The organism is Thermanaeromonas sp. C210 (assembly GCF_013167955.1).
Classification (GTDB): domain Bacteria; phylum Bacillota; class DSM-521; order Neomoorellales; family Neomoorellaceae; genus UBA12545.
The window spans coordinates 288,357-346,027 of the sequence record NZ_BLWF01000003.1 but is presented as its reverse complement, the minus strand read 5'-3'; the positions used below and the strand labels follow the sequence as shown (position 1 = coordinate 346,027).

The following is a 57,671-nucleotide window of genomic DNA, read 5'->3' as shown; positions in this document are numbered from 1 at the left end:
TTCCCACCGCAGGGACAATAATTCTTTGAATTTCAACGCCTTCGCCTTGTTCTCGGCAACCATGGACCATCTCCCCTCAGAAGTTTTTGGACCTGCCCATTTTCGGTCCACGAAGTTTCAGGAGAGTCTACTTACCACATTCAGGAGAGGGCCTCCCGGCTCTTGCGCCGGTTGTCCAGGGCCTCATCTTGGACGTTAAGGAAAAAGGAGAGGGCATGCACCACCGGCAGTGGCGTGCAGCTATCGGCCAGGTTAAAGAGGCAGCTCATACAGTAGGCGAACATCCCCTGGGCACCGCTAGCCCGGGCTTCTTCGGCCCGGAGCTGCGCCGACCAATCCCCGGCGCCCGGCACGAAGTGCTTGGCCATTCCCCCGGTACCACAGCATATGGTGTATCTTCCGTGGTGCCGCATTTCCCTTACAGGCACCTCCAGATACTCCAGCAGCGCCCGCACCTGCTTGCCGAAAACTCCCGCCTCCCTGTCGGGGCAAGGATCATGAACGGTATAAGGGACGGAAGGCCTGCGATCCTCCACCGGCAGGAGAGAACGGTGGGAATATAGCAAGCTGTAAACATCTACTACCTCTATCGCGTTCCCTCCTAACCCTTCAAGGAGCTCGTAATAACAATTGGGACAGCCCACCACCAACCTCGAAACGCACCACTGTTCCAACTTAGCCTCCAGCCGCTTCAGGTGTTGCTGGGCGCGGTCGTTCAGTCCCATGTATCTCAGTGGCTTGCCGCAACAGTCTACGACCGCCTTGGCACCGGGGTAAATCCCATCCAGGAACTCCAAAAAGGCCCGCGTGAGGCGGGGCGAATAGGTGGCGATGGTGCACCCCGGGAAGAACAGGGTGGAGGTAGCTTCCCGGGGTTCTATGTCGTCGTAATCGATACCCAGCGCGGCCCTGCACAGAGCCCACATGTTGTCGTGCTCGTCCGGGCAAAGGTAACGGTAATCCCCGAGGTTCACGACACCTACCTCTACCAGCTCTTGCCGCTTTACCCTGAGGGGATCTGCCGGATCCAAGCCCAGGGGACAGGCCGCCGCGCAGAGCCCACACTGCAGACAGGCAAAGGCCTGCTCTGCGGTGATTTCATGGAGGGGAACCTGGAAGATAGGCCGCCCGTAACCCCGGAGTAGGGCGCAATCTTCGGCACACGCCAGGCAGCCGGCGCACTGCGGTGTGGAAAAGCTCTCCCTCACGGCTTTCCACCTCCGGAACCCTCGCCGATCAAGGCAACGGACTCGAATCCCCACCGGCGCACCAGGTCCAGGGTGCGCCGCGGCACCGTGACTCCGGAATCCGTGTGTCCCGCCAGCTCCAGCCCTCGCAGAACCGGGATTATGCCGGCCAGATCCGATGGTACGTCCACATCGGGCACCGTATCCAGCACCGCCAAAGGGATAGAGGCGGCCGCCGCTTTGTCTACCAGCATGTCCAGGGCGGTCCTCCCCGTAGGGTTGTAGAACACTCCCGAAAAATCAAAGGGCGTCTCCTTCGTAAACCCTACAAGGGAGAACCCCCCCTCCTGGCAAGGCCCTACTACCATGGCGGCCCCCGGGGAGTTCCGCCCTCCCGCCTCCAAGGTCGCAGCCTCTACCCTTAAGCCTCCTTCGGCCCGGCTCAGTGTCCGAAGCCGTTCCGCGGCCAGGCGGAGCGTAGCCGCCTGCAGGGAGGGCAGATCTCCCCCGATGATCACTACCCCGTCGGGGCAAGGCACTCCCCCCTCGCCCCTGAGGACACGGTCGGCCGCATACTGCATCCGGTCGTCGAAGGTTCCCCCCCGGTCGCTGAAGACCCCACAGAAGCGGCCGGGCGCCGAGGTTTCTTTGAGCAGGTCCAGAATCTTCTCGGGGTCCCCCTCCCTATCGTGACAAACCCACAGATCTACCTCCGGATCTTCTGCGGCCGCTATACATGCCTCACACACGTCGAGAAGACAGGAGGTGTATAATTCCTCCGCTTCTTCCTCCGTCAAAATTCCTCCATGGGAGATGCATAACCGCGTCTTAGTACGTCCCCTGGCGGGTACTTTGGTGAAGACCACTATACCTATTCGCAAATCAGCGCACCCTCCCCGTGAACCTTAGAGGTATCGGCCTGCAGATGTTAAACTCCTCGCAGCCGTCACACTGCTCCCGGTAGGGACTGGGCAAAGCCTTAAAGGTATGATCCCGGAAGCCGTACCGGCGGTAGAAGCCGGCCGCCCCTCCCCGGGAAACCACTGTGATGCTGTAGGTGTCTCCCACCGGAGGAGCCGCAGAGGCTAGAGAACGGCAGTAGGCCCAAGGCCGCTTAAGAAGCTCTTCGATGAACCTCCCTCCTAAGCCGCGCCCCCTTCCTTGGGGTCCTACGACCAGGGTTTCCAAATGGAAAGCGTCAGGGGCGGTTCGCACCAATTTGGCACACCCCAAAAGGCGCGAGGACTCCCTGACGATCACATATTCTTCTGTGGAACCCCACAAACCCATGCCCGCGCCCGCCAGCAGTTCCTCAACTTCGGCCGTCTCTTCGGGTTTAGCAAATTCTATTACCATCAGCCCCGATATGCCTTTTGCGACCAAGGCTTCCGAATTCACCTCGCTCTAAAACCGCCTGCGCCGGCCCCCGGATATTCCTAAGCAGCCCGACAGACCACCTGGTCCTCGCGCCCGGAAACCTGCCCCGGCCCTGAACTTCGACCACCCTATAAATTCAAGGTCTGCGACTGCCGCGCCCAGGCCTCTTCCAGTCTAGCGGCCCAGGAAGCCAGTTCTTCCTCCTCCGGGTATTCATGCCGGTTCCCCGGCAGAGCCAGGGACAAACCCGCCGCCACCACTACATGGCGCAGCCCCAGCACACCCACGAGGAAGAAGGCCCACGCCCATCCGGCCGCGGGGGTTACGAGGAGGATCCACGGGATAACGTGTCCCAGGAAAATTAGGCCGCCCCAGAACCATGCCTTCAGCGGGCCGCGGACCAGCATTTCTGCACTTTCCCTGGCCTCCCGAACGCCGCTCCTCAGCATTCCCAGCACGTAGCCGGCCGCAAAGATCAACTGCAAAACGCTCAAGAATAACCCCCATGCCTGGAGGGCGGAGAGCAAGGCAGCATAAGGGCCGTCCAGGGCGGCAACCACCAGACCGCCAACGGCCACGCCGCCTACGGCAGAACTCACCACCCATAGAGGGACCAACCCGGCCGGCTGCCAGAAGGGCCTGCCCCTAGCCTCTCCCAGTTCCAACCCGGGATAAACCACCAGGACCACGGCGGCGATGCATCCGCCTGCACCGGCCACCATCCGGAGCCCTCCCCACCCGGGGAACACCAGGCCGGCGAGGAAATAGGCAAAGGAAAACAGAAGAAAAGCTCCCAGGGCCCATGCGCCTAGGGACATGACCGAACGCGGCCGCAGGAAAACCATAGGAAACCGCATTTTTTGGCCCAGTTCGGCCAGCAAGAGCATCCCGCCCGTTCCGGCCAGCACCAGCCCGCAGAGGCCGAGCCATTCCGGTGGCCTTCCATCCTCCGGGAAGGCCCACCACCAATCTAAGATTAAGCCTGTTATCAGACAACCGGCGCCCACGGAAGCCAAAAAGAAGTACCCGACGGCCAAAGAACCCCATATCCTTTGACGCCTTTCCATGACCTATGAACCCCCTACGGGACTATATAATAGACCGAAGGCTTCGTACCCAGGTGAGGAAAAAGGGGTTGGGCGTTTTCCCTGCGTATCAACTGCACCACCTCACCCTCGGGGTCATCAAGATCCCCCACATGCCTGGCCTTTAGCTGGCAGGTTTCGACGCACCGGGGAAGTTGCCCGTTGTTGAGCCGTTCAATACACAGAGTGCACTTGCGCACTACGCCCCTCTTATGGTCAAATCTCCTGGCCTCATAGGGGCACACGAGAACGCAGAATTTGCAGCCTATACATCGAGTCTCATCGACCACCACAATGCCGTTGTCTTCCCTTCTGCTGGCGCCCGTCGGGCACCCCTCAACACAGGGGGCTTCCTGACAGTGCATGCAGGCAGCGGTGAAATTGTAATAGGTGAGGTAGGGGAAGTGCCCCTCCGGCCCCACCTTAAATACCTTGTTCCATCTCTCCTGCAGCTCCAGCCCGTTCTCTATCTGGCACGCCACGGTGCAGGCGTGGCAGCCGACGCACCGGCGAAGGTCAATCACCATACCCCACTGCAACTTCATCACCCCTCTACCCGGTACACCCGGCAGGGTATAGACCGGGTGCACCAGCTCCCGCATAACGGGTCGCAGGTGTCCGGTTCGTCGTCTACGCATACGTTAATGTTGGACTCCCAAACCCCGTAGAGGACCGGCTCCCGTGGGTCCTTTTCCGGGTACCACCATCCCCGCTCGGCCTGGATAACACCGGAGGGTACCTGGGTGGTGAGCCAGGCCTTCTGTTTCACCCGACCCCTGGCGGTTTCGATCCATACCCACTCCCCCTCTCTTATACCCAATTCTTTGGCCGTCTCCGGATTAATAGATACCTTCGGCTCGGTATGCAGCAAACGGAGTCTGGTAATCTGACGGTGCTCGGAGTGAAAGTAGGGCATAAATCCACCGCCGGCCACCAGTATCAGGGGGTACTCCGAGGCGTTCGTGGAAGGAGGCAAGGGTTCTACGTAATGGGGCAGGGGGTCGTATCCCAGCTTCTCTAATATGGAGCTCTTAAGCTCTACCTTGCCTGAAGGCGTGGCAAAACCCTGATTGAGATACTTGTAGTACTCCCGGGGGGCAAAGTCGAATCTTATCTGGTGGACGAAGTCTTCATAGGAAGTAAGCTCGTAACCCAGGGGCTCCAGCCGGTGAAGGGCTGCTTCCTCCAGGCTTTCCCACGGCCAGTATTCCCCCTGGCCCAACTTAAGGGCCAAAGCCCGCCAGAATTCATAGTCCGTCTTACGTTCAAAAAGGGGAGCCGTGGAACGCTCGGAAGCGATGATCCAATCGGACACTCCGTAGGTGCTGGTGAGCACCGGCCTCTCCAGCCAGGACGCCGCAGGCAGCACATAGTCAGCCAGCATGGCCGTGGGCGTTACCCAGTAGTCCATTACCACCAAAAGCTCGAGCTCCATTAAGGCCTCATACACAAGCCGGCTGTTGCCGTAGGAAGTCAGGGGGTTGTCGGCCAGGACTATAAGCCCCTTAACGGCGTAAGGCTGCCCGTACCTGATGGCCCGCCATAGGGTAGGGGGATGGGCTTCGCAGAACCACTCGGCCGGTATGCCCTTGCCCCAGACCCTCACCAGGTTTTCCTGGAGCAGGCGGTAACCCGGCCAGGAGTTGAGCTTGAAGCGGTCGCTGCCCAGCTGCTTGGCCCTCTGCTCTTCACTTAGGAGTTCGTTCAGCTCCATTTCCACATCTGTTATGAGAGTTGGATGGGGACCGGGCATCACATCCCCGCCCGGTACATCCAGGTTGCCGCAGATGGCCCGCAGGGTTGCCCGGGCCTGGGCTCCTGCGCTGGTGGCCCGGCCAAGCTGGTCCGTAGCCACGCCCCATTGGATGCAGGCAGGCTTGAGGGTCGCGTACATGCGGGCTGCCAGGACGATCTTGTCCGCCGGGACACCCGTCTTTTCCTCGGCCCACTCCGGGGTGTACTCCTGGACGCGTTTCCGCAGCTCCTCAAAGCCCACCGTCCAGTTCTCAACGAAATCGTGGTCGTAGAGCTCCTCGTTTATTATGACGTTCAGGAAGCCCAAAGCCAGGGCCACGTCCGTTCCCGGACGGATGGGCAACCACAAGTCCGCCTTGGCGGCCGTCTCACTCAAGCGGGGATCCACCACGATTATTTTCGTGCCGTTACTCTGCCTCGCTTCCAGCAGGGCGCGCATCTCCGGAAGATAGGAGGCGGCAGGATTATGGCCCCAAACGATCACGCACCGGCTGCCCATGACCTCGGAATCAAAGGCGCTCCAGCCGTACATGGCGGTTTCCACCAGAAAGTTGGGTATCCAGCACACCGGAGCGGTATGGGTAACGTTGGGGCTGCCGAACAGGTTGAAAAACCTCCGCCGCGCCCAGTCGTCGGTCCGGTTCGTGCCGCCCGCGGAGGCGACACTTTCCGGGCCGTATTTCTGCCTCAATTCCTGGAGCTTGGCCGCTATCTCGGTAATGGCCTGTTCCCAGCTTATCCTCTGCCAACGACCTTCCCCGCGGGCCCCGACCCTCTTAAGGGGATAGTTCAGCCTGTTGGGGTGATAGAGGTGATCCAGAGCCGATGCCCCACGGGGGCACTGGGCTCCCTGGTTGAAGGGATGCTCGGGATCGCCGTAGACCGCCACCGGCCGGCCGTCTACCACCTTTACCAGCATCCCGCAGTTCATGTGGCAGAAAAAACAAGCTGCCTTTTTGAGTTCCTCCATCGGTCCTACCTCTCCTGAAGACTATTTTTTTATTATCGCTTTCCTGGGAAGTTCGGAACCCTTGGCAACGCCTTCTCTAGACTCCTGTGGTCCCTTTTCCCGTCCCCCCAGCTAGGTTGGATACCTTATCCGGGTTTTCCGGTCTCCGCGGGCCGTACATAACTCCCATATGCTTCCTTCCCCTACTTCAGAATCACAAACCAAGCTCTCCACCTCACCGGTCCTTGATTTCTATGCAAGAAACATGCCATCCCGCACCTTATATAGGATCAAAGCCTTGAGATAAAAGAAAGAGCGCTGATCCCCTTGCCAGGGGCTACCTTGTTGTTTAAAGACTTTTCCCAAAACGAGAGAGGACTCTCTCTTTTAGAGCCACAAGATCCCGGGAGTTAGGCAGGGTGAGGTTCGTTGGGGGACCCTCATCTGCTGCTCTATTCCCCTTTGGCCCGGGTGCGCACCAGCAAAGCAGCTATCAGAGCCACAATACTGCCGATTACCATAGGATAGGTTCCGTCCGCCCAGCTCCCACCTGCGACTGCCCGACCAATTACAGGAGGGCCCAGAAGCATGCCACCATTCTGTCCCAAGGCCAGGGTAGCCAGAGCCACCCCGGCCAGGCGCGGATCCGGAACCGTCTCCGGTGCCAAAGTATAAATTGTGGTAGGAATAAAACTGATGGTCAAACCCAGGGCAACAAAGTACAGAACTATGGTCAAAACATTGCTCCCCAATTTGAAGGCTCCAAGGAGCAGGATAGCGGCTATCACGAAGGCTGTGGCCAATACACCCTTACGATTTCCCGTATGGTCCAATACCCAACCGGCTACTATACCGCCAGGTATACATACTAATGTTGTTAAGCTGACATAAAAACTGGCCGCCGTCGGGTCTATGTTATGCACCTGGTTTCAAAACAAAGGAGCCCACGTAGCGTAACCTATGAAACTAAAGTTGAACCCGGTAAAGGAGAAGGCCAGTAACCAGCTGCTGGCGCTTCTTAAGCCTAAACCTAAGGATAGCCCTAGGTTATCCTGGGCCACGTCTACGCTCTCTGCTCTATCCGGCAGAGTTACTACAGCACCGTACATTATGAATGCCAGCAGGGCAAAGGCGGCTCCAAACCACCAGATGCTCGCCCAACCCCAAAGCTTCTCCATGGGATTGGCCACGTTATACATAAGGAAAGTTCCCACGGGCATCCATGTGGACCAGATTCCCATGGGCAATCCCCGTTCCTGAGGTTCAAACCACACGCCGATTACTGCCGGAGCCGCCACCGCAATTAAGGCCAGGCTTATGCCTTCGATGGCCCTGCCCACCAGCATGGCCTCCGGTCCCTGGGCCAAGGCCCCCATGATCGAACCTAAGATGCAACAGCCAAGACCTATTAGTCCGCTTACTTTGGGGCCCCACCGAGCAAGAAGCAACGCCGCCGGAAAGGCTAGGATAACCCCGGCGACCGAAAAAACCGACATTAGCCATCCGGCCGTGGCCATGTTTACGTTAAGACTCTCCATGAGGATTCCCATCACCGGCGGGACTTTAACCTGGTTCATAGCCACGGCCACGCCTCCCAGATAGGCCGCCCACATAACCGCCCAGGCTTTCCTCTTCACCCCAAGACCTCCTCTCATGCGGCTATATCTCTCCGAGTTCCTGAGAATATATATGCTGTACCCGGGACAGAGCAACCCCATCTTTTAGCAGGTTCCTTGCTTCTTATAAATACCAGGAGTTTCAAGAATGGCCCCTAGTAAGCCTGGGGGTACCAGTGGCCCTTTAATAAGGGCTTACCCTGGTACCCCCAGGCGTTCCCGCTCGCGGGGCGAAGAGACCCGTTAAAGGTGATTAAGGGTCAGAGGCATCACCCTTGCGCCCGCTCCAGGCCGATACTGCCGACGTTAAGGCTCCTATCAACTTTTAGCTGCTGCACCATGTAGGGGCGGTAGCCGTTCTTCTCAACCTTAAGGGTATAACTGCCGGGTCCTAAGCGCCTGAACCAGAAGTCCCCGAAATCGTCCGTGGTCTCCGTCCATGTACGGCCGGTTTCCTCATTTATGAGGGTTACCTGGGCTCCCTCGAGGACTTCATCGAGCACCGGATCATAAACATCTCCTGCTACAAAGAATTTGGGGAGGTTTAGATAGTATACCTTGGGTTTTAGCCCCATCTCGGGCTGTAAAACCTCAGCCTGGGCGATCAGACCTCTTAATTCTTCTTCTTCGCCAAACTTAATGGCTTCCACCCCGCAAGCGTCTACGCAGCGGGGTACTTCGCCTGCATCTATCAGGTGGGCACATCCCGTGCATTTCTGCGGGAGGTTTAATTCCCCATTCCAGTAAATAGCGCCGTAGGGGCAGGACGCCACCAGATCCTTACGCCCTTTAGCCTTTTCTGGATCGATAATAACCAGGCCGTCCCTTCTCTTGTATACCGCCCCGTCCCCGGCCGCCTTAATACAAGGAGCGTTGTCGCAATGCATGCAGGGCGTCGGGCGATATTCAATCTTGACTTTGGGAACGCTGCCGTGCTCCGTCTCCTTTATCTTCATCCAAAAATGGCCCGTATCCGGCTGGGGTTTGGCATAGGGCGACCAATCGTTGCCGACATGTTCGTCCTTGCAGACCAACTGGCAACTGTAGCACCCGTTACACCTGGCCACATCGATCACAAATACCTTCATTCTGGATCACCCCTCAATCCATGCTTCCAGGCGAACTCCATAGTACGGATCGTAGGGCCGGTTGAAGGCGTCCGGATACTGCTTCTTCAGCTCCTCGATGTCCACCTTTTCTACGCCTACAAGGTAACCGCTGGTAACTTCTCCGGCACAGTTTTTGGAGGTCGTGTTAGTAGGGCAAATCAAGTTATTAGCGCCACCGCGGTCACTTTCACCGGGTACTATCGGATCCAATCTCGCACCATGATCCTGATAAACTACCCCCGGCATTATGCGCTCGGTAACATATGCCCCGCCGAGCACCCAACCGCGATCGTTATATATCCTGACCACGTCTCCGCTCTTGATCCCCAACCTCTCCGCATCCACCGGATTGATCCACACAGGTTCGTATAAATATCCATCGGGCCCCTTAACCTTGCAGGTGGGAATCTCCCGCAGCCAGGGTACGTCATCCAGCTGGGCATGTACCCGCCACCGGGGATGGTTGGAAACTATAAGGAAAGGATACTTCTGGGCTCGGGGATGCAGCAGGCTTTCTTGATGGCTCTCCCCGTAAGGTATCCAATGGGGCACCGGCGGACGCTCCTTATCATCCGGGAAGTTCTCGGCCAGACCGGTGGCATAAAATTCGATCTTACCTGTGGGCGTGTCCAAGGGATTGTTTTCCGGGTCTGTGTAGAAGTCGCTAAAGCCGGGGGCATCCTTTTCCCAGTCCGGTGCCGTGGGCACTACAAAATATTCTTTCTGCCGGAACTCCTCATAGCTTATCATCTCACTTACCCCGGACTGCTCGAACCCGGCCCTGATCAAGTCCTCTACGCTCTTACCCCGGGTATATTCTTCATAGAGGCCGAGTTTTTTGGCCACTTCCGCCACTGCTTCGTAGTCGCTCTTGGATTCGCCAATGGGCTCGATACACTGACCCTCATAGAAAAGGAGATTGAAATTCCCGCTCAATATGTCTACCCCAATGTCGTCTTCTTCAAATTTCGTGTTAATAGGTAAAATGATGTCGGCAAACAGGCAGTCGTTCTCCATCCATGGATGCTGGACCACTACGCATTCTATCTTGGGACTGCGGAGGGCCTCTATCCACATATTACCGCCGTTCCAGCAGGTAGACCAGCACGGGCTATCGCTCCAAATCATATGAATCTCCGAACAACCGTCGGCGGGATACTTGTACTGCACAAACTGGGTCTCCCGGGGCCACCCGGCATAGGTTATACCGTACCAGGTAATGGGTTCGTCGCTCAGGATGGCCTTGGGTATAAGGGTCTTGGGAATGAACTGCTGGGGAACCGGATACTCAAAACCTTGGTAGGCGCCCTCAACAGTAGGTATAACTGAACTGCGAGGCATGGGGTTCTGCTCGTGCATGCTAAACAACTGCCACTCAATGAATTTAAGCTGGCCCCGACCAGGCTTGCCCAGCCCCTGCATGGCCAGGAGGAGTATTTCCAGGCGCCCCGGCTCCGTCGCGTAGCAGGACCTAATATAAGATCCGCCATTGCAATGACCGATGCTCGTGGCTTCCCGGGCCCACTTTCTGGCCAAAGCCTTGATGACCCTGGCCGGTACGCCGCAAATCTCTTCTGCCCACTTAGGAGTCTTCGGGATGCCGTCTTCTTCGCCGAGGACGTATTTCTTAAACTCGTCAAAGCCGTAAGTATGGGTAGCCACATACTCCTTGTCGTAGGTATCCTCGGTAATCCAGGTATAGGCAATGGCCAGTTGCAGTGCCGCATCTGTATTGGGCCGCACCGGTATCCACTTATCTGCGTGTACCGCCGCGCCGTAGTTAAGGTCGGGACAGATATATATTGATTTAATCCCCAGCTCTCTAAACCAGAAACATAGGCGGCTGGCCTGCTGTCCGCCCCAACCCCAGGGAGTGGTTTCCGGGTCACAACCCCAGAAAAGCATCATCTGGGTGTTTTCCGAAATATCCTTTACTAAGTTGGTCTGTTTCCCCTGGCCGACGGGATCCTGCCCCCAGACGTGCTTGGCCCCCCAGTACCAGCCTTCCCAGCTATCCGGTTGGCGCGCCTGGATGGTGTAACCTCCCAGCAGTTCCATCAAGCGTATTTGGCAACCGTGAGGACCGTGAATCGCCTTGGTCTCTCCGTGGCCATCACCCTGTACCAGAACCGCAGTCGGACCGTACTTGTCGCATACGCGTTTTAGCTCCTTGGCTATCAGTTCGGCAGCCTCATCCCAGGTGATGCGCACGAACTTGCTCTTCCCCCGGTTCTGGGGATTGCGCTCGCCGTCAGGGTCCCAGTCCACCCTCTTTAAGGGATAAGGAATACGATTAGGCGAATAGGCCCGTTTTTTGTACACATAGTTAAAAGGCGACAAGAGGGACTTCATGGTCGGTTCAAGGGTCTTCCCGCGGGCCTGTATTTTCCAGGGGTTCATGTGTTCGGGCTTATATTTTTTATCGTACCGCAGCGGGCGGATGCGAAGGATTTTGCCGTCCTTTACGTCTACTTCTGCCGCATTGGCACCGACCCCAAAGGCACAAAGGCCAAGTCCCTTAATATAGGTTCGGACGCCTCCTTTAGCATTCAAGCCCTTTTCAGACATGGTATCCCCCCTAGATTACCATCCTGCGTAACTTGACTTGGTTTACGGCAGGCGTCCCGCCGTGTTTTCCCTCTCCCCCTTCTCTTTAATCCTTAGGGGGTGGTGCACGCACCCCTTGGGACCAGCCCCGGAGCACGAGCATTAACCCCCGGTGCATTACCCGCAGCCAATCCAAGCACTCCCTTTACTCCTGTCAACCCTAAGGCGGTTGCTCTAAGGGACGAACAGCACCATTTTCTTGCCCTTGGCCGCCATTTTGGCCGCCAGCTCTTCCACCGGCCCGTACTCCATGGCCTTGCCCAGGCAGTGATGGACACAGGCCGGCTGCTTCCCTTGGGCTACTCGCTCCTCGCAAAGATCGCAGAATTCGGTGGGAATGGGTACATAGTCCAATTCCCACCTATCGGGAGATATCTGCATGGGGCCCACTTCGGAAAGCTTGATCCCCCATTTTCCGACGGGAAGATTTCTCTCCTTTTTGCAGGCCACTTCACAGCTATGGCAGCCGGTACAGTACTCGTAATCGATCAATAGACCGTTGCGCAACATCTCCATCCCCTCCCATCTCTGTTCTTAAGGACCCTTCTCGCCCAGTACATCCTCTCCCCATCCCCCGGCCCTCCCCTCGCCAGAAGACCTCTTCGGGGCCGGGACCGTGCTAGGCCAGCCGTGTCCCGCCCTACTCGGCTTTGTACACTTTACATATGATACACTTAAAGGGAGCACCGAAGCCCAGCCTGCCGATGTGCTTGTGCGGCACCAGCAGGTTAACGTTGGCCTCCCACACACCGAATAGGCCGGGTTCGTCGGCGGCCTTCTCCGGGAACCACCAGCCGTGCTGGGCATGGATCACCTTGGGGTGAATTCCCACCGTCAGTTTAGCCTTTTGTTTGCACCTGCCGTACATGTTCTCAATGTAAACCCAATCCCCGTCCTTGATGCCCAGTTCGGCTGCGGTTTCCGGGTGGATCTCCACAATGGGATCGGGGTGTATTTCGCGTATGGTCCGGATCTGCCGGTGCTCCGAGTGGAACATGCCCCACAGCCTGGCGCCGGTGGTGAGTATGAAGGGATATTCGCGCGCCAGTTCGGGAGTGCTGTAGGGGCTGTAGGGCGGCTCTTCATAGTAGGGTAAGGGATCGTCGCCCCACGCTTCAAACAGGACCGAATACAGTTCGATCTTACCCGAGGGAGTTAAAAAGCCGGGTTCGTTATCGGGCCGGAGCTTTCCTGTTTCGTACTTCCGGTATTCGTAGGGCGGGTGAACGACTACCCGCTCCTTCAGCTCGTCGAAGGTTATGCCCAGCTCGGGTTTGAGCTGATCAGTAAAGAATTCCTTAACATCGTTCCAGGGCCACGCCTTCGGATTAAGGCGTTTGCCGAGCTCAAGGCAGATCTCGATATCCGATTTACATTCTCCGACCTGCAGGGCCTTGTTTATGGCCCCCACGAATATGGCATTGCGTCCGAAGTGGGTAACTACTATACCGTCGTGCTCGGCAAAGGTAGAGAGGGGCAGGAATATGTCGGCGAAGGCCATGGCCGTAGGGGTCATAAAGGTATCAGTGGCTACGGCGAACTCCATATTCTTGAGGGCCCGGTACCACCTGTCCGGCGCAGCGGTGTTGGTAGGTGATATGAGGTTAGTGCTGTTGAACCAGGCCATTTTCAGGGGATACGGTTTGCCGGTCTCCAGGGCATCGAGGGTTATATCGGGATGGGTCGTGGCCAAGGCATTGGCCAGGGCCGGGTATTCCTCCGCCCCCAACCTCTTGTTCCACAGCTCGTCCGAGAGCTCCATCCTGGTTTCTATACGCCATTTGCCCAGCAGTACAGCCGGCGGTCCCACGGTAATCCCGCCCGGCACGTCGATATTGCCGGTTATGGCCGCCAGGGCCAGGATGGCGTGACCGATCTGGACGCCGTTGGGATTCTCGTCCACCGCCAGGCCCCAGGTAATACTGGCCGGCTTGCTCCGGGCGAAAAATCTCGCGGCCTCGACAATTTTCTCCTTCGGTACCCAGGTTATTTCCGCCACCTTCTCGGGCGGGTAGTCCTGGACCCGCTGCTTGAGATCTTCAAATCCTGAGCACCATTTCTCCACAAAGTCCCCGTCGTAGAGCCCTTCGTTGATTATTACATGGAGCATACCCAGGGCAAGGGCAGCGTCCGTACCGGGTCTGAGCTGGAGCCAGTATTCGGCCCGGGAGGCCAGCCAGGTCAGCCTGGGGTCCACCACGATAATCTTGGTGCCCCGCTTCATCATGTCCACGATGGCATGGCCGTACAGGCCATCGGGGTTGGATTTAATGGGATCCTTGCCCCAAATGATTATGCACTCCGGAAGTTTCCAGCCTGGGTGGTCATAGCGGTCGGGATAGTACCCCGCGAAGTCGATCTCCGGATAACCGGTTCCCAGGACGTACTGGGTGATGGCGCACCGCGGTCCGTAGCAGGACCAACCGCTCAGAGAATAGCACACGTTGGGGGTGCCCAGGACGGCAAAGCCCAGGGGATAGTAGTACAGGCAGGCCTGCCTCCCCGTCCCGCCGTATACCACTATGGACTCCGGTCCGTACTTTTCCTTTATCTCGTTAACTTTATCGACTATGATGTCCCAAGCTTCATCCCAGGAAATACGTTTCCACTTATTTTCTCCCCGCTCACCTACTCTTTTCATGGGGTAGATAATCCTCTGGGGATGGTGCACGTATTCAGGAAGGGAGAGGCACCTGATGCAAAGTCTGCCCTGGCTTATGGGATGCTCCGGGTCCCCCTCCACTTTAACCAGCCGGTTGTCCTTTACATACAGACGGAGCCCGCAGCCCACGGGGTGACAACCGGGAGGCGACCATGCGCAGGTCCTCACGACGGTGCAGCCATCCTCTTCCCAAGTCCAGTCCTTCTTGCAGGTACTCATGTTAACTTCCCCCTCTTTCTGCAAAATTTCTTCCGCCGGCCTCCTTACTGTCCAACAATAACACCGGATAAGCCTTCCGCAGCGGGGCCGAGGAAAGATCTGCTCCCCGGTTATTGGGCGTCCCCATGCCACACTCCCTATGCCCCGGCCTCCGGGCAAAGGGCCCCTGGGAGCTAGAGGGCCAGTGTTCCCTTCCTGAAGGGCCTTCCCCTCCCCCTCTCACTGTTTTTTGCCCGCTTCGCCCAGGTCGGCCTTACAGTGGGGACATTTAGGCTGTTTAACTCCTTGAAAAATGGTTATCTGTTTTCCACAATTAGGACACTGTATCTTTCTGGATATGGCAGTAGGTCGGAAGCACATCAGCTTTTACCTCCTCGGCGGTAAAATAAGGCGTCACCCATGGGTTACGTGGGGTAGCCGGTGGGGTTCCACCGCTGTTATTGTACCCTGACCGTTCTAACCCGGTCTCTCCTTTACCCCGATCCCTGATCCCTTCGCCGCCAAAGGACCGCAGGTTACCCCGAAGATTACTCTTTGACCTTAGGCCCCTGTCCATCCGGCACCCGTCGTCAGCTTCATGTGAACACTTTAGCAAGATTCGTGCCAAAACTTCCGGGACGAAATACGCGGATCCGGCCCGGCCGGAAATCGCGCCGGTACCCGGCCCTTCCTAAGGGCTCTTCATTTTTGCCTGATCTGAGGGATTTTCCAAATTAGAGAATCCTGTTTCAAAAAGGTAAGGCCCTGGAGAAGTCTTCCGGGCCGCCTTGCCGGTGGGAAGTTTTCCACCGGCCCCGGAGGGGTAAAAGGCTGGGCCAAAGGTGTCCCTACACAAAAGAAAACCGGCCATAAAAACCGGTTTCCTGGATTTGACTCTATAATGTTGCGGGTGGCCAGATCTAGATGATGATACAGATCAGGCCGCCGCCACCCTCGTTGACGATCCGCTCTACCGTTTCCTGAAGTTTCAGCTGGGCGTTTTCCGGCATGCGATAAAGTTTGCTCTGGATGCCCTCCCTCACTAGTTCGCTCAAGGACTTACCGAAAATGTTGGTCTGCCACAGGCTCTGAGGATTTTCTTCAAATTCCTCCATGATGTACTTTACTAGGTCCTCGCACTGTTTCTCCGTACCGATGAGCGGGGTGACCTCCGTGGTAATGTTGGCGCGGATAAAATGGTACGAAGGGGCCGTGGCCTTCAGCTTGACCCCAAAACGCCCCCCTTGCTTGATGAGTTCGGGTTCCGCCAGCTCCATTTCATCCTCCGTCGGGGTAACCATGCCGTACCCCGTGTTGCGGACTTCCTGGATGCCGTAGGCGAATTTGTCCCACTCCCGTTTAATACCGGCCAGGTCCCGCAGCCACCGCAAAAGCTCTCTGTCGTTATTGATATCCAGACCCGTAACCTCCTTGATGACCTGGTGGAAGAGTCCCTCCCTTATAGACATGTCTATATGAGCCGTACCGGTTCCCAAATCCATATCCCGCAGGGTTACACGGGAAGCGTGGCTGAAGCCCATAAGCTGTTGTACGGCATCTTCTATATCCCGCAGGCGCTTTACTTTGCCGACGGCATCGCGGACCGCCTCTTCCAACTGCTGGCGCAGCCAGTGGCTGCCGTCCAATTCCTCGATCCAGGGGGGCACATTGACGTTGACTTCGGCCACCGGAAACTCGTACAGGGCTTCTTCCAGGATATTCAACAGGTCTTCTTCCTCCAGGTGGAGGCAATCCACCGGCAAAACGGGGACGTTATACTCTGCTTCAAGCTGGCCGGCCAGGCTGATAGTCTCTTCATCTAAAGGATGGACGGAATTGAGCAGGACCACAAAGGGCTTACCCATCTCCTTGAGCTCCCACACCACCCGCTCTTCTGCATCTACATAGTTCTCCCGCGGTATCTGGGTAATGCTGCCGTCGGTAGTTACCACAATACCTATGGTGGCGTGATCGGCAATGACCTTGCGCGTCCCGATTTCAGCCGCTTCCTGAAAGGGTATCTCATGCTCGAACCAGGGTGTACGCACCATGCGCGGCCCCTGGGCTCCTTCGTATCCCTGGGCTCCTTCCACCGTATAGCCGACACAGTCCACCAGCCGCACCCGCATTTTGAGCCCTTCACGTACGGTAATTTCCACTGCTTCCTGGGGGATGAATTTGGGTTCGGTGGTCATGATCATGCGCCCGGCGCCGCTCTGTGGCAGTTCGTCCTTGGCCCGGTCTCGTTCGTTGGGATTTTTAATGTGGGGCAAAACCATTTTGTCCATAAACTTTGTTATAAAAGTCGATTTGCCCGTACGCACCGGTCCCACGACCCCTAGATAAATCTCGCCGCCGGTGCGTTCAGCTATATCGCGAAAGATATCCCTGTTCTCCACCCTTCTCCCTCCCCAAGCCTGGAATTTCTACCGCCCCTCCTGGCATGTATTAACAATACATATATATGCCCAAGCTTGAGGATTATTACCTGTGGGGTGGTTCTTAATCACTCCATCCTGCGCCCAAAAAGTTGGTCTCCATGGTGGGCTTCCGCTCCATAAGGGCTCCCACACATTCACGGGCCGGCTTCCGATGGTAAAGGACCTGGTACACCTCCTCGGTGACGGGCATCGGCACCCCCAACTGGCGGGCCAGCCGCCTGGCGGCTGCCGTGGTCCGCACTCCCTCTACCACCATACCCACCTGGGCCAAAACCTCATCCAGGGGCAGCCCCCGCCCCAGGCCAATGCCGGCCTGGCGGTTCCGGCTGTACATACTGGAACACGTTACAATGAGGTCGCCCACTCCGGCCAGCCCTGCAAAGGTCAGGGGGCTGGCCCCCATGGCCACCCCCAGCCTGGCTATTTCGGCCAAGCCCCGGGTCATGAGGGCGGCTCTGGCATTATCTCCCAACCCCAGTCCATCGGACATGCCCGTGGCCAGGGCGATGATATTTTTCAAGGCTCCGCCCAGTTCGACCCCTACCAGGTCCGGATTGGTGTACACGCGAAAGGAAGGGCCCATAAAAATATTCTGGACGTATTCCGCAATTTTCCGGCGTTCAGAAGCCACCACTACGGTGGCAGGCAGGCCCCGGCCGACTTCTTCTGCATGGCTGGGGCCGGACAACACCGCCAATGTATGCAGACCTTCTTCCTTCAGTACCTGGGAAAGCCGGAGCCCGCTATCTAGTTCCAGCCCCTTAGCGGTATTCACTACCACAGTTTCGGGTTGGAGATAGGGTTTCACCAGGCGTGCCGTTTCCCGTACGGCCTGGGAGGGTACGCTGAAGACCACTACACCCGCCTCATGCAGAGCCCGGGCCAAATCGGTTTCTACCACCAAAGAGTCCGGCAGGATAACGCCGGGTAGGTAATTAGTATTTTCTTTCTTCTCCCGGATGGCGTGGGCTACCTCGGATCTGCGGGCCCAAAGGACCACGTGGTAACCCTTCCGGGCCAGCAACGCAGCGAGAGCAGTTCCCCAACTACCGGCTCCCAGCACCGTTAATTTAAGACCCATTTTAACTCCGCTCCCCTATTTTGGGTTCCCTGCCCGCCAGCAAGCGCTTGATGTTGGGCTTATGCCGATAAATAATAATGGCCGCGGCCACGAGGGTGAAGAGAAAGTAAGGCAGGGGGCCGTGAAGGAGCAACAAGAGCACCGGCGCCGAGGCGGCAGCCACCACAGAACTCAAAGATACATAGCGGGTGGCGAGGAGCACCAATAACCAAAGGAGGAAAGCCCAAAAGAGGGCCGCAGGAGCCAGGCCCAGAAATACCCCAGCGGCCGTGGCCACGCCGCGGCCACCATGGAAGGACAGAAAAACAGACCAGTTATGGCCGGCCATGGCCGCCAGCCCCGCCAACACGGCCAACCAGTCTCCGCCCACCGCTCGGCCTAAGAGAACCGGAATAGTGCCCTTCAACACGTCTACGGCCAACACCGCCAGGCCCGGTCCGGTACCCATGGTGCGAAAGGCATTGGTGGCGCCTATATTCCCGCTCCCCCGGCGGCGTATGTCAAAGCCCTTAAGGTATCTGGCCACCACATAGGCCGTTGGTACGGAACCCAGCAAGTAAGACACCAGCAAAACGAGTAACCACTTCATGCCTCCCTTCCTCCTTTGCGGGCGCGGAAGATTAGTTTAAGGGGGGTCCCTTGAAAGCCGAAGGTCCGGCGCAGCTGATTCTCCAAATAGCGGCGGTAAGAAAAATGGATGGCTTCCGGATCGCTGGCAAAAAAGACGAAGGTGGGCGGCTGCACGTCTACCTGCGTGGCGTAATAAATTTTGACTGGCCGGCCCTTAACGGTAGGCGGGGGCGTAAGCAGGACGCTTTCCCGGACAACTGCATTGAGAACTCCGGTGCTTATCCGGCGCCTGGCCTGCTCCACGGCCTCATCCACGGCCGGCAGGAGCTCCCTGACCCGCTGGCCGGTCAGGGCAGAGACGAACAGTACAGGAGCATAATCCATAAAGGATAATTCTTGCCGCAGAGCCCGTCGGTAGGCTTCCAAGGTCATACTGTCCTTGGCTACCAGGTCCCACTTGTTTACTACTATTATAGCCGCTTTACCCCTCCCATGACCGTAGCCGCCGATTCTTTTGTCCTGGGCCGTTGCTCCCTCTGTAGCATCCAGCACCAGCAAAACCACGTCCGCCCGGTCGATGGCCCGGAAGGCCCGCTGCACACTGTAAAGCTCGGTAGACTCTGCTATCCGGCTACGCCTCCGTATACCTGCCGTATCTATTAATACATACTCTTTTCCCGCCACCTCAAAATAAGTATCGACGGCATCCCTAGTGGTGCCGGGAGTAGCGCTGACAATCACCCGTTCCTGCCCCAAAAGCCGGTTAACCAGGGAAGACTTCCCTACATTGGGCCGCCCCACTATTGCCACCCTTGTACCTTGTCGCTCCTCTTCCCCGGCCTCCGGAGGTAACAGCTCCACCACTTTATCCAGAAGGTCTCCCACATTGAAACCGTGGGCCGCCGAAATGGGAAAGGGATCGCCCAGGCCCAGCCGGTAAAATTCCTGCAAAAGGTACGGGTCCCGGAAATCCTCTACCTTGTTGGCCACCAAAATAACAGGCCTTTCTGCGCGGCGCAGGATGTCGGCGATGATGAAATCATCCGACGTCAGTCCCTGCCGGGCATCGACCAGGAACAAGATCACGGCCGCCTCGGCCACGGCCTGCTCCGCCTGCCGCCTCACTTCGCCCTCCAGGCCCTCAGGATCATCCGTGATACCCCCGGTATCCACCACGGTGAACTCGTAGCCCCGCCAATCGGTGTCCCGGTATAAGCGGTCCCGGGTAACGCCGGGCACGTTTTCCACAATGGCTACCCGCCCGCCCACCAGGCGATTAAACAAAGTAGACTTACCTACATTGGGCCGCCCTACAATGGCCACCACTGGCTTTTTCACTGCTGTACCTCCCACAAGGTGATCTGCCTTCCAAGGCAACCTTTGCCACCTGAACGCGGACACCTTAACCCAGCAGGGCCCGGGCCAGGGCCGCACCGCTGGTGGGAATTACTTCTATCTCCCGGCCCAGCCGGACCCGGAGATCATCCACCGTCCAGTCGTCTAAAAAAACCTGGTGCCCTTTTCTTAGCATGACGTCCGGAAGGAGAATCCTTTCCTCCGGCGCCACCTTCCCTTCACTTAAACCGCGCACTAAGTCTTGTCCTGTCAGGAGCCCGGCCACCGTGACCTGGGAGCCAAAGAAGGAATTGGCTATGCCAACCACCCTGACCTCCAGGCCTCGGGCTCTAGCCTTAGCTGCCGTTATCAGTTCCTCCAAGACAGGAACCGCCAGCTCTCCCGTGGCAACTACCACCCGCCGCCCGGTCCCCTCCCGCCCGGGGGTTTTTAGGGGTTCATCCTTAACTTCCCGGTAAAATTCATCCATAAATATGCGAGTTAGACCTACCCCGTTCTCCTCCTGGGGAAAACCATCGTAAGCCGGGGCCTCGGGTAACGGCCAACCACTTAAGAGATAAAATTCGTCAGCTGCATAGACCAGCCCTCGCCCGAAACGGGAACGAAATTCCCTCTGCCATTCTTCTACCTGCCTTATTACCTCCCGGGCTTCCTCCGGGGTATAACGCCGGAGGGGATACAGTTTCTCCCGGTAGGCGGTCAAGCCTACCGGCACCACGGCTATGGATGCCAGGGCCGGGAAAAAAACGGCCAGATCGGATAAAGTCCTGTCCAGTTCCTTCCCATCGTTGACACCGGGGCAAAGGACGATCTGGGTGTGGAACTCTATGCCCCCTTTCTGCAGCCGAGCCAGCTGTTCGAGGATGAGCCCGGCCTCCCGATTGCCGAGCAACCCGGCCCGCAGGGCCGGGTTGGTAGTATGCACTGATATATAAAGGGGGCTCAGGCGCTGGCGGAAGATGCGCTCCCAATCCTTCTCCCGCAGATTGGTCAGAGTTATGAAGTTACCGTGCAAAAAGGAGAACCGGTAGTCATCGTCCTTGAAGTAAAGGCTGGAACGCAAACCCGGGGGCATTTGGTCCACAAAACAGAAGACGCATTTGTTGCTGCACCGCCGCATCCCATTAAAGGCAGCTTCGGCGAATTCCAGCCCCAGGTCCTCACCGTAATCCTTTTCGATCTCTAGAACCCACCGTTCTCCTCCAGCCTTAATAACTTCCACTACCAGGTTTTCATCGGCCGTTAAATACCTGTAGGCAATAATATCCTCCACTTCCTCGCTGTTAATGGAAACCAGAAGATCACCGGCCTCCAGCCCTATTTGGGCAGCTATACTGCCAGGAATTACCGCAGCGATTTTCGCTCCCCGCGTCTTCGGCAAAATTCCTTCGCTCCTTCGGTTTTTCGCCCCCATTATCCAATATTTTACCGGTAGCGTCAAGCTTTAAGAGAACTCAAGCTCTGGCCCTTCCCAACCCGCCCTTACAACCCCGGGGCGAAATCTCCCTTAATGGGGAAAGGGCGTCAAGCCTCAAGCCGGGCCCGGAGCAGGGGGTGGCCCGAGCCTTCAGGGGCAAGCGCCGCCCTTTTAACCCCGGCCATCACCCCTCACCTGGTAGACCCACCGGGAGAGCTCCCGGTAGCTCCTTCGCAGGCCCCAATAGACCAGGAGGGGAGCCTTAAGGCGGCAACCCAAAAAAACAAGGGGAGAAACCCTTTCCCCTGCATCCACGACCTTGACGGCTTCGCCGGGCAAACCCCATAAGGGGAGAAAGCTGGTTATGATTTGGCGGACCAGTTTACCATGAGGTCCAACAGCCGCAATATATATGCGGCGGCCGCAGGAATCTTGCCCCCTAAAAAAAAGCTTGCCCCTATCTATTTTTCGGTTAAGGTAGGGCAAGGTAAGGAACTCTTCCCACGGAGGGCATTCGTCCGGCGGCAATTGTTCTAAGTGCAGTGCCGCCGCCAGGGCGGCCGCTGCCCCGCTGAAGCAAGTATAGATGAAAATTACCGGTTTATTTCCCATAATAGGCGACATTCCTGCACAAAGGTTACCAGGCGTGTAAAAATGCGTCTTACCCCCCATATTACCAGGGGACGCCCGAGGAGGGTGATACCCAGCCTTCGGGACAGAAAACCGCCCACGGCCATAAGCCAGTTGACCAGGGGAGAAGTGTTCAGGAGGAGGACCTCTTCCCGCGGCAGATCCAATGCCTGCGTCAAACCGCCGATCAGGTTCTCAAAGGTTTCCCCCATCCCCCGCTTTCCTACTACGTAAACTTCGTTGTTGTACCGGTCCCTTCCCAGGAACAGAATCCAGCCCTCCATCCCCGGGGAGCGGCGATCAAAATAAGGTAGGGATCGTAGTTCATCCGGGGCGGGCAACCGGTGCGGGTCGATCCAGCCGAGGTGAAGGGCAGCCGCTACAACAGAAGAATGGGTTCCGCCAAAGCAGTGATAAATTATCTTCATCCCTGATACCCGGCGCCTTCAGTGCCGCACGATTACCAGCACGCCGTTTTCCAGGTCGTGGGCCATGGCATCCAGCACCCGGCTAAGGGTTAGCCCCAGTTTTTGCTGCTCGTTTTCGTCTTCGACGAAAAATATGGGGGCTCCCCCACCGGCCACCTTATCCCTGGCACCACGCGTGGCGATAACGGCTAGGATACTGCCCCGCATTTCCTCCAGCAGCAGCTTCTCCCCCCTTTAATCGGCAGCCGCCCTCCCCACCCGGCTTTTCAAGGGGCGGGTAACCGCGCTTTCCAGGACCGGTGTCATGCGCACGGCCTGCAACAGGCACTCCATATCAGGTTCGTTGGGCAAGATGTAAAGGACGAGTTCCCCGGTATCGATGTTCTTGCGTATAATAGGAGTCCACTCTTGTTCTCCGATATCCAGTTTGGTGCCTAAAAGGGTGGCCACTGTGTGGAGTATGGCCTGCCGCTGCCCGGCATCATGGAGGACGGCCCGCGCATCATCGTTTTTAGGTTTGATTACGGCGGCCAGACCCTCCCGCAAGATTTTCTCCCTGGATTTCTTTAATCCTACGTTCATAAGCACTACGCCGTTGACGGTGAGAAAGGGGCCACGGAAGGTTATTTCTGCCGGTTCCACTACAGCAATTTCCCCTAAGTATTGCCCCCTTTTAAAATGTCCGCTTATATACGTTAGGAGAACACCCAGGGCTATGCCTGCCGACCAGTGAAAGTAAAAAGCCGCCAAACTGGCGCCCAGGGAGGTGAACATCACCAAATAGTTCCGTGACTCAAAAACCCGGGCTATACCCTCGATGTAATCGCGACCCCGGGGTACCAGCTCCTTCTCTTCCAATTCCGCCAGGGACTGGCGTTCCAGGTTGCGTATTTCCCGGAACTGCTGAGCAACCAGGGCTAGGAAGGTGACTGCGGTATACTCCCGGGCCGCCAGAGCCGGAACCGCCACAGCTCCGATTAAGGAGGCTATGGCCGCCAGGGAAAGGTGGGTTACCACGCTATGGGGATAGCCTGGATAGCGCCGGTAGTCGCTCTGCAGAAGGTAAACCCGGCAGAGTAAGCCGGCGATCAGGCCGATGAGTAAGGTTTGCGTCAGAACATCCATAAATCAATCCTTCTGCCAGTCTTTCCTTGCGTCATTGGGTGGCAGTTTTTCGGCAGGCACGGTCTTCTTACCCAGGACGTTCCCTTCCTCTGGCCCCCTGCCCGGCCCACCCGTCCTGCCCCGCCTCTGGCCGAGGAGGTTCATCCATTCTACTGAAGTATATTGGCGCAACCTGGCCAGGGCCTTATCCCAACCACCGGAGCTTAATACCAGGAATGCCGCTCCGCCGATGAGAAAGGCCAAGATAACAAAGGCGACGCCCTTCCAGTCGCCGGCCGTACCGGGAGCGGCCGGCCCCGCCTGGGCCGTGATACCCAGCACTGTGGGTATAACTTCGGCCAGGAGGCCAGCCCCTCGCTGGGCCTCTTCCCGGCTATTGGTATGGGTACCCATCTCTAAGAGGACGGCCCGGGGTGAGAGATCCTGATTGTAGCTTCCTGCTCCGATGAATATTCCCCTTATGAGGCCCGGATATTTGGCATCGGCAGCGGCTTTAATTTTTTTAGCAAAATCCAGATTGGCATTCATGTTCTGGTTTTCCCGGCCCACTACCAGGCGGATTTTACTAATACTCTCACCGGCCACTACCTGCCGATAAAAATCGGGATCAGGCACCCCATCACGGTGGATGTCGAAAATGGCCGCGGGCCCCTTCTGCATGAGTTGAGCCGCTGTGCGGCGGGAGCGCTTATAGGAGTTGTTGTCGTGGGGCTCGTGGGCGGAAACATCGTGGTACACGTTTACGCCGAGGCTCCGCAATTTGCCGGCGAAAACCTCGCCTACCTTAAGGATCCCCCCCTGCCCGGGGATGCTCTCACTGCCATCGGTGGGTATATAGGATTCATCGCTATGGGTATGGTAAATGGCCACGAGATTCTTGGCTCCTCCGGCCTGGGCCGGGGTGGCTTCGCCAAAAGCCCTGGAGGAGGACTGCCACTCCACCACAACCTCTTCCCGGCCTACACGGGTACATATGGCTTTGTCCCCCTGTATCTCGGTTACCCGGTAGCGGTAGTTATCCTCGGCGATGAATTCGTCATCTTTATAAACCGGGCGGGCCATCTTATCCAGTACCCGCCCTTCCTCGTCCACCAAAGTTGTGTAGGTGCCGACAGTATGCTCCTTCAGATCGAGTTCGCCCAGACTGAAGGCCGGGAGCAGGTTTGCCCCCGTGTTCCATGCTCTATAAATTGCGACGGAGGCTAGGAGTGCGGCCAGCAGCAGACCCAAGTACACACTTCCGGCGATTCTTTTATTCACCTTCATCGCTCCTTCTCTCCTCCGGCAAGGCCTTCTTGACCGGTTTCAGACGCAGACCCTCGACAAGAGATTTGGGTTTTCCTTCCACCGCAGGTCCCCCCTGCAGGCGCTCTCGACTTTCTCCTATGAGTTCCGCCAAGAGGACGGCCACAATACCGGACAGCAGGCTCACATCGAGGACACCCGCACCGCCCACGGCCACCGTGCCCCTCACGCCCGACGCGGCCAACATGAAGTAATCGATAAGATCCAGCAGCAGAACCCCCAAAATAGCGGCTACGAAGGCCGCCCGCCGTGACCGGCCCACTAGATAGGCCGTAACGCCGGCCACCAGGGGGTAGTAGTACAACGGATCAAGAATGTTCATGGCAAAATCCCAGGGTTCTTTTCCCCGCATCAGCCAGCTGTTCAGGGCGAAGATTACTCCGGCTGTGACGGCCGCCGCCAGTAGAGCCCGACCCACTTCCTTTCGGGTACCACACCGGTACAACACGTAAACAGCCAGTCCCAGGGGAATCAGACCACCACCTACGTTAATGGAACTGACAATCCTTCCCCGGGAAAGTGGGAGGTTGATAAAACTGCCTATAATGATGGCGGCCAGCAGGGCCAGGGCAGCCTTATCGCTCAGGTAAAGGCGGTCCAGCACCCTCTGGGCCAGGCCAAAATAGATTAAGAGGAATAAGACGACCAGGACGATAACTCCCAAAGGATAACCGGCCATAAAAAATCTCCCCTTTTCAGCTTATAGGTTGCGCTGAAAAGGGGAGAAATATGCTGAGCCACGGGCCCCTTCCCTTAGCGTCGGGCGAAGGAGGTAGGATCAATGCCCCTGTTTAGCAGCCACTCATGGGCGCGGCCCGTGATGATTACCGGCTTCTTCTTGAGTTCCTTTATGTTACGGGCTCCGCACATCAGGCAGAAGTTTCGGAGGTCCTTCTTCCACCTCTCAATCTCCGCCACCAATCCTTCCTCGCCTTCATCTAAGCAGACCTTGAGAAAATGTCCCGCCACCCCCACCAGGCTTGCACCCAGGGCCAAGGCCTTAGCCGCCTCCAACGGACTCTCTATGCCGCCGGTGGCTACAATTTCCAGGGGAAGGCCTGAGGTTGCCACCTCCATCAAGCTTAAGGCTGTGGGCAGGCCCCACTTACAATAAGCATTATTATCCCTTCCGGCACGCCGGCTTTCGATGGCGGCAAAGTTAGTACCGCCGCCCCCACCAACATCGAGGCGTCGCACCCCACAGCCGTACAGGACCAAGGCGACTTCCCGGGAAAGGCCGTTGCCTACTTCCTTCACTATCACCGGCACCGGAAGGCCTGCTGCCACGTCGCGGATGCGATCCCGGTAGTGATGAAAGGTTCGGTCTCCCTCGGGCATTAAAAGTTCCTGGACCACATTAAGGTGGAGCTGCAACCCGTCGGCGGCAATCATTTCGACGGCCCTCGCCGCCTCGTCCACAGAGGCGCCGGCACTCACGTTGGCCAGGATAACCCCGCCCGGGTTCTCCCGCCGGACTATGGCAAAAGTTTCCCGGACCTCAGGAGCCTCCAGGGCAATGTGCTGAGAACCAACGGCCATGGCCACGCCCGTCCTGGCAGCCGCCCGGGCCAGGGAGCGGTTAATGTCCAGGCTGGCCGGCGTTCCTCCCGTCATGGCGTTAATAATAAAAGGGGCGGCCAGGGTCTTCCCCAGCCACCGGATGGATAAATCGATATCCTTCAAATCAAATTCCGGCAATGCCTGGTGCACCAGATAAACATCGTGGAACGCGTTGGACTGCGCGCCCCAACCTTCCTGGTAAAGTCGGAGGTGATCGAGTTTGCGCCGGAATCTCTCGCTATTGTGTTCCGAAGAGGTCACCAAACAAATCCCCCAGTTTTACACCTGTTTCGCCGCCGCCCTCTTCCTGGCGCTTCCCGGCAGGTTTGGGATTCTCCTGCCTCCTCTTTTCCCTCAGGGCCTGCCGCAAGCTGAGGCTCATGCGCTGGGCCTCTTGATCCACCTTGAGGACCTTCACGGGGATGGTTTGTCCTATCCTTACCACTTCTTCGGGCTTCTCCACATGGTAATCGGCCAGCTGGGAGATATGGACGAGACCTTCGATGCCCGGTTCTACTTCCACAAACACGCCGAAGGGCGCAAAACGTAACACTTTGCCCTCTACAATACTGCCCACCGGATAATGTTCTTCGGCAGTATCCCAAGGATTGGGTAGCAGCTGCTTGCGGCCGAGGGAAACTTTTCCCTCCTCGCGGTTGACTCCCAGCACCTTGACCTCTATCTCCTGTCCCTCAGTGAGGACATCCTGGGGGTGCTCCACCCGCCCCCACGACAGTTCGGAAACGTGGAGCAGGCCGTCCACCCCTCCCAGGTCCACAAAGGCTCCAAAGTTAGTCAACCGCCGCACGATCCCCTTCCTGATCTGTCCCGGCTCTAGGCTATCCCACGTGGCCTGGCGCTGTTTCTCATATTCCTCTTCCAGTATGGCCCTCTGGGACAAGACCAATTTATTCTTCGCCCGGTCGAGCTCGATCACCCGCAGGCGCAGCTTTTTGCCCAGATACGCATTCAAATCCTCCACATAACCGCGTTCCACCAAGGAAGCCGGCACAAAACCGCGGGCGCCCACATCCACCAGGAGCCCGCCCTTCACCACTCCGGTAACCTCGCCCTCGATTTCTTCCCCACTGGCAAAGGCGGTCTCCAGCCTGTCCCAAGCCGCACGGCGGTCTGCTCGTTTTTTCGAGAGCAGGGGGTTGCCCTCTTCGTTTTCGGGCCGCAACACCATAACCTGGATCTCCTGGCCCACAGACACCACCTCAGAGGGGTCGGTAAAGGGACGGTAAGACAGCTCGTTTAAGGGAATTACCCCCTCCGCCTTAGCCCCTACGTCTACCAAAACCTCGTTGTCCCGTACCTGGACCACCGTGCCGGTAACGATACTGCCGCGACGCAGCCTAGGCAGACTCTTTTCCACTTGGTCGGTATTCATTTCCTCCTCAGCGGTCGGCTCCTCAGAGGCCAAGGCTTCCTGCCCGTTTGCTTCCTCCTGGAGTTCCAGCACCTCGCCGCCTTCCGGGGCCTTTTCTTCTTCCATAACTTGGACCTGCTCTTTTTCCAGCATGTGCACAACCTCCTCAATAATCCACGCCGGAGTGGATGCTCCAGCGGTGACGCCCACCCGCCGGGCGTTATTAAACCACCGGAGGTCAATCTCTCCGGCCTGCTCCACATGGTAGGTGGGCGTCCCTGTCTGCCGGCAAAGTTCTGCGAGGCGGCGGGTGTTGGCGCTGTCCTTACCCCCTACTACTATCATTACATCTACCTGCCGAGCCACTTCCACGGCCGCCTCCTGCCGCCGGCGGGTGGCATCGCAAATAGTATTGTGCACGACCACCTCGCCGGAAATAGGGCGTAAAGCCGTTACCACCTCTTCCAAAGTGGCCCGCGACTGGGTAGTTTGGGCGAGCACCGCCCGCCGCGGATGCCAGGGTAAACCTGCAGCTTCCGCAGCCGAAGGAACCACCACCGCCTTGCCTTTTGCCCACTCTACCAGTCCTCTGACCTCGGCATGTTCCGGCTCGCCGACTATGATTACTTCAAAACCAGCAGCAGCAAGCTCCGCAGCCAATTGCTGGGCCCTCCGCACAAAAGGGCAGGTAGCGTCAATTATTTCCAGCCCCCGCTCGCCTGCTTCCTCCACAACCTGAGGCGGTACCCCGTGGGAGCGCAACAGAACCGTCCGCTCTGTTACTTCGTCCAGGGAGACGACCGGTCGCACGCCTTTAGCTGCCAGGTCTTCTACCACCTGCCGGTTGTGGATTAAGGGCCCCAGGGAAGCGAGTGGCTTCGGAGCTCTCTCCGCCATTTTTACGGCCCGCGCGACACCGGAACAGAACCCCGCATAGTCGGCGACGATCACATCCACCGGGTCATCTTCTCCCAAACAACGTTATTAAGAGTTCGCGAAAAATCGGCTAATTCCTGCTTATAGGACGAAAAACCTATAATTCCTCCAGCAATTTAGCCAGGGCCTCCCTGGCCATACTGGTCAATTCGTCCACCTCCTGAGGGCTGTAACGGCCGCTGTGCCGGGGAAACAGCGGCCTGCCGATGGCAACGCAAAAAGGGCGGAACCACCCCCGGCAAAAGATCCTATCGGTACCCTTGAGGGCCACCGGAACCAGGGGAGCACCGGTCTTCAGGGACAAGAGGGCCGCCCCGCCGTAGAAGCGGCCGAGCTCACCCGTCCGGACCCGCGTACCCTCGGGAAACATACCCACCACCTGATCTTGACGCAGTATATCCAAGCTGGCCTGGAGGGCCGCCCGATCCGATCTTCCCCGTTTGACGGGAAAGGCCCCTAAAGCCCGTAAGAGAGCCCCCAGTCCAGGTATTTTAAAGAGCTCTTCCTTGGCCATAAAACGCACCTGCCGCGGAACAGCCACCCCCACCGCTACCGGGTCCCACAGAGAGCGGTGGTTGGCGACGACTATGGCCGGCCCCTCTCGGGGAAATAGCTCCTGACCCCTCACCTGCCAGCGGCAGATGTAACGAAAAAAGAGGTAGCACACGAACTTGGCAAAACGGTAAAACAAGACGGGGTTATCTCCCTCCTTAGGAAGTTTGCCTAATTATACATAAAATATGTGTAGTTACTTCCTCCGGTGACAGGTTGGTAGTGTCGATCACCACGGCATCCGGTGCCGGCCTCAAGGGAGCCACAGAACGCTGGCTGTCCCGCCGGTCACGCTCCGCGATTTCTTCTCTCACCTGTTCCATGGTAACCCCCTGGCCCTGGTTTACCAGTTCTCTCCATCGGCGCCTGGCCCGCTCCTCCAGGGAAGCGGTTAAAAAGAACTTGTGGGGAGCCTCCGGCAGTACATAGGTACCGATATCTCTGCCGTCCATTACTACTCCGCCGCCGGCGGCCATTTTTCGCTGGTGTTTGACCAGTTCTCGCCGTACGCCGGGTATGGCAGCCACCCGCGACACCTTCTGAGAAACCTCGGGGCTGCGGATCTCCATCGTTACGTCGCGCCCGTCGCAGAAGACCGCCGTGACCCCCGAAGCAAGGGGTTTAAACTCAAGGGAAGTGCTCGCGGCCAGGGCGGATAACCCTTCCTCGTCGGCCAGGTTCAGACCCTGAGACAGGGCCTTCCATGTGAGGGCGCGGTACATAGCTCCTGTATCGATATATAAATAGCCCAGCTTTTCCGCCACCTGCCGGGCTACCGTACTTTTACCCGCTCCAGCGGGCCCATCTATAGCTACATTGTCCCTCACTTTAGCAGAGCCTCCAGATCCGACATAAAACCGGGGTAGGAAACGGCCATACATTCGGCACCACGAACAACTGTTTCGCCCTCGGCGATGAGACCTGCCACTACCAGGGCCATGGCCAAGCGGTGGTCGCCATGGCTGTCCACCACCGCCCCGTGCAGAGTGCCCCCCTCTAAAATCATCCCATCGGGCAAGGTTTCTATTCGAGCTCCCATTTTGCGCAGTTCCATGGCCAGGGTAGCGATGCGGTCGCTTTCCTTGACCTTTAACTCGGCCGCATCCTGGATCACCGTCTGGCCCTCGGCCACCGCAGCGGCCACGGCCAACACGGGTATCTCGTCTATTAAACGCGGGATAAGGGGGCCCCCGATTTTGGTTCCCCGCAGGTTACTGCTCCTGGCGCTTACCACCCCATAAGGCTCGCCTGCGCTCGTCCCTTCCGGGTAAACCCGGATCTCGGCTCCCATATCGGTAAGTACGGTGAGCAGTCCCGTCCGCGTGGTATTCAGGCCCACGTTGCGCACCACTATTTCCGCCCGGGGGTGCACACAAGCGGCCACTAAGAAGAAGGCCGCGGCCGAGAAATCTCCCGGAATCCTTATTTGAAAAGGGCGTAACCTCTGCCTTCCCCAAAGGCTAATTTTCCAATCTTCTTTTTTTATTCTCACTCCGCAGAATTCCAGCAAGCGCTCACTATGGTCCCGGGCAGGTACGGGCTCCCTCACTACCGTTTCCCCTTCGGCCGCAAGGCCGGCCAGCAAAATGGCCGATTTAACCTGGGCGCTGGCCACCGGCAGGCTGTAATCTATAGGCCGCAGGCCGCCCCCCTTTATGCTTAAAGGGGCCAGGTTGCCCCCCTCCCGTCCCCAAATCTGGGCTCCCATTTGCCTCAAGGGGTCGGCCACCCGGGCCATGGGCCTGCGCCGCAAGGACCTATCCCCTGTGAGGACTGAGTAAAAGGGTTGTCCCGCCAGGACCCCCATCAGGAGCCGCATGGTAGTACCCGAATTCCCGGCATCCAGCACATCTTCCGGTTCCCTTAAACCCTCCGGTCCCTGCCCCCGGATCTTAAGGGTGCCCTCACCGCACCTCTCTACTTCAACCCCCAGGCCTTCCAAGCAGCGTAGGGTGCTCCGGCAGTCGTCGGCTTCCAGAAAACCGGTTACTTCCGAAAGTCCGTCGGCCAGAGCGGCGAAAATGGCAGCCCGGTGGGAAATAGATTTGTCCCCCGGCGGAATAATTTCACCCTTTAAAGCCTGTGTGGGCCTCACCCTTAAGTCCAACCTTTTTTCCTCCCGACACCAAAGTTAGCAGGAAAGCCTCGGCCTGTCAAGGTTAGGTTTTGCCCGGCCGCACCGGCCCGTAGCCGGGCGTAATGCGGCTTTCCTCCCGCTATGGCCCTCGCGGACGAAACCCGTATCCAATCAGGTTTAGCGCCTAGCCATCCCGCCAGCGGGCGGTGACGCCGTGTCGGCGCAAAACGGCTAAGGCTTGCTCGGCGGCGGACGCATCGGTAAAGCCCAGACGTATGGTGCCCCCTTCTCCCTCCCTCACCCTTAAGATTTCAATATCACTAATGTTGATTCCCTCGCTCCCGAGCACCTGGCCTATAAAGCCAATGATTCCGGGTTTGTCGGGAACGGTAATCACAATTTCATGGAGGGCGGGTAGCAGGCCCTTCTGCTTCCCGGGTATTTGGGCGCGGAGTTCCCGGGCGGCCTCCAACGCCCGTTCCAGGCCTTCTCCCTCTCCGGCCCTTATTAAATCTTCCAGCACCCCTATTTCCCATCGCCACAATTCCAGCACTTGAAGAACGGCCTCGCTATTGTTTAAATATATATCTCGCCACATTACGGGATTTCCCGCCGCTACACGGGTGGTATCCCGGAAACCGCCGGCAGCAAACATTAACAGCTCTGGATACTCCTGGGAAAGCCTGGACGCTACCCGCATAAGGGATACCGCCAACAAATGGGGCAGATGGCTCACAGCGCCCACGATCCGGTCGTGGTCCGCGGGGGAAAGGTGAAGGATCCTGGCTCCCAGGGCTTTAAGGACTGCTTCCAACCGCCGGAGGGCGTCCCGATTGGTCCTCGGGGTGGGGGTTAAAACGTAAACGGCGTTCTCGAAGAGATAGGGATCTGCCGCCCCTATGCCGGCCCGTTCCGATCCGGTCATGGGGTGTCCGCCGATATAATGTGCCCGGGCAGCGAAGATGTCCTCCAGAATGGCCACCAACCCGCCCTTGGTGCTGCCCGTATCGGTAACCACCGCTCCGGGCTGCAAGTGGGGAACTATTTGGCGGGCCACGGCAGGTAGCGAGCCCACGGGCAGGGCCAGGATCACCAGTTGGGCTCCTTGGACAGCCTCCGCCGCGCCGTCCGCTCCTCGGCTTATGGCCCCGACCTCCAGGGCCATTTCCACCGCGCGGACCTGCCGGTCATAACCCACGACTTCCCGGGCCACCCCGCCTTTAAGGAGGGCCATCCCCATGGAACCTCCCATTAACCCCAGGCCGATAATAGCCGCCTGTTCGATCATGGTCTCCCAACCTCTCTATGGCACGGATAGGAACCCAGTACCTTCAGGAGGGCCGTCCGGGGCTTCAGTTCCGCCAGCACGCCGGACAGGGGTTGCAAGTCCGCGTGTCCTTCGCAATCGAGGAAAAAAAGATACTCGCCCAGCTCTTTCTTGGTCGGGCGAGACTCGATACGGGTTAAATTAATCCCGGCCTCTGCAAAATAGCGCAGCACTTCGTAGAGGCCCCCAGGACGGTTCTCCGGCACAGCCAGGACCAGGGAGGTCTTGTAGGGCCCGTCCCCTCCGGGGGCCTCCCGGCCGATTATGACAAAGCGGGTTTTATTACCAGGGTAGTCTTCAATTGCCCGGTAGAGAACCGGTACGCGGTATAGGGCGGCTGCGAAAGGAGAACCTATGGCCGCCCCCTTCTCCCGGCCGGCCGCCACGCGCATGGCCTCTGCCGTGCTGTTCACCGTACACACGCGAACCCCGGGCAAATTTTCGGCCAGGAAGCGGCGGCACTGGGCCAGGGCGTGGGGATGGGACCACACTTCTTCTATTCGGGCCAATTGCTGCGCCCGGGTGGCCAGGCAGTGGTGAACTTCGAGCACCACTTCGCCGATGATGCGAAGCTCCGGTTCCTCTAAAAGCAGGTCGAGGGTCAGATTGACGCTTCCCTCGATGGAGTTTTCCAGGGGCAAGACCCCAGCTTCACCCTCGCCCCGGTGCACCGCCTGGATGACGTCGGGGAGGCTATCGGCAGGAAGAAAGGTAACGGCCCCTACCAGGGATCCCCAGGCCACGGCGGCCTGGTGGGAATAGGTTCCTTCAGGACCTAAATAGGCTACTGATTTCATTCTTGTATCCGTGCCAGGCTCCTTCCCAGCACTCTTGCCATTTCGGCCACCTCACCCACCAAGGTGGAAAACTGCTCGGGTTTAATGCTCTGCGGCCCATCGGACAGGGCGTTTTCCGGATTGGGATGGACTTCTATCAACAACCCATCGGCTCCGGCGGCGATGGCTGCCCGGGCCAGGGGAAGCACCAGGGCCCTCTTCCCGGTTCCGTGGCTGGGATCGGCTACCACCGGCAGGTGGGAGAGTTGTTTCACCGCCGCCACTGCGCTCAAGTCTAGAGTGTTGCGGGTATAGGTTTCAAAGGTCCGTATACCCCGCTCACAGAGAATAACGTTAAAATTGCCCTCCGCCAAAATGTATTCAGACGCCAGCAGCCATTCCTCTATGGTAGACGAAAGCCCCCGCTTCAACAGTATGGGTTTACCCAACTTCCCTACCGCCTGCAGCAGAGCAAAGTTCTGCATGTTGCGGGAACCGATCTGCAACACATCGGCTACCTCCGCCACATCCCTGGCCATGGCCTGATCCGTTACCTCAGTGACGACGGCCAAACCCGTCTGCTCCCGGGCTTCAGCCAATATTTCCAATCCGCGTTCGCCCAGCCCCTGAAAGGAATAGGGCGAGGTACGGGGCTTGAAGGCGCCACCCCGCAACATGGTAGCGCCGGCTTCCCGCACCGCGTGAGCCGTTTCCAAGAGTTGTTCCCGGCTTTCCACGGCGCATGGACCGGCGATGAGGTGTATCTCCGGCCCGCCGATACGAAGTTTTCCTACCTGCACCACCGTATCATCAGGTTTAAACTCCCGGCCGGCGAGTTTATAGGGCTTGAGGATGGGAACTACCTTTTCTACCCCCGGCATGGCCTCCAGGGACTGCAGTTCCAGGCGGCTCTTGTCCCCAATGGCACCGATGAGGGTGCGTACTACCCCGCGGGAAAGGTGGACTTTAAACCCCGCCTCCTCCAGCCTTTTTATTACGGCCTCAATCTCTTCTTCCTTGGCTCCGCCCTGCATTACCACTATCATTCTTACCCTGCCCCCTCACAGTTCACCTTCCGAATGGTCAGGCAACCGCCAGGAGGTGATAGAAAAAAGCATCACCCCGCCAGGAGTGATGCTCTCTTTTGCTGCCCACCCTCCTGCCGTGCTACCATCCTGCTCTCCTCCGGAAAACTCCGGCTATAAAACTACCATCCTACCGTACGACTTGGGCTTATTGTAAACTATACCATAGCTACCCCCTCCTGGCAAGGGGTAACCAGGCATCTGGGCCGAGAGCATCCCTTGCTAAATAGAATCCAGAGCCTCGCGCATAGCCTTAACCAGGGCGGCCGCCCGGGCTACTCCGCCCTCGGCCAGGGCCTGGACCACCGCGCTGCCCACTACAAAGCCGTCGCCCAAGGGTGCCAGATGTTTGAGCTGCCCGGGGCTACCGATGCCGAAGCCCAAGGCCAGGGGCAAAGAAGTAACCCTTCGCACCCTTTCCATGTAGGACAACAGGTCCGGGGGCAGCTCTTCCCGGGCTCCCGTGACCCCGGTAAGGGAAACACAATAGATAAAGCCTGCGGCCCTGGACGCAATCCGCCGCAGCCGCCCTTCAGGGGTAGTAGGTGCTACCAGGGGGATGAGGGCCAACCCTTTCCCTTCCAGGATCTTCTGCAGGAGACCTGCTTCCTCCCATGGAAGGTCGGGAACGATAACTCCATCCCCCCCGGCCGCCGCCAATTCTTTGCCGAAATCCGCCAGGCCGTAGCGCAGTATAGGATTATAGTAACTCATTAAAACCAGCGGTGTTCCCATCTTCATCTTCGCCCGTAGAGCAGCCGTCAAATCCAAAACACGAGCCAGAGTGGTGCCGGACGCCAGAGCCCGCTGGCCGGCAGCCTGAATCACCGGGCCGTCGGCTACCGGGTCAGAAAAGGGAACTCCCAGTTCGATGATGTCGGCCCCGGCATCCGCCAGCGCCGGTACGAGTTCGGCGGTCACTTCTAGGGACGGATCCCCGGCGCACACATAAATGATTAAAGCCTTGCGGCCGTTTTCAAAGGGGACGGCCAGCCTTTCTTTTCCCATATTCTTATGCCTCCCTTCCCAGAATCTCCGCTACCTGCTGCACGTCCTTGTCTCCCCGGCCTGAAAGATTGATAACCATAATCTCCTCCGCCTTCAAACGTGGAGCCAGCTTGGCTGCCAGGGCCACGGCATGGGCGCTCTCCAAAGCCGGTAAAATGCCTTCTGTGCGGCTCAGCAGTTGAAAAGCTTCTAAGGCTTCCGCGTCGCTAATGGCCTGATAAGTCGCCCGCCCGGTATCCTTAAGGTAACTGTGTTCGGGCCCCACGCCTGGATAGTCCAGCCCGGCAGAGACGGAGTGAGCGGGCAAAATTTGCCCGGCCTCATCCTGGAGCAGGTAGCTGTAAAAACCGTGGAGCACCCCCGGTCTTCCGGCTGTAAGGGTAGCAGCATGCAACCCTGTTTCCAGACCCTTGCCGGCGGCCTCCGCCCCCCAAAGTTTTACTTTTTCTTCCCCCAAGAAGGGGTAAAAGAGCCCCATGGCGTTGCTGCCCCCTCCGACGCAGGCCACCAGATGATCCGGCAGCCGGCCGCAGGCGTCCAGGAGCTGGTCCCGCACTTCCCTACCGATAACCGCCTGAAAATCCCTGACCATCACGGGGTAGGGGTGGGGCCCCACTACCGAACCCACCAGGTAGTGGGTAGTTTTCACATTGGTGACCCAGTCGCGCAGGGCCTCATTAATGGCGTCTTTCAGGGTGGCCGTCCCGCTGTTCACCGGCGTTACTCTGGCGCCCAGTAGCTCCATGCGAAATACGTTTAAAGCCTGGCGCTGGCAATCTTCGGCGCCCATGTATATTTCGCATTCCAGCCCTAAAAGGGCCGCGACGGTAGCCGTGGCCACCCCATGCTGCCCGGCTCCCGTTTCGGCAATAATGCGCTTCTTACCCATCCGCCGGGCCAGCAAAGCCTGGCCCAGGGCGTTGTTGAGCTTATGGGAACCCGTATGGTTTAAATCTTCGCGTTTTAAATATATCCTGGCACCGCCCCAATGGGCCGTTAAATTGCGAGCCAAATACAATGGCGTAGGCCGGCCCGCGTAGTGGCGCAAGTAATAACTCAACTCTGCCTGGAACTCCTTGTCCTCGCGTGCCTCTAGATAAGCACTTTCCAGTTCTTCCAGGGCCGGCATCAGGGTTTCCGGGACAAACCGACCCCCGTAGCTTCCAAAGCGACCCGTGGCATCCGGTAAACTCATTGGTTTTCCTCCTCTTTAAGCCCCGGCTACGGCTTCCATGAAACGGGCTATTTTGACGGGGTCCTTCTGGCCGTTAGTTTCCACCCCGCTGCTCACATCTACGGCATAAGGCCGCACCTGGCGTATGGCCTCGGCCACATTTTCCGGAGTTAAACCGCCGGCCAGAATAATAGGGGAACCCAGCTCCTTGGCCCGGCGGGCAATCTCCCAGTTGAAGGTGTGACCCGTGCCTCCGGCCTGGCCGGGAACAAAAGCATCCAGCAGGAAGGCGTCCACCCGGTATTTAGGGATAAGATCGAGGGATCCTATATCCTTTACTCGTATGGCTTTTATTAAACGGTGGAAGAGGCCGCGGCAGTACTCGGGCGGCTCATCTCCATGAAGCTGTAGCACATCGAGCCGGCAAAAGCTGGCAATCTCCAGCAGACTGTAGCGCGGCTCATTGACAAACACGCCCACGGTAGTAACAAAAGGCGGCAGTCTCGTGATTATCTCCCGAGCCCTCTCGGGGTGAATCCGGCGCGGGCTGGGGGCGAAAACGAAGCCCAAAACATGTGCGCCCGCATCTAAAGCCGACCTGGCGTCTTCCCAGGTCTTAATACCGCAAATTTTTACCCTTACCAAGGGCTTTCACCCTCGCTTATTCCCTTATTTGTTTCCTCTCTAGTTTTAAGGAGCAGTTCCCAAGAGCTCACGTATTTTGGCCTCCACATCGGCGGACGTCACCAGTGCTTCACCCACCAAGATGGCGTCCACGCCGGCTTGGGCCAGGCTAACCACATCTTCGCGCCCACGGATACCGCTTTCGCTCACCACGACCCGTCCGGGAGGTATCAGGGGACGCAACTCCAAAGTGGTTTTTATATCCGTCTTGAAGGTGTGCAAATCGCGGTTATTAATTCCTATAATCCTGGCACCCGCCTTGAGAGCCGCCTCGATTTCTCCTGCGGTGTGGGTTTCCACCAGAGCTGCGAGGTGCAGGCGGGAGGCCAAGGCCAGGTATTCTCTAAGCGGGGCCTCCTCCAGAGCGGCCACAATGAATAGGACGGCGTCGGCTCCCAGGGCCCGGGTGGCAAAAATCTGATACTCATCGATGACAAAGTCCTTGCGCAAAATGGGAAGGGGGGTTACTTCCCGCACCAGGGCAATATACCCCGGGTGTCCCTGAAAGAATTCTTCGTCGGTCAATACGGATAGGGCCGCTGCCCCGGCACGGGTATAAAGGCCCGCCAGTCTCTGGGGGTCAAAGTCCTCGCACAGCACCCCCCGCGAGGGAGAGGCCTTTTTAAGCTCGGCCAGGAGATTAATAGATCCACCGCGGCGAAGGGCGCCGGCAAAATCGCGGGTAGCGGGCAGCCTCTTACATATTTTCTCCAACCGGTGTAAAGGAACCTCCTCCCGTGCGCGGGCGGTCTCCCGGCGTTTATGCTCTAAAATTTTCTTTAGCATCAGGCTGCCCAGCTTTCTGTGAGATTGACCAGGGCGGCCAGCTTGTCGTAAGCCGCTCCCGTGTCTATACTCTCGGCGGCCAGTTGCATACCTTCCCCTACCGAAGCCGCGGCACCGGCGGCCATTAGGGCGAAGGCGGCGTTCACTACCACCACGTCCCGGGCCGGTCCCGGTCTGCCCTCCAGAACCCCGCGGATGATCTCAGCATTATCGGCGGCCGTCCCGCCCAGCAGCTCTTGCAGCCCGACGGGTTTAATACCTACTTCTTCGGGATCAAAAAGGAATGTCTCCAGGGAACCGTCCTCCAGGCAGGTAATTTTGGTTGGCCCGGTTATGGTAATTTCATCTAACCCGTCGCTGCCGTGAACTACGAAAGCTCGACGACACCCCAGGCGTCCCAAAACGGACGCCACGGTTTCCGTCAATTCCGGCCCGTAGACGCCAACCAGCTGATACGGTGCGCCGGCGGGGTTGGTAAGAGGACCCAGGAGATTAAATACGGTGCGAATACCTATTTCCCGCCGCGGACCTGCAGCATGTTTCATGGCTTTGTGGAAGGCGGGGGCGAACAGAAAACCTATACCCACTTTTTCCAGACACGCTTCGACGGCGGCAGGAGGCAGATCCACCCGCACCCCCAAGGCTTCCAAAACATCGGCGCTACCGGCACGGCTGGAAACCGAGCGATTGCCGTGTTTGGCTACCGGTACCCCGGCGCCGGCCACCACGAAAGCGGCGGCGGTGGAGATGTTGAAGGTATGGCGACCATCGCCCCCGGTGCCACAGGTATCCACGAGGACACGCTGGCGGCTGTGTAGGGGCTCGGCCAGGCGCCGCATGGTCCGGGCAAAGCCCGTGATTTCTTCCACCGTTTCCCCTTTAAGCCGCAGGGCGGTCAAAAATGCCCCTATCTGGGCCGGCGTGGCCTGGCCCCCCATAATTACCTCCATGGCCTTCTCGGCCTCCGCCTCGGTTAAGGAATGGCCGGCCACCACTTTATGGATGTATTCGGATAATAACATGGCTCTGCTCATCTCCCCTCTGCTCAGCCGGATTTTATTTCTCAGGCCAAGGCCAGAAAATTGGCCAATAATCTCCTACCTGCTTCGGTAAGTATGGACTCCGGGTGAAACTGGACTCCCTCAATAGGAAACTGCCGGTGGCGTATACCCATGAGTTCCCCCTCCTCGGATTTGGCCGTAACTTCCAGGCAGGCGGGCAGGGTTTCTTCTTCCACAATGAGGGAATGGTAGCGGGTGGCCCGGAAGGGGTTCTTGAGGCCCCGAAAAATGGTCTTCCCGTCGTGGGTGATGAAAGACGTTTTGCCGTGCATCAGGCGCCGGGCCCGGACCACTCTTCCCCCGAAGGCCTGCCCGATGCACTGGTGCCCCAGGCAGACGCCTAAGATGGGTATTCTGCCGGCAAAATTTCTTATAGCGGCCAGGGAAACGCCGGCCCGGGCGGGCGTGCAGGGCCCCGGGGAAATAACCAGGTAGCGGGGCTTGAGTTTTTCCATCTCCTCTAAAGTGATAGCATCGTTACGCCTCACCATCACCTCTTCTCCCAATTCGGCGAAGTATTGTACCAGATTATAAGTAAAGGAATCATAGTTGTCGATCATTAGCAGCATGGTACCCCTCCCTTTATGGCCCCTAACTGTCCCCATGGCCGCCCCCAGGGTGCGGCCTTTAGACCCGGGTCGGTCCCGTGTAGCCCTGCGGCCCCAAGGTTACCCCGAGTCACCGGGCAGCCCGGGGCTTTCATGTCCCTTCGCCGGAAGTGCCGAAACCTAATGATTTGAGCAAACCCCGGGCTTTATTCATGGTTTCCTCGTATTCGGCCTCGGGTTCAGAATCGGCCACGATGCCGGCGCCGGCCTGCACATAGGCCATACCCCTGGTAAAGGCGATGGTCCGGATGGCAATACAGGTATCCATATTCCCGTTTAAGCTCAAGTAGCCCACCGCCCCGGCGTAAGGGCCGCGCCAGTTGGGCTCCAGTTCGGCGATTATTTCCATGGCCCGCACCTTAGGCGCGCCGGAAACCGTACCAGCGGGGAAACAAGCCAGGAGGGCATCCAAGGCGTTCTGGCCGGGGGCCAGGCGGCCGGTAACCCGGGAAACCAGATGCATCACATGGGAATAATTTTCGAGGGCCATAAATTGGGGCACCTGTACGCTTCCCGGAACAGCTACACGGCCTACATCGTTTCGCCCCAGGTCCAAAAGCATGAGGTGTTCGGCGCGTTCCTTCTCGCTGTTTTGCAGGTCCTCGGCCAGTTCTCGGTCTTCACCCGCCGTACGGCCCCGCGGCCGGGTACCGGCAATGGGCCGGTTTTCGATAATCCCATCCTCTACCCGTACCAGCATTTCCGGGGAAGAACCTACCAGCTGTACTTCGGGAAAGTTAAGATAAAACATGTAGGGGGAAGGGTTAATGGTTCGCAGCCGGCGGTACACCGCGAAGGTATCGCCCCGAAAAGGCAGTTCCAGCCTCCGGGATAGGACTACCTGGATACAATCACCGGCAGCTATATATTCCTGGATACGCCTTACCTTGTTTTTATACTCTTCTGCCGTCATGTTGGCGCGGTAGGTGACAGGTCCGGAAATGAGGTCTGGATCCTGGCTTCTCGGGGGATGCTCCGGAGAATTTTCACGCATGAGCCCGATCACCTTCTGCAGGCGAGCTTGAGCTGCTTCGTAGTCCTGCCGGTCCCCCCTCCGGGCGAGGCATACCACCTTCACGGTGCGCAAGAGGTGGTCGTAAATTAAGAGGGTGCGGCTAAGTACCAGATAAATATCCGGCAGCTGCAGGTCATCCTTACCGTTGGTCGGTAGCTTCTCCAGCCGGCGCACCACATCATAGGCGAAATAACCTACCAGGCCTCCGAAAAACCGCGGCGCGCCCGGCGGCAGGGGAGAAACCCTCAATTCCTGCAACAGCCGGCGGAGAAAGTCCAGGGTACCGGAGACTTTTTCTTCCCTGCCCTCCCGTAAGAGAGCGCTCTCATCGCCCCGGCAGCGGTAAACGAGCAGAGGATCAAACCCTATGAAAGAATAACGGCCCAGCCTCTCTCCCCCTTCTATGCTCTCCAAAAGATAGCTATAGGGGGTTCTTCCGAATTTTAAGTACAAGGATACGGGGGTATCGGTGTCGGCCAAGACTTCCTGCCAGACGGGTATCATTTCTTCACCCCCAAGATACAAAAAAGCCGACGCTCGAATGAGCACCGGCACCTCGACTTTCTCGTCCGGCTCATCTCCAGCTCCCCTCTCCTCTACTCAGCTCAGCTAAACCTCTCCTCTATTCGCGTGTTAAGGCTATGATACCCTATAGCGCTATTTAGTGTCAATAGGTTAGTCGCCTGAGCTATCTGCGTTGTGCTACATCTTTTAGAGGGCCTTGACCTAATCTTACAGGAGCAACCCTATAATCAAGGCAAGCTCCCTTGGAATACCTGAGTAGGGGCAAACTCAAAAAAGGTCCGCCGCGTCCACGGCAAAGCCTTCTATCACTCGGGAACGGATTATCCCTCTCACCTGTATTTCCTGATCCAATTTAAATTTACCTTCGTCTAAAATAAATAACTCAATGGATTTCTCCAGGGGGTCGACCACCCAGTATTCTTTCACCCCGGATCTTTCATAAACTCTGTACTTATGACGCAGGTCATAATAGGCCGTGCTGGGGGAAAGTATCTCCACCACAAGGTCGGGAGCCCCTTCGATTTTATCTTCTTTGATAATATCCATGCGTCCTCGGGAAATGAATATAATATCCGGCTGGTAGGTTTCGGTTTCCTCCAGGTAAACATCCAAAGGTGCGTGCAATACAATGCCTAAATCCTTTGAAGTTACATGGGCAATCATTTGAAATTCAAGCTTCACGGAAATAATCTGGTGGTAAGGAGCAGGTGACGGCGTCAATACCAGCTTCCCCCCAATCAGCTGGTAAGGTGCCCCCTCCGGTAGCTGCTGGTAATCAGCGTAGGTATAGACCTTATCTGTGGCAGCAGCCATTTCCTGTAGGGCCATACCCATCTCCCCCACCTCCCTTGCCGTAATTTTACCACAAGCCTCCTAGAGGGTAAACCTCTGGGTACGTCAAGAAGGACTGCTCGGGCCGGAAGCCGGAGGAGTAAGCCTTTGTAGAAGTTAAACCCTGGCCCCCCCTCAAAAAGTTTGAATTACCTCAGGTCGGGTCTAAGCAGGGCGGCTCGGCCGAGGTAAACATGTTGAGGGGGGGATTGGCTGTATGCATGAAGGAGAACCCTGATGATGCCCGGTTGGCTGCCGGGTACCGGAATCTCGGTGGCGCACATTAGGGCCACTTCCCCCCAGCCCAGGCGCCGCGCAGCTTCTGCCGGGAAGGCGGCATTGAGATCCGGAGTAACGGTGAAAAAAGCACTGATTATGTCCGCCTTCCCGAGGCGGTTAACTTTTAACATCTCGCGCAAGAGTTCTTCTGTGCGCTCCAAGATCTCAGAGGCTTCGTTGCGCTCCACCGATATGGCGCCTCTGATACCTATAACCCGCACGTTGTCCATATAATCCACCTTCCTACCATACTGCCCCCATGATTCGGGTTGTTTTGCTGCCGCCCGGCCTTGCATCCCCCTCCATGGCTTAGGAAACCGCCCGGTGGCCCAGGCCGATGCCTACTTCGTCTAAATGCAGCAGCCCTATGCCGAAGAATACGGCAACGCTAATGTGGTCGTGGTACCGGGCAATGCCTATCTTGCCCCCGATGTTAAGCCCCAAGGCCTTAAATAGAAGCTGAGAGAGGGCCTCGCGCGTGGCTCCCGCAACCGCTCCCTCCTCCGCATGGGTTTCACGGATTACCCCTTCGCGTTTGGCCGCTACCACCGCCCTCTCTACTATCTTCTGGATAGAGCCTACGAATTCTCCTCCATAGTCCACGGCCGCTGCCCGAATACCCTGACGGGCAAATTCTTGCTTGAGCCGGTTCTCCTCTTCCCGGCTTTCCGAGAGGGCCATCTTGACGGCTACTGCCGCCACCTTCTTACTGCCATACTCCATAGATCTATACCCCATCCCCACCGCAAAATGGAATCCGTTGCCTTTCTGTTATATCATATCTCGCGTTGCCTATCCAGGGCTTTTTTCCCGCCACCGCCTCAAGGTAGGCAGGCCGAAGGAAAACTGAGGGAGGTACGGCTTCCCCTAGCCCTTCCAAGGGCTGGGCAGGGCGTCTAAAGCATCTCGATAGTGGCCTTCGGCTTCCGGAGAACCCCTTCGGCAAGGCGGTGACCGGGCGCCGCCGCCCCCTTATTGTCGGCACACCTGCAAAGCCGGAGCCATCCCCCCGGGTCCGAACCTCCGGGCCCGCGAAAAACGAAGCACTTAAGGGGTGTGTCGTTCACCCCTTAAGTGCCCCTCCTCAAAGGGTTATCATGCTGCCACCGCATCCCCTCCGGCAAGAGACTATTTCTTCAACCAGGGCATCATAGCCCTCAGTTCGTCCCCTACCTTTTCAATCAGGTGCTCCCGCGCCCGCTTGCGCAAAGCGTTAAACACGGGCCGGCCCGCCTGGTTTTCTAAAATCCATTCCCGCGCAAAGGTGCCGTCCTGGATCTCGCGCAGGATCTGCTTCATGGTGGCCCGCACATGGTCGTCGATAACCCGCGGCCCACGGGTCAAATCCCCGTACTCAGCCGTATCGCTGATGGAGAAGCGCATATACTTGATGCCGCCCTCGTACATCATGTCCACCAGGAGCTTAAGCTCATTAAGGCATTCGAAATAAGCTATCTCCGGCTGGTAACCGGCCTCTACCAGAGTTTCAAAGGCCGCTTGGATGAGGGCTGTGCATCCGCCACACAAAACGGCCTGTTCACCGAATATGTCCGTTTCCGTTTCCTCTTTGAAGGTGGTTTCGATGACCCCCGCCCGGGTACACCCAATGGCTTTGGCATAGGCCAGGCCCAGCTCTTTGGCCTTGCCGGTGGTATCTTGATGAACAGCCAGCAACGCGGGGACGCCTTTACCTTCTACATACATGCGCCGCACCAGATGGCCTGGACTCTTAGGGGCTACCATGAGGACGTCCACATCATCAGGGGGAACGATCTGGTGGTAATGGATGTTAAAGCCGTGAGAAAACATCAGGGCGTTGCCCGCCTTCAAATGAGGAGCAATCTCTTCGCGATAAACCTGGGGCTGGACTTCATCAGGCAAAAGGATCTGGATAACATCGGCTTCTGCCGCGGCTTCGCTCACGGTTTTTACCGTAAGCCCGGCTTCTTCCGCTGCAGCCCACGACTTGCTGCCCTTGCGCAGACCCACCACAACGTCCATGCCGCTGTCCTTTAAGTTTTGAGCCTGAGCATGCCCCTGGCTACCGTAGCCCATAATAGCGATCTTTTTGCCCTGCAGTACCTTGAGATCGGCATCCTGATCATAAAATATTACTGCCACTTTGTTCCTGGCCCCTTCCTTGCCAGGATTCACCTCCTGTCTCCCAGTAATTGTAGCATGACATGATTATACTACTTATTCGCAATGCAAAGGCCAGACTCCTGCTGGAGACTGGAAAAACCTTTCTCAAAACTCTATACCCTTTCGCGCTTTAACTCCCTTGGAATACGGGTGTTTCAGGGGCCGCATTTCGGTTACCAGGTCGGCTACGGCCACAATCCTTTCCGGCGCACCACGGCCGGTCAAAACTAGCTCCATTTCCGGCGGCCGCGTCTCTAAGAGTGCCAGTACCTCTTCCTCCGACAGCAGGCCAAAATGGAGGGCCACATTGATCTCATCCAGGATTAGTATGTCCGCTTCCCTCTTCAACATGACTTCCCCGGCAAAAGAGAGGGCCTCCCGGGCCCTTTCATAGTCTTCCGGCTGGAGTCCCTGGCGCCGGACGAAGCCCTGACGCCCAAAAGCCTTCACCTGGATTTCCGGGGTCAGCCGGGCCAAAGCCTTATGCTCACCGTAGTCCGCGGTCTTAAGAAATTGTACGATCACCACCTTTAACCCGCGCCCGGCCGCCCGCAGGGCCAAACCGAAGGCCGCCGTTGTCTTCCCTTTACCATCGCCGGTGTAGACCTGCACCAGGCCACATTTAAGTCCTGCCAAAGTACCACCCCATTCCTCTGAGCTGTTCTTCAATCTGCCTGTTGCGCCACCCCTCGGGATAAGCTGTTACCGGCTCTCTTTTCACCCCCCGGCGTCGGGTTAACTGTCGTCCCTCTTTAGGCCCGTCAGAGCATAGAGACGTTCCACTTCCCTCTTCGTAAGCGGCCGGTATTCGCCCGGACGTAGCCCCTTCAACGTCAAAAAAGCCATCTTAGTTCTCTTAAGCCTTAAAACCGGGTGTCCCACCGCCGAGCACATGCGGCGCACTTCCCGTTTTCGCCCTTCCCGCAAGGTTAGTTCCAGTATAGAGGTATCTTTCCCCAACCGCAACAGTTTAACTTCCGCCGGAGCCGTCATGCCGTCCTCCAGTTTTACCCCTGTAGCCAGCTTGTGTAAAGCCTGCCGGTCGGGCACGCCCTTCACCAGAGCCCGGTAGGTTTTGGTCACCCCGTAACGCGGGTGAGTTAACCTCAAGTTCAGTTCACCGTCGTTGGTCAACAATAACAGGCCTTCCGTGTCGTAATCCAGGCGCCCCACAGGAAATACCCTTTTCTTTACTCCCTTGAGCAGGTCGATAACTTTAGGTCTTCCCTGGGGGTCGTAGAGAGTAGTAACATAACCCGGAGGCTTGTACAGCAGGTAGTACACTTTTTCTCCGTTCCACTTCACCTCTCGGCCGTCCACTTCCACCAAATCTCGCCCGGGTTCTACCTTTACGCCCATGGCCGTCACTGTATTGCCGTTCACCTTAACCCTCCCGGCGCGGATGAGGTCTTCTGCGCTACGCCTGGAGGCTACTCCTGCTTGGGCCAAAAATTTTTGTAAGCGCATGTGGATTCACCATGGACATTCTTTTGTTTACCAGGCAAGTTTTAACCGAAGTAGTCTAAACTTACTGTACCAGACCAAGAACACTTTGGGTAGAGTGAGGGTCGCTGTACTAGTGTACTGAATAAAGAAGTAAAGACAAAAAGGGACGTCGGGAGATGGGACACAAAGAAAAAGAGAAAAAACAACTCCTACTTCGGATATCCGCATCACTCTGGCAGGAGCTGGCCGCCTGGGTGGAGGATGATTTTCGGTCGATCAACGCGCAAATTGAATATCTGTTATCCGAGTGTGTAAAACAGAACTCACAAGCCAGAAGCCAGGCGACAGGATGAAATAAAGCCCTTGAGACTGGGGCAGCAATCTTAAGGGTTTTTACCTTCGGTACGGGCCTATGCCCGAACTCCGGGGAATAGACCCTTATAATAGAATAGATAGGATTTATTCTTGAAAACGATCGTTATCCTGCAAGCATAGTATGAACTGCCTAAACAACAAAGAGGTGATTGCCAAAAGCCATCTTAACTTTTTTGCTTTTTATCCACTGGTTATCTGTGAGCTGCGGGTTATAGAAAAAGAGGGCGCCGTTAGTCGGGTCAACACCCTCCAGGGCTTTTACCGCAGCTTTAATGGCATCCCTATTGGGAGCCTTCACACTAGCCAGCCTATTATTGCCTACCGATTCGAACTGGCCAGGTTGCATAATCACCTCGTAGATTGTGTTAGGAAAGTCGGGGTGGCGCACACGATTGACCACGACGGCACCGACGGCAATCATGCCTTCCAGCGGTTCTGCCTCCGCTTCCGCCTGAATTAACCTGGCCAACAATAACACATCTTCTTCAGTCGCCGGGATAATAGAGGTTTTATCAGGGGACTCATGTTTGGTGGTATCCGTCAATCTCTATTCTCCTTTCTTAATCATTATCTGTACAGGTCATTATTGGTAGGTGCTATCATAATTTATGTTCCCACTACAACTAAAGTGTGCCGTTGGACGCCGGGGGCCAGAGCGGAGCAGGTTAGAAAGTGTTGTGCCCCCAGGTGATTTCCTTGCTTGATTTCTGTTATGATGAGTTTAGAAAAGCTTTTATATCAATTATAAAAGGTGGGCCATATGTCAACTCAACCGGAACCAACCGTGATCTACTGGGAAAGGCGCCCTTCCCCCTTAGGTTACCTTACCGTAGCCTTAAGTTCCAAAGGTGTATGCCGACTGTCCTTTCCCAATGAAGGCCCGGCAGAGGTCCAGGCCGCCCTAAAAGTTATTTTCCCCGGGGCAACCATAAAAGAAAACCCAGGGATAGCCAGGGAAGTTTTCCGGCAGCTGGAAGAATATTTTTCCGGCCGGCGCCGCACCTTTGAAGTATCCTTGGATCTCAGGGGTACTCCTTTCCAGCTGAGGGTATGGGAGGCCCTCCGGGCCATACCCTACGGTGCTACCTGCAGTTACGGCGACATAGCGCGCGGTATAGGTAAACCTAAAGCTGCTCGAGCTGTGGGGAGGGCCATAGGGAGCAACCCCGTAGGCATCATCGTTCCCTGTCACCGGGTTATCGGAGCTAGCGGTGACCTGCGGGGCTTCGGAGGAGGGCTGGAGGTAAAAGAGAGGCTCTTAAAGCTGGAAGGTGCCCTGGATCCTTAGGCTGCCCCGCCTTCATGGGTATACCCTCAATACCTCTTCTGGCTAAGAGTTGGTGTTGTTCTACCCTTTTTGCTATGATTTTACTGGGGTTTAATTATCAATTTTCACCGCCTGGTGGTAAGAATGGCCCCTTAGTTAGAGTCAACTTAGACCAATTGCTGACCCAGGTTGAAACCAAAGCTCGAATACTTTATCCAAACATCATGCGGCAGACGGCCACGGCGGCCAGCAGGCTGGATATATCCGCTATCAAGCCCAAAGCCAGGGCATAGCGGTAGCGCCTTATGCCCACGGAGCCGAAGTAGACGGTGAGTACGTAAAAGGTTGTGTCGGTGCTTCCCTGCATTACCGAGGAGAGCCGGCCGATGAAGGAATCGGGACCATAGTGGCTTATGAGTTCCGCGGCCACCCCCAGGGCCCCACCTCCCGAAAGGGGGCGCAGGATGGCCAGGGGGAGGACTTCTCCCGGCACCCCTATCATTCTTAAAAGGGGGTCCAGGAGGCGGGCCAACAGGTCCATGGCCCCCGAGGCCCGGAAAACACCTATGGCGACCAGCATGCCCACAAGGAAGGGTATGATTTTAACCGCTACCCTGAACCCGTCTTCGGCGCCGGCAACAAAAACCTCGTACACCCTAAGCCCCTTGAGGTAGCTGTAGGTTGGGATAAAAAACAGGACTGCAGGGATGGCCCAACGGGATATCTCAAGAATTACTTCGGTCACGGCATCACCCCCGGCGACCGTAGAGGCGGCGGAAGAGGCGGTCGCCGGCGACGGCAGCCATCATGCTGATCCCGGTGGCAATGATGGTGGGACCCACAACAATGGTGGGATCGGTTGACCCGGCTGCGGCCCTGATACCGATAATGGTGGCCGGTATGAGGGTTATGCAGCCCGTGTTCAATCCCAGAAAGGTGCACATGGCCGGAGTAGCTTCTTCCTGGGAAGGATTTAGCCGCTGGAGTTCCTGCATGGCCTTTAAGCCAAAAGGGGTGGCGGCGTTGCCCAGCCCCAAAATGTTGGCACTCAAATTCATCAGGATAGCACCGATGGCAGGGTGGTCCTGGGGAATTTCGGGGAACAGGTAGCGGGTAACGGGCCGCAGGGCACGGGCCAAGAGCCCCACCAGTCCCGCTTCTTCCGCAATCTTTAACAGGCCCAGCCAAAGGGCCATAAGCCCTATTAGCTCCAGGGCCAGGTTCACGGCCATCTGGGCAGCTCCCAGGGCCGCCTCCGTCACTGCTTCAATTCTGCCCTGGACACCAGCCACGGCTATACCGGCGACTAGCATTAGGAGCCAGATCAGATTGACCATCTAATCCCCCCATAAGCTACTTTCTAGTAAACTTATGAAGGGATGGCAAAATATAGAACCAAGGGAAATAAAACAGGCTAGCTCAACCGGACCCAGGGAAAATGGAAGATGTTAATGAAGGCCTGAAGAAAGGCCAGCCACCAAGGTTGTTCCCGTATATCCCGGCCGGCCACCAAGTCCACCGCTACCTTATGGTCCTGCCACCTAAAGACCACCGTGCCTACCTTGTCCCCCTGCTTAAGGGGAGCCGTTAGCCCCGGCAATATTTCAATGTCCTGCTGCCACTCAGCCGGCACGTCTTTGGGCACGGCAACCACTACCTGCCCGGCCGTGACGGCCGGTACAGTGTCTCTAAGACCCCTGCTCACTGGGGCCATGGCCACTGTTTTCCCGGCCGGCATAAGGACCCGGCGGGTAAAATGCTCAAAGCCGTAGTCCAGCAGCAGGCTTGCTTCCCGGTACCTATTGGGAGAATGCATGACTACAGCAATGAGCTGGCGGCCTTCGCGGGTGGCCGAGGCCACCAGTACCTGCCCTGCTTCCCGCGTATAGCCCGTTTTGACTCCGTCCGCTCCCGGATATTCATAGTAGCCCCACAAAAGCTGGTTGTTATTAACCAAGAGGCGATCCCAGGGCTTTCCCGGCCAGGGAATGACCGCCTCCTTCGTAGCCACTATCTCCCTGAATTTCGGGTTTTGGAGGGCGTAACGCGCTATAAGAGCCAGGTCATAGGCGGAAGAATAATGCCCGGGTGCCGATAGGCCATGGGGATTGGCGTAGTGGGTATTTCCGGCCCCTATTTCCCGGGCCTTGGCGTTCATAAGGTTTACAAACTCTTCTTCGGTACCGCCGATGTGCTCGGCAATGGCTACGGCCGCATCGTTAGCCGAGCGCAGTAGCAGGGCATAGATAAGCTCTTCCAGAGTGAGGGTTTCTCCTTCCTCCAGATAAATAGACGCCTCCCCTACTTCGGCCGCCTTCTTGCTGGCCCGCACCAGGTCGGTGAGGTTCCCGCGCTCCAGGGCAACTATGGCGGTGGTGATTTTCGTAGTACTGGCCTGGGGAAGCCTCTCATGGGGATTCTTGCTCCACAGGACTTGTCCTGTCAGGGCATCCATGAGTACCGCACTTGTGGCCTCAATCTGGGGTTCCCCGGCCGACGCCTCTAGGGGAAAGATCAGCCATAATAACAAAAAGAGCCCGGCTGCTGCCCGACAGAGTTTGCGGTGCCATATTCTACTAAGAAGCACTACTGACAACCTCCCCGGCTTTCTTTATTCGCCGGAAAGGCGCCGATTCCTTCTATTGAGGGCGCAGCAGGGTTTCGGTACGACCTACTATCCGCTCTTCTTTCTTAGCATCCTTCTTGTTCTTCCCCATAATTTCCTGGATACGCTCCAAAACCTGGGGAGTTAAATCGATCAGCCGGTCCACTACCGCATTGCCGTCTACCGGCAGCAAGCGTATTTGGTTTCTACCCACTACCAGGAAGCCTACCGGCTGAACCGATACACCGGCTCCGCTGCCGCCGCCGAAGGGTAGCCCTTTGCTTTCGCCACCCTTAGCCTCCTGCCCCAATTCATATTCCGAACCCCCGGCTGCAAAACCCGCCGTAACCCGGGATACAGGCACGATTACCATGCCGTCGGCCGTTTCGATGGGCTGACCCACCACGGTATTGACATCCACCATCTCTTTAATGCTCTCCATAGCCGTCTTCATAAGGGCCTCAATGGGATGGTCGCTCAATTCTGTACCCCCTTTCCCTCTGGCCAAGCCGTTAACACGAGGCCGTGCCCCGCAGAGCTGCACCCCATATAATAGCATGGCCTGCCCGCCACCGTAGTATGTAAGGGAATGTGGGGCAGGAGACGGGATAGGAAACCGCCCCCGCCCCTTGGGCCCTAACCTTCATCGGTCCACAGACGGAAGGCCCCTTTACCCGGCGGGAACTCACTTAAGTCCAGCTGCTGCAGTCTTTCGATAATCCGGTCGGCCTTTTCCCGGCTTATCTTTCCTTGGGCCACCATCTGGTCCAGCCTGCCCTTAACGGCCTCCGTAAGCCGCTCCTTTATCCCCTGTAGGGTAAGCCCCTTTTCGGCGGCCAGCTGCTCCAAGGTTTTGCCGCTGCGCAATTCATCTCTCAGCTCCTGGGGTGTCATGCCCAGGATGGAAGCCACATCCCCCAGGTAACCCATGCCCGCCCGTCCCCCGGGACCACCCTTAAGTCCGAACATAAACATACCCGGTCCACAAGGGAAGCGCCCTTCCTCTATGGCCTGTTTCATCCTCTCTCCCTGCTCGGCGCTCATTAGACCCTCGGAAACCGCCGCGTCCACGGTCTGTTGCCCGGCGGTCTTGAGGCGGCTGACCAGCTCCTCCTGGCTTAGTCCCAACAGCCCGGAGAGTTTCTCCAGGAAAATCTGGTCCAGCCGCATCGGGGGCTTGGCGGGATCTGTTCCCTGGGCCAAAGCCATCCCGCCCCATCCCAGGGTGAAGATCAGCGCTGCGGCGGCCGCGATGAGTAGATACTTCTTCGCTTTACCCACTTTACCTTCTCCCCTCCTTAAACTTTGTGCCGGCAGTTATACTATACCCGCCCTTTATGAAATCAACCTTAGAATTTTTTAAGAAAAAACTAAGAAAGCCCTTCTTCCCGGGCTCCTTTTCAACGGGCCTTCCGCCGAATCCCCCTTGCCACCCTCCACAGCAACAAGGCGCTTTTGAGGCCCGCCAGGATTAGCCGACCGGCAGCAAAGGAGAGCCGACAACGGAACTCCGCCTGCCACCGAACAGCGCCGAAGTGAGGGATGATGTCCAGTTCGGGCTTGAACCGGCCGCGGGTTTGCCGCAGAAGATTTTGCAGAAAAAATCCCAAAAGATTCCACAACACGCCTGCAAGAACACCCGTAGAAGCCGGATTGCCGGTGCCGACTTCGATTATACAGCGGAAACTTTGGCATCGGGTGCCTCCCAAGAAACAGCCCCACACAGAAGCCAACTTCCACCACAGCCAGGTGCCCCTCTTTAACAAGGACCGCGTGGTAGGTCGCCGCCCGCCGGAGCTCCGGACCGGAAACGGCTCCCGGGCCTTAGTATCCGTTAAGCCCGGGTCCTCCCCGAGGATCTCCCACGGAGAAGGGGAGATGTCGCACCATTTCCAGGAAAGGCTTTTCCAGGGCAGGCCTAAGGTAAGGTGGAGGAACCCCCCTTCTGCCTCCCGGCGGTGATAGGACACCTCCACCTTTACGGGCCACAACAGCAGAAGACAAAGGCCGGCCAGGCCCCCGAACAACAGGCTCCACTTTGCGGGATCCATACTGCCTTCCCCCCTTTAGTCTCCCCGGGCGACACTCCTCTATACGGCGTTAACGCCCGGGTAAAAGGGGATAGTGTAAGGGGGATTACGGCTCTTCGGGAACGGTGGCCGCAACCTCCATACGTCCCTCTTGCCCTTCTTCTAAAGGAGGGAGTTCTTTCAGGCTGGTCAAACCGAAATGTTCCAGAAAGCGGGAGGTGGTACCGTAGAGTATAGGGCGTCCGGGTACTTCTTTACGTCCCACTTCCATTATGAGCTCCCTGGACAAGAGGGTGTGCAGAACTCCATCCACCTTTACACCCCGCAGGCGCTCGATCTCCCCTTTAGTAATAGGCTGGCGGTAAGCGATAATGGCCAGGGTTTCCAGGGCGGCGCGGGAAAGGGCCGGGACTTCTGGCTTAAGAAATTTTTCGACATATTCAGCATACCGGGGCCGCGTACACATTTGGTACCCCCCCGCTATGCACCTGATCTGCAGGCCATGCCCGTGCCTTTCATATAATTCCCGTAATTCCCCGACTAGGTTCTCGACTTCTTCCTCATCCAAGTCCAGGCTGCGCGCTAGGGCAGAGGCGGTGACCGGCCCCCCGGCCACGAAAAGGAGGCATTCCAAGGCGGCTCTTTTATCCTGACCGGCGGTTTCTGCCAAGAGCCCTTCACTCCTTCCGCCACACTTCAATTTCGGCAAAAGCCTGGGGCTGGTAGAGATAAACCCTTCCCCGCCTCACCAGCTCCAGGAGGGCCACCAGGGTAGTGGCCACCTCTAAACGGCTGGGCTGGGGCCGGAGAAGGGAACGGAAGGTAAGTTTTCCCTTTACCTGGTACAGGCAGCGCAAAATGATGCGTTGCTGCCCTCGCAAAGTGATGGACAACCGCTTTACTGTATGTACCCGTTCGCGAGCCTCCCGATCTTCCTCGAGGCGCAGCAAAACACCCCGGTAGGCCCTTTGCAGATGAACCAGGGTGACCCCCTCCAGGGGGTCCACCCGGGCCAGGGCCGCGACAACCGCCTCAGCCTCCAGGGGGCGGCCGTAGCTCAGGGAAGCCCTACCCGCCAAGAGGGCCAGAACTTCGGCTGCTTTTTTGAAAGGGCGGTATTCTTCCATGCGCCTGGCCAGTTCCTCTTCCGGCCGGGACGCTTCTTCGTCTGGTTCCTCTTCTCCGGCAGCCCCTTCAGAAGGAAGGTTAAGAAGAAGCCTGGCCTTCAAGGCTAAAAGCTCGGCTCCCAGGAGCAGGAATTCTTCCATGGCCTCCGCATCTGTTTCACCCAGGTGGCGCAGGAATTCCCAATAGCGGGCCGTTACCTCCGCCACAGGTATATCCCTCACCTCTATCTCCTGCTCCTTAAGGAGGTATAGGAGCAGGTCCAGGGGTCCCTGGAAGACGTCCAACTCTACCCAGTAGGCCACGGGATTCCTATACCCCCATAGCAGCCCGCACCTCGGCTATGGTGGAACCGGCTACCTCCCTTGCCCTAGCCGCTCCGGCGTGCAAAATATCTTGCAGTAACTCCGGCCGTTGCAGAAGCCGTTGGCGGCGTTCCCGCAAAGGTTCCAGGACCTCATTGACTCTGTCCGCCAGGCGGCGTTTGCACGCTACACATCCGATGGCACCTGCCCGGCAACTGGCCCTGGTTTCTTCTATTTCTTCCCGGTTGTAAATCTCGTGGTAGGTATGAACAACGCATACCTCCGGATGCCCCGGATCGCTCTTATGGATGCGGGTGGGATCGGTAATCATGAGGCGCACCTTTTCCCGCACCTCTTCCGGCGTGGCCCCCAGGGGAATATCGTTGCGGTAACTCTTGCTCATCTTGCGGCCGTCAATCCCGGGCAGCAGGGCCACCCTGGACAGGAGGGCTTTCGGTTCCGGAAAAAGGGGAACCTTATAGAGATGGTTAAAGCGTCTGGCCACCTCCCGGCAGAACTCCAGGTGGGGCAGCTGGTCTTCTCCTACCGGTACGGCGCTGGCCCTATAAATGAGAATATCGGCCGCCTGGAGGAGGGGATAGCCCAGGAAACCGTAGGTCGATATATCCTTGCCCTCCTGGCCCAGCTGCTGCACCTGATCCTTATAGGTTGGCACGCGCTCCAGCCAGGAAAGGGGGGTGATCATGGAAAAGAGCAGGTGGAGTTCGGCATGCTCCTTCACATGGGACTGGACAAAAATCGTACTGCGTTCAGGATTCAAGCCCGCGCTCAGCCAATCCACGAGCATCGACCGGATATTCTCCTGCAGCTCCGAGGGATCGTCGTAAGCCGTAGTTAAAGCGTGCCAGTCGGCAATGAAATAGTAGCACTCATGTTCTTCCTGCAGACGCACCCAATTCTCTATCACGCTTAAGTGCCCGATATGCAACCTCCCCGTAGGCCGCATACCGCTCAAGATCCTTTCCCGTGCCATGCCTTTAACCTCCATCAAACCCTTATATGACGCTCAATCTGCTTACCGCCTGAATAAAATCGAGGACCAGGTACACCAGGGGACGCATGACCTTCCCCACAATGCCCGTGGCGACCAGCAAAAGCAGTATCAAGGGACCTGCGGTTTCCAACTGGTAGAGGTAACCGGCGCTCTGGCGGGATACAAGGCCGGCCAAGACCCGGGAACCGTCCAGAGGAGGCAGGGGCAGCAAGTTAAAAACCGCCAGGACTACATTATACATAACGCTCAAATGGAGGAAAGTCAAAATAAAGGGTTCCTTTAGTCCGCGGTAAACGGACACCTGCAAAACAACGGCCGCCAAGTAGGCCAGGACCAGATTCATCAAGGGCCCGGCCAGGGCCACCAGCATCATGCCTTTGCGCCGGTCCATTTGAAAATAATAAGGATTCACTTGGACCGGCTTGGCCCACCCAAAACCGGCCACCAAAAGGAGGAGGGTTCCCAGGATGTCCAGGTGGGCCAGGGGATTTAGGGTTAACCTGCCTTGGTATTTGGGAGTGGGGTCCCCCAGGAGGTAGGCCACCTTCCCATGGGCATACTCATGGAAGGTGAGGGCCAGTAGTATGGCCGGGATGCTGGCCAACAGGTCTCCAATATTATTTAAAAACAAGGCGGTCACTCCTTCATTTCAGCCTGGCCGGCAGTACGTCATACCGGAGCAAGTCCTCATAGGTCTCCCTTTTGATGATGAGGTCCGCTTGACCTTCCCTGACCAGGACTGCAGCCGGCCGACCCAGACGGTTGTAGTTGCTGGCCATGGCATAACCGTAGGCGCCGGTGCAAGGGGTCAGCAGAATGTCGCCCGGCTCCACCTCCGGCAGGGCGACATCCCATATGAGCATGTCTCCCGACTCGCAGCACTTCCCTGTAATGGACACCACTTCGGTAGCCTCGGCCGCCGCCTTATTGGCCAGGATGGCTTCGTAGCGGGCCCCGTACAGGGCCGGGCGAATGTTATCTGCCATCCCGCCGTCCACCGCCACATACTTCCGCACGCCCGGGATTTCTTTGATGGAGCCCACAGTGTAGGCTGTGCTGCCGGCCGTTCCCACGATGGCCCGCCCCGGTTCCACAATAACTTTCGGCACCTTAAGCCCCCGCCTTTCGGCTTCCCCGCATACTCCCGCCATAATGGCCTCAGCATAGGCCTCAATAGGCGGGGGATTGTCGCCCTCCACATAAACGATGCCGAACCCTCCGCCCAGGTCCAGTTCCTCTGTTATGAGCCCGGTGGTGTTCCTTATCTCCTCTATAAACGCCATCATAACTTCGGCAGCATGGCGGTAGGGCTCCACATCAAAGATCTGGGAACCTATATGACAGTGCAGGCCTTTATATTCTAACCCCGGCATCTCCTTCACCTTTTTCACGGCAGCTATGGCCTGTCCGTTGGGCAAGGTAAACCCGAACTTGGAATCTATTTGGCCGGTCCTAATATATTCATGGGTGTGGGCTTCAATGCCGGGAGTGAGGCGCAGGAGGACGGGAACCTTCTGCCCCCGCTCTTCTGCCAGGCGGGCCAGGACTTCTAACTCGAAGAAGTTATCCACTACTATCCGGCCCACGCCTGCCTCCAAAGCCATTATAAGTTCGGCATAGCTTTTATTATTGCCATGAAAATAAATGCGGTCAGGTGGAAATCCGGCCTTTAAGGCCGTATAAAGCTCTCCTCCGGATACTACGTCCAAACCCAAACCCTCTTGTTGGATAATCCGGCACACGGCGACGGTCAGAAAGGCCTTGCCGGCATAAATTACCTCGGCGTTGCCATACTTATGAACGAAAGCCTGGTGGAACCTGCGACAGTTTTGACGGAGGAGGTCTTCGTCAAAAATATGCAGCGGCGTACCAAACTCCCGGGCCAGGTCAACTACGTCGCACCCCCCTATCTCGAGGTGGCCCCGTAGGTTGACCCGCATAGTTCCGTGAAACTCCATCCGTTTTCCCCTTTCCCCCGAGTATATCTTCATTTTACTCAAGGGCGGGGCCGCTGTCCAGGAATGACGTAAACTCAGAAGGAAACTTCCGTTATCCGTCGAAATCTAAGGCCATATACCCGCGAGCCCCGGTTTTACCGGCGGCGGAGCATCGGCCCAGCGGGCGGTCCCGGGTTCCTCCCCACCCCGGTTTGCCGCCCCACCTAAACTGCGGCATTTCAGCCTGCTTTACAGCCCCGCAGTCTTCCGGGCAAAAACAAAAGGTGTCCGAAGAGTAATGGCGGGACCATAAACCCGGGCGGCAAGGACAGAGGCCCTGCAGAAGGAGGTATTGCCGTGGCAGAACTTCCCTTAGATCTCCGCGTGGCCCCCGCCGAAGTCGAACCGGTAACCGAAGTGTTGAAAGAAGGTAATATCTTTTTGGTTTCCCTGCCCACGGGGGAAATTGCAGGCGGCAATCCGGGAAGTCTGGGTCTCTTTCACAGCGACACCCGCTACCTGGACCGGTTCGAGCTGTTCCTGCAGGAACGCAAGCCCGTCTTTCTCTCCTCGGCCATACGGGACAGCCACTTTGCCCAGATAGAGTTGACCAACCCGGAGTTTACCCTTCCCTCAGGCCAGGTCGTCCCGCTGCAAAGTGTCCACCTCCGCCTATTAAGGCTCATCAAGGACGCCTTATTCCAGCGCTTGCGCCTTATTAACTTTAATTCCTTTCCCTTAAGCCTTTCCCTGGATATCCTCCTGGGGGCCGACTTCCGCGATATTTTTGAGGTCCGCGGAACCAGGAGGCCCCGGCGGGGGGAAATTTTGCCCCCGGAGGTGACCCGCTGGGGGGTTAAGCTGGCCTAC

The 57,671-nt window shown here is 57.5% G+C and carries 60 protein-coding genes (2 of these 60 cut by a window edge); 3 read left to right on the top strand and 57 right to left on the bottom strand.

Annotation, left to right across the window (positions count from 1 at the left end; translation table 11 throughout):
- The 45 genes from TAMC210_RS09130 to TAMC210_RS08910 form a co-directional block, all read right to left on the bottom strand.
- Positions 1–63, bottom strand: partial view of a DUF169 domain-containing protein gene (locus tag TAMC210_RS09130; protein WP_173298498.1) — the 5' portion only. Its footprint begins 906 nt before the window's first position; only the first 63 of its 969 coding nucleotides appear in the window; its start codon is at positions 61–63; its stop codon lies off the left edge, out of view.
- Positions 64–140: 77 nt separating this feature from the next.
- Positions 141–1,208: a (Fe-S)-binding protein gene (locus TAMC210_RS09125; protein ID WP_173298497.1), complete on the bottom strand. Its 1,068-nt coding sequence runs from the start codon at positions 1,206–1,208 to the stop codon at positions 141–143.
- Entirely contained in the window at positions 1,205–2,068 is an 864-nt protein-coding gene (locus TAMC210_RS09120) for a TIGR04282 family arsenosugar biosynthesis glycosyltransferase (protein WP_173298496.1), read from the bottom strand. Before TAMC210_RS09120 ends, TAMC210_RS09125 begins: the two co-directional genes overlap by 4 nt.
- A 1-nt stretch (position 2,069) precedes the next feature.
- A complete protein-coding gene (locus tag TAMC210_RS09115; protein WP_217267336.1) occupies positions 2,070–2,585 on the bottom strand; it encodes a GNAT family N-acetyltransferase in 516 nt (171 codons plus the stop codon).
- Positions 2,586–2,692: 107 nt separating this feature from the next.
- Entirely contained in the window at positions 2,693–3,631 is a 939-nt protein-coding gene (gene nrfD, locus TAMC210_RS09110) for an NrfD/PsrC family molybdoenzyme membrane anchor subunit (protein WP_173298494.1), read from the bottom strand.
- 14 nt (positions 3,632–3,645) lie between these two features.
- The gene (locus TAMC210_RS09105) at positions 3,646–4,194 is read right to left on the bottom strand and encodes a 4Fe-4S dicluster domain-containing protein (RefSeq protein WP_254388606.1); all 549 of its coding nucleotides are present in this window, start codon (positions 4,192–4,194) and stop codon (positions 3,646–3,648) included.
- Positions 4,194–6,374 (bottom strand): molybdopterin-containing oxidoreductase family protein, encoded by a 2,181-nt coding sequence (locus TAMC210_RS09100; protein WP_173298492.1) that lies wholly within the window; start codon positions 6,372–6,374, stop codon positions 4,194–4,196. The genes TAMC210_RS09105 and TAMC210_RS09100 overlap by 1 nt, the downstream gene beginning before the upstream one ends.
- Positions 6,375–6,805: 431 nt before the next feature.
- Positions 6,806–7,276, bottom strand: coding sequence for an MFS transporter (locus TAMC210_RS09095; protein WP_173298491.1), 471 nt, complete (start codon positions 7,274–7,276; stop codon positions 6,806–6,808).
- Positions 7,277–7,282: 6 nt separating this feature from the next.
- Positions 7,283–7,990, bottom strand: coding sequence for an MFS transporter (locus TAMC210_RS09090; RefSeq protein ID WP_173298490.1), 708 nt, complete (start codon positions 7,988–7,990; stop codon positions 7,283–7,285).
- A 248-nt stretch (positions 7,991–8,238) separates the two neighbouring features.
- Positions 8,239–9,057 carry a 4Fe-4S dicluster domain-containing protein gene (locus TAMC210_RS09085; RefSeq protein WP_173298489.1) on the bottom strand — a complete coding sequence of 273 codons (819 nt, stop codon included), beginning with the start codon at positions 9,055–9,057 and terminating at the stop codon, positions 8,239–8,241.
- A gap of 6 nt (positions 9,058–9,063) precedes the next feature.
- Entirely contained in the window at positions 9,064–11,646 is a 2,583-nt protein-coding gene (locus TAMC210_RS09080; RefSeq protein ID WP_173298488.1) for a molybdopterin-dependent oxidoreductase, read from the bottom strand.
- A 213-nt stretch (positions 11,647–11,859) separates the two neighbouring features.
- Positions 11,860–12,195: a 4Fe-4S dicluster domain-containing protein gene (locus TAMC210_RS09075; protein WP_173298487.1), complete on the bottom strand. Its 336-nt coding sequence runs from the start codon at positions 12,193–12,195 to the stop codon at positions 11,860–11,862.
- Between the two features lie 130 nt (positions 12,196–12,325).
- Positions 12,326–14,566 carry a molybdopterin-dependent oxidoreductase gene (locus tag TAMC210_RS09070; protein WP_173298486.1) on the bottom strand — a complete coding sequence of 747 codons (2,241 nt, stop codon included), beginning with the start codon at positions 14,564–14,566 and terminating at the stop codon, positions 12,326–12,328.
- An 899-nt stretch (positions 14,567–15,465) separates the two neighbouring features.
- Positions 15,466–16,944 (bottom strand): stage IV sporulation protein A, encoded by a 1,479-nt coding sequence (spoIVA, locus tag TAMC210_RS09065; RefSeq protein WP_173298485.1) that lies wholly within the window; start codon positions 16,942–16,944, stop codon positions 15,466–15,468.
- A 103-nt stretch (positions 16,945–17,047) separates the two neighbouring features.
- Complete coding sequence (locus TAMC210_RS09060) at positions 17,048–18,067, bottom strand: NAD(P)H-dependent glycerol-3-phosphate dehydrogenase (protein ID WP_173298484.1); 1,020 nt, start codon at positions 18,065–18,067, stop codon at positions 17,048–17,050.
- 1 nt (position 18,068) lies between these two features.
- Entirely contained in the window at positions 18,069–18,656 is a 588-nt protein-coding gene (plsY, locus tag TAMC210_RS09055; RefSeq protein WP_173298483.1) for a glycerol-3-phosphate 1-O-acyltransferase PlsY, read from the bottom strand.
- A complete protein-coding gene (der, locus tag TAMC210_RS09050; protein WP_173298482.1) occupies positions 18,653–19,975 on the bottom strand; it encodes a ribosome biogenesis GTPase Der in 1,323 nt (440 codons plus the stop codon). Before der ends, plsY begins: the two co-directional genes overlap by 4 nt.
- A 64-nt stretch (positions 19,976–20,039) precedes the next feature.
- Positions 20,040–21,374, bottom strand: coding sequence for a DUF512 domain-containing protein (locus tag TAMC210_RS09045; protein ID WP_173298481.1), 1,335 nt, complete (start codon positions 21,372–21,374; stop codon positions 20,040–20,042).
- Positions 21,375–21,581: 207 nt separating this feature from the next.
- Complete coding sequence (locus tag TAMC210_RS09040) at positions 21,582–22,022, bottom strand: DUF3189 family protein (protein ID WP_173298480.1); 441 nt, start codon at positions 22,020–22,022, stop codon at positions 21,582–21,584.
- Complete coding sequence (locus TAMC210_RS09035; RefSeq protein WP_173298479.1) at positions 22,004–22,468, bottom strand: DUF3189 family protein; 465 nt, start codon at positions 22,466–22,468, stop codon at positions 22,004–22,006. Before TAMC210_RS09035 ends, TAMC210_RS09040 begins: the two co-directional genes overlap by 19 nt.
- A gap of 18 nt (positions 22,469–22,486) precedes the next feature.
- Positions 22,487–22,675 carry a capping complex subunit for YIEGIA gene (locus tag TAMC210_RS09030; RefSeq protein ID WP_173298478.1) on the bottom strand — a complete coding sequence of 63 codons (189 nt, stop codon included), beginning with the start codon at positions 22,673–22,675 and terminating at the stop codon, positions 22,487–22,489.
- Positions 22,676–22,702: 27 nt separating this feature from the next.
- Positions 22,703–23,593: a YIEGIA family protein gene (locus tag TAMC210_RS09025; RefSeq protein WP_173298477.1), complete on the bottom strand. Its 891-nt coding sequence runs from the start codon at positions 23,591–23,593 to the stop codon at positions 22,703–22,705.
- A gap of 3 nt (positions 23,594–23,596) precedes the next feature.
- Complete coding sequence (gene spoIIP / locus TAMC210_RS09020) at positions 23,597–24,859, bottom strand: stage II sporulation protein P (RefSeq protein WP_173298476.1); 1,263 nt, start codon at positions 24,857–24,859, stop codon at positions 23,597–23,599.
- Positions 24,846–25,577: a DUF1614 domain-containing protein gene (locus TAMC210_RS09015; RefSeq protein ID WP_173298475.1), complete on the bottom strand. Its 732-nt coding sequence runs from the start codon at positions 25,575–25,577 to the stop codon at positions 24,846–24,848. Before TAMC210_RS09015 ends, spoIIP begins: the two co-directional genes overlap by 14 nt.
- A 74-nt stretch (positions 25,578–25,651) precedes the next feature.
- Positions 25,652–26,719: a type 2 isopentenyl-diphosphate Delta-isomerase gene (gene fni / locus TAMC210_RS09010; RefSeq protein WP_173298474.1), complete on the bottom strand. Its 1,068-nt coding sequence runs from the start codon at positions 26,717–26,719 to the stop codon at positions 25,652–25,654.
- Complete coding sequence (locus TAMC210_RS09005; RefSeq protein ID WP_173298473.1) at positions 26,697–28,787, bottom strand: bifunctional 4-hydroxy-3-methylbut-2-enyl diphosphate reductase/30S ribosomal protein S1; 2,091 nt, start codon at positions 28,785–28,787, stop codon at positions 26,697–26,699. The genes fni and TAMC210_RS09005 overlap by 23 nt, the downstream gene beginning before the upstream one ends.
- Before the next feature lie 76 nt (positions 28,788–28,863).
- Positions 28,864–29,457 carry a lysophospholipid acyltransferase family protein gene (locus TAMC210_RS09000; protein WP_173298472.1) on the bottom strand — a complete coding sequence of 198 codons (594 nt, stop codon included), beginning with the start codon at positions 29,455–29,457 and terminating at the stop codon, positions 28,864–28,866.
- A 19-nt stretch (positions 29,458–29,476) separates the two neighbouring features.
- Positions 29,477–30,145 (bottom strand): (d)CMP kinase, encoded by a 669-nt coding sequence (cmk, locus tag TAMC210_RS08995; protein WP_254388605.1) that lies wholly within the window; start codon positions 30,143–30,145, stop codon positions 29,477–29,479.
- Positions 30,142–31,425 carry a 3-phosphoshikimate 1-carboxyvinyltransferase gene (aroA, locus tag TAMC210_RS08990; protein ID WP_173298470.1) on the bottom strand — a complete coding sequence of 428 codons (1,284 nt, stop codon included), beginning with the start codon at positions 31,423–31,425 and terminating at the stop codon, positions 30,142–30,144. The genes cmk and aroA overlap by 4 nt, the downstream gene beginning before the upstream one ends.
- Before the next feature lie 154 nt (positions 31,426–31,579).
- On the bottom strand, positions 31,580–32,683 hold the full coding sequence (locus tag TAMC210_RS08985) for a prephenate dehydrogenase (protein WP_173298469.1): 1,104 nt from the start codon (positions 32,681–32,683) through the stop codon (positions 31,580–31,582).
- Positions 32,680–33,519: a prephenate dehydratase gene (pheA, locus tag TAMC210_RS08980; RefSeq protein WP_173298468.1), complete on the bottom strand. Its 840-nt coding sequence runs from the start codon at positions 33,517–33,519 to the stop codon at positions 32,680–32,682. The genes TAMC210_RS08985 and pheA overlap by 4 nt, the downstream gene beginning before the upstream one ends.
- Complete coding sequence (gene aroF, locus TAMC210_RS08975; RefSeq protein ID WP_173298467.1) at positions 33,516–34,544, bottom strand: 3-deoxy-7-phosphoheptulonate synthase; 1,029 nt, start codon at positions 34,542–34,544, stop codon at positions 33,516–33,518. The genes pheA and aroF overlap by 4 nt, the downstream gene beginning before the upstream one ends.
- Positions 34,545–34,805: 261 nt before the next feature.
- Positions 34,806–35,591, bottom strand: coding sequence for a tryptophan synthase subunit alpha (gene trpA, locus TAMC210_RS08970; protein WP_173298466.1), 786 nt, complete (start codon positions 35,589–35,591; stop codon positions 34,806–34,808).
- A 4-nt stretch (positions 35,592–35,595) separates the two neighbouring features.
- Positions 35,596–36,786, bottom strand: coding sequence for a tryptophan synthase subunit beta (gene trpB, locus TAMC210_RS08965; RefSeq protein WP_173298465.1), 1,191 nt, complete (start codon positions 36,784–36,786; stop codon positions 35,596–35,598).
- A 15-nt stretch (positions 36,787–36,801) separates the two neighbouring features.
- A complete protein-coding gene (locus TAMC210_RS08960) occupies positions 36,802–37,410 on the bottom strand; it encodes a phosphoribosylanthranilate isomerase (protein WP_173298464.1) in 609 nt (202 codons plus the stop codon).
- Positions 37,411–37,455: 45 nt separating this feature from the next.
- Positions 37,456–38,235 (bottom strand): indole-3-glycerol phosphate synthase TrpC, encoded by a 780-nt coding sequence (gene trpC, locus TAMC210_RS08955; RefSeq protein ID WP_173298463.1) that lies wholly within the window; start codon positions 38,233–38,235, stop codon positions 37,456–37,458.
- Entirely contained in the window at positions 38,235–39,257 is a 1,023-nt protein-coding gene (gene trpD, locus TAMC210_RS08950) for an anthranilate phosphoribosyltransferase (RefSeq protein WP_173298462.1), read from the bottom strand. Before trpD ends, trpC begins: the two co-directional genes overlap by 1 nt.
- Before the next feature lie 41 nt (positions 39,258–39,298).
- Positions 39,299–39,865, bottom strand: a complete 567-nt coding sequence (pabA, locus tag TAMC210_RS08945; RefSeq protein WP_173298461.1) for an aminodeoxychorismate/anthranilate synthase component II — start codon at positions 39,863–39,865, stop codon at positions 39,299–39,301.
- A gap of 130 nt (positions 39,866–39,995) precedes the next feature.
- On the bottom strand, positions 39,996–41,423 hold the full coding sequence (trpE, locus tag TAMC210_RS08940) for an anthranilate synthase component I (RefSeq protein WP_173298460.1): 1,428 nt from the start codon (positions 41,421–41,423) through the stop codon (positions 39,996–39,998).
- 288 nt (positions 41,424–41,711) lie between these two features.
- Positions 41,712–42,278, bottom strand: coding sequence for a Uma2 family endonuclease (locus TAMC210_RS08935; RefSeq protein WP_173298459.1), 567 nt, complete (start codon positions 42,276–42,278; stop codon positions 41,712–41,714).
- Positions 42,279–42,424: 146 nt separating this feature from the next.
- Positions 42,425–42,784 (bottom strand): chorismate mutase, encoded by a 360-nt coding sequence (aroH, locus tag TAMC210_RS08930; protein ID WP_173298458.1) that lies wholly within the window; start codon positions 42,782–42,784, stop codon positions 42,425–42,427.
- Between the two features lie 79 nt (positions 42,785–42,863).
- Positions 42,864–43,277, bottom strand: a complete 414-nt coding sequence (locus TAMC210_RS08925; RefSeq protein WP_173298457.1) for a HutP family protein — start codon at positions 43,275–43,277, stop codon at positions 42,864–42,866.
- Positions 43,278–43,682: 405 nt separating this feature from the next.
- On the bottom strand, positions 43,683–44,675 hold the full coding sequence (gene ilvC, locus TAMC210_RS08920; RefSeq protein ID WP_173298719.1) for a ketol-acid reductoisomerase: 993 nt from the start codon (positions 44,673–44,675) through the stop codon (positions 43,683–43,685).
- Positions 44,676–44,801: 126 nt separating this feature from the next.
- On the bottom strand, positions 44,802–45,332 hold the full coding sequence (gene cobO / locus TAMC210_RS08915; RefSeq protein WP_173298456.1) for a cob(I)yrinic acid a,c-diamide adenosyltransferase: 531 nt from the start codon (positions 45,330–45,332) through the stop codon (positions 44,802–44,804).
- 99 nt (positions 45,333–45,431) lie between these two features.
- Positions 45,432–46,163 (bottom strand): pseudouridine synthase, encoded by a 732-nt coding sequence (locus TAMC210_RS08910; protein ID WP_173298455.1) that lies wholly within the window; start codon positions 46,161–46,163, stop codon positions 45,432–45,434.
- Between the two features lie 155 nt (positions 46,164–46,318).
- Between TAMC210_RS08910 and TAMC210_RS13795 the strand changes: the two genes are divergently transcribed.
- Entirely contained in the window at positions 46,319–46,495 is a 177-nt protein-coding gene (locus TAMC210_RS13795; RefSeq protein WP_373996446.1) for an Arc family DNA-binding protein, read from the top strand.
- A gap of 152 nt (positions 46,496–46,647) precedes the next feature.
- On the opposite strand, the gene TAMC210_RS08905 is transcribed toward TAMC210_RS13795, so the two are convergent.
- A complete protein-coding gene (locus TAMC210_RS08905) occupies positions 46,648–47,061 on the bottom strand; it encodes a cell wall hydrolase (RefSeq protein WP_277997704.1) in 414 nt (137 codons plus the stop codon).
- Between the two features lie 216 nt (positions 47,062–47,277).
- Here TAMC210_RS08905 and TAMC210_RS08900 point away from each other — a divergent pair, with 216 nt between their 5' ends.
- A complete protein-coding gene (locus TAMC210_RS08900) occupies positions 47,278–47,805 on the top strand; it encodes a methylated-DNA--[protein]-cysteine S-methyltransferase (RefSeq protein ID WP_173298454.1) in 528 nt (175 codons plus the stop codon).
- A gap of 190 nt (positions 47,806–47,995) precedes the next feature.
- On the opposite strand, the gene TAMC210_RS08895 is transcribed toward TAMC210_RS08900, so the two are convergent.
- The 11 genes from TAMC210_RS08895 to lysA all read right to left on the bottom strand — a co-directional run bounded on the left by TAMC210_RS08895 (position 47,996) and on the right by lysA (position 56,822).
- Positions 47,996–48,529: a spore maturation protein gene (locus tag TAMC210_RS08895; protein WP_173298453.1), complete on the bottom strand. Its 534-nt coding sequence runs from the start codon at positions 48,527–48,529 to the stop codon at positions 47,996–47,998.
- A gap of 4 nt (positions 48,530–48,533) precedes the next feature.
- A complete protein-coding gene (locus TAMC210_RS08890; RefSeq protein WP_173298452.1) occupies positions 48,534–49,121 on the bottom strand; it encodes a nucleoside recognition domain-containing protein in 588 nt (195 codons plus the stop codon).
- Between the two features lie 77 nt (positions 49,122–49,198).
- Entirely contained in the window at positions 49,199–50,371 is a 1,173-nt protein-coding gene (locus tag TAMC210_RS08885; protein ID WP_173298451.1) for a D-alanyl-D-alanine carboxypeptidase family protein, read from the bottom strand.
- Between the two features lie 52 nt (positions 50,372–50,423).
- Positions 50,424–50,870: a GerW family sporulation protein gene (gene ytfJ / locus TAMC210_RS08880; protein ID WP_173298450.1), complete on the bottom strand. Its 447-nt coding sequence runs from the start codon at positions 50,868–50,870 to the stop codon at positions 50,424–50,426.
- A 155-nt stretch (positions 50,871–51,025) separates the two neighbouring features.
- Complete coding sequence (locus tag TAMC210_RS08875) at positions 51,026–51,670, bottom strand: hypothetical protein (RefSeq protein ID WP_173298449.1); 645 nt, start codon at positions 51,668–51,670, stop codon at positions 51,026–51,028.
- A 119-nt stretch (positions 51,671–51,789) separates the two neighbouring features.
- Positions 51,790–52,440 carry a DUF2953 domain-containing protein gene (locus TAMC210_RS08870; RefSeq protein WP_173298448.1) on the bottom strand — a complete coding sequence of 217 codons (651 nt, stop codon included), beginning with the start codon at positions 52,438–52,440 and terminating at the stop codon, positions 51,790–51,792.
- Between the two features lie 85 nt (positions 52,441–52,525).
- Positions 52,526–53,089, bottom strand: a complete 564-nt coding sequence (gene scpB, locus TAMC210_RS08865) for an SMC-Scp complex subunit ScpB (protein ID WP_173298447.1) — start codon at positions 53,087–53,089, stop codon at positions 52,526–52,528.
- A 7-nt stretch (positions 53,090–53,096) separates the two neighbouring features.
- Entirely contained in the window at positions 53,097–53,849 is a 753-nt protein-coding gene (locus tag TAMC210_RS08860; RefSeq protein ID WP_173298446.1) for a segregation and condensation protein A, read from the bottom strand.
- A gap of 7 nt (positions 53,850–53,856) precedes the next feature.
- Positions 53,857–54,843, bottom strand: a complete 987-nt coding sequence (gene trpS, locus TAMC210_RS08855) for a tryptophan--tRNA ligase (protein ID WP_173298445.1) — start codon at positions 54,841–54,843, stop codon at positions 53,857–53,859.
- A gap of 22 nt (positions 54,844–54,865) precedes the next feature.
- Positions 54,866–55,495, bottom strand: a complete 630-nt coding sequence (locus TAMC210_RS08850) for a site-2 protease family protein (protein WP_173298444.1) — start codon at positions 55,493–55,495, stop codon at positions 54,866–54,868.
- A gap of 13 nt (positions 55,496–55,508) precedes the next feature.
- Positions 55,509–56,822 (bottom strand): diaminopimelate decarboxylase, encoded by a 1,314-nt coding sequence (gene lysA / locus TAMC210_RS08845; RefSeq protein WP_173298443.1) that lies wholly within the window; start codon positions 56,820–56,822, stop codon positions 55,509–55,511.
- A gap of 336 nt (positions 56,823–57,158) precedes the next feature.
- Here lysA and TAMC210_RS08840 point away from each other — a divergent pair, with 336 nt between their 5' ends.
- Positions 57,159–57,671, top strand: the beginning of a protein-coding gene (locus TAMC210_RS08840) for an amylo-alpha-1,6-glucosidase (RefSeq protein ID WP_173298442.1). Its footprint extends 1,650 nt past the window's final position; 513 of the gene's 2,163 nt are visible here — the first part of the coding sequence; the start codon lies at positions 57,159–57,161; its stop codon lies beyond the right edge, outside the window.

What these genes read in the sequence shown, in the direction of transcription:
- TAMC210_RS09085 (WP_173298489.1), bottom strand. Translation starts at nt 9,057, where the DNA reads ATGAAGGTATTTGTGATCGATGTGGCCAGGTGTAACGGGTGCTACAGT.
- TAMC210_RS08900 (WP_173298454.1), top strand. Translation starts at nt 47,278, where the DNA reads ATGTCAACTCAACCGGAACCAACCGTGATCTACTGGGAAAGGCGCCCT.
- TAMC210_RS08985 (WP_173298469.1), bottom strand. Translation starts at nt 32,683, where the DNA reads ATGATCGAACAGGCGGCTATTATCGGCCTGGGGTTAATGGGAGGTTCC.
- TAMC210_RS08890 (WP_173298452.1), bottom strand. Translation starts at nt 49,121, where the DNA reads ATGGTCAATCTGATCTGGCTCCTAATGCTAGTCGCCGGTATAGCCGTG.
- lysA (WP_173298443.1), bottom strand. Translation starts at nt 56,822, where the DNA reads ATGGAGTTTCACGGAACTATGCGGGTCAACCTACGGGGCCACCTCGAG.
- TAMC210_RS09100 (WP_173298492.1), bottom strand. Translation starts at nt 6,374, where the DNA reads ATGGAGGAACTCAAAAAGGCAGCTTGTTTTTTCTGCCACATGAACTGC.
- TAMC210_RS09030 (WP_173298478.1), bottom strand. Translation starts at nt 22,675, where the DNA reads ATGCGGGGCAGTATCCTAGCCGTTATCGCCACGCGTGGTGCCAGGGAT.
- trpE (WP_173298460.1), bottom strand. Translation starts at nt 41,423, where the DNA reads ATGATACCCGTCTGGCAGGAAGTCTTGGCCGACACCGATACCCCCGTA.
- trpD (WP_173298462.1), bottom strand. Translation starts at nt 39,257, where the DNA reads ATGTTATTATCCGAATACATCCATAAAGTGGTGGCCGGCCATTCCTTA.
- TAMC210_RS09075 (WP_173298487.1), bottom strand. Translation starts at nt 12,195, where the DNA reads ATGTTGCGCAACGGTCTATTGATCGATTACGAGTACTGTACCGGCTGC.
- TAMC210_RS08935 (WP_173298459.1), bottom strand. Translation starts at nt 42,278, where the DNA reads ATGGGTATGGCCCTACAGGAAATGGCTGCTGCCACAGATAAGGTCTAT.
- nrfD (WP_173298494.1), bottom strand. Translation starts at nt 3,631, where the DNA reads ATGGAAAGGCGTCAAAGGATATGGGGTTCTTTGGCCGTCGGGTACTTC.
- TAMC210_RS08925 (WP_173298457.1), bottom strand. Translation starts at nt 43,277, where the DNA reads ATGGAGTATGGCAGTAAGAAGGTGGCGGCAGTAGCCGTCAAGATGGCC.
- TAMC210_RS09040 (WP_173298480.1), bottom strand. Translation starts at nt 22,022, where the DNA reads ATGGGAAATAAACCGGTAATTTTCATCTATACTTGCTTCAGCGGGGCA.
- trpB (WP_173298465.1), bottom strand. Translation starts at nt 36,786, where the DNA reads ATGAGTTTACCGGATGCCACGGGTCGCTTTGGAAGCTACGGGGGTCGG.
- TAMC210_RS09070 (WP_173298486.1), bottom strand. Translation starts at nt 14,566, where the DNA reads ATGAGTACCTGCAAGAAGGACTGGACTTGGGAAGAGGATGGCTGCACC.
- trpA (WP_173298466.1), bottom strand. Translation starts at nt 35,591, where the DNA reads ATGGGAAAAGAAAGGCTGGCCGTCCCCTTTGAAAACGGCCGCAAGGCT.
- TAMC210_RS09105 (WP_254388606.1), bottom strand. Translation starts at nt 4,194, where the DNA reads ATGAAGTTGCAGTGGGGTATGGTGATTGACCTTCGCCGGTGCGTCGGC.
- spoIIP (WP_173298476.1), bottom strand. Translation starts at nt 24,859, where the DNA reads ATGAAGGTGAATAAAAGAATCGCCGGAAGTGTGTACTTGGGTCTGCTG.
- plsY (WP_173298483.1), bottom strand. Translation starts at nt 18,656, where the DNA reads ATGAAGTGGTTACTCGTTTTGCTGGTGTCTTACTTGCTGGGTTCCGTA.
- TAMC210_RS09080 (WP_173298488.1), bottom strand. Translation starts at nt 11,646, where the DNA reads ATGTCTGAAAAGGGCTTGAATGCTAAAGGAGGCGTCCGAACCTATATT.
- pheA (WP_173298468.1), bottom strand. Translation starts at nt 33,519, where the DNA reads ATGAAATCAGTAGCCTATTTAGGTCCTGAAGGAACCTATTCCCACCAG.
- TAMC210_RS09035 (WP_173298479.1), bottom strand. Translation starts at nt 22,468, where the DNA reads ATGAAGATAATTTATCACTGCTTTGGCGGAACCCATTCTTCTGTTGTA.
- TAMC210_RS09025 (WP_173298477.1), bottom strand. Translation starts at nt 23,593, where the DNA reads ATGGATGTTCTGACGCAAACCTTACTCATCGGCCTGATCGCCGGCTTA.
- aroH (WP_173298458.1), bottom strand. Translation starts at nt 42,784, where the DNA reads ATGGACAACGTGCGGGTTATAGGTATCAGAGGCGCCATATCGGTGGAG.
- pabA (WP_173298461.1), bottom strand. Translation starts at nt 39,865, where the DNA reads ATGCTGCTAATGATCGACAACTATGATTCCTTTACTTATAATCTGGTA.
- TAMC210_RS08870 (WP_173298448.1), bottom strand. Translation starts at nt 52,440, where the DNA reads ATGGATCCCGCAAAGTGGAGCCTGTTGTTCGGGGGCCTGGCCGGCCTT.
- aroF (WP_173298467.1), bottom strand. Translation starts at nt 34,544, where the DNA reads ATGATAGTGGTAATGCAGGGCGGAGCCAAGGAAGAAGAGATTGAGGCC.
- trpC (WP_173298463.1), bottom strand. Translation starts at nt 38,235, where the DNA reads ATGCTAAAGAAAATTTTAGAGCATAAACGCCGGGAGACCGCCCGCGCA.
- trpS (WP_173298445.1), bottom strand. Translation starts at nt 54,843, where the DNA reads ATGGCACGGGAAAGGATCTTGAGCGGTATGCGGCCTACGGGGAGGTTG.
- TAMC210_RS09060 (WP_173298484.1), bottom strand. Translation starts at nt 18,067, where the DNA reads ATGGGTCTTAAATTAACGGTGCTGGGAGCCGGTAGTTGGGGAACTGCT.
- TAMC210_RS08910 (WP_173298455.1), bottom strand. Translation starts at nt 46,163, where the DNA reads ATGCGCTTACAAAAATTTTTGGCCCAAGCAGGAGTAGCCTCCAGGCGT.
- TAMC210_RS09015 (WP_173298475.1), bottom strand. Translation starts at nt 25,577, where the DNA reads ATGGCCGGTTATCCTTTGGGAGTTATCGTCCTGGTCGTCTTATTCCTC.
- TAMC210_RS13795 (WP_373996446.1), top strand. Translation starts at nt 46,319, where the DNA reads ATGGGACACAAAGAAAAAGAGAAAAAACAACTCCTACTTCGGATATCC.